The sequence below is a fragment of the Paracoccus sp. DMF genome, assembly GCF_004407025.1.
GTDB lineage: Bacteria > Pseudomonadota > Alphaproteobacteria > Rhodobacterales > Rhodobacteraceae > Paracoccus > Paracoccus aminovorans_B.
Genome location: NZ_SOKV02000006.1, coordinates 1 through 53,880, shown reverse-complemented (window position 1 = coordinate 53,880; position 53,880 = coordinate 1). Strand labels below are relative to the sequence as shown.

General features: G+C 69.6%; 56 protein-coding genes and 1 tRNA gene (1 of these 57 only partly in view). 26 read left to right on the top strand and 31 right to left on the bottom strand.

Going from position 1 to position 53,880, the window contains the following annotated elements; all coding sequences use genetic code 11:
• Together ilvA and E3D03_RS05070 are read right to left on the bottom strand one after the other, a co-directional pair.
• Positions 1-1,150: the 5' portion of a threonine ammonia-lyase IlvA gene (ilvA, locus tag E3D03_RS05075; RefSeq protein WP_263566076.1), read on the bottom strand. It extends 92 nt beyond the left edge of the window; 1,150 of the gene's 1,242 nt are visible here — the first part of the coding sequence; its start codon is at positions 1,148-1,150; its stop codon lies beyond the left edge, outside the window.
• Between the two features lie 44 nt (positions 1,151-1,194).
• Entirely contained in the window at positions 1,195-1,959 is a 765-nt protein-coding gene (locus E3D03_RS05070; RefSeq protein WP_062561866.1) for a hypothetical protein, read from the bottom strand.
• Between the two features lie 103 nt (positions 1,960-2,062).
• On the opposite strand from E3D03_RS05070, the gene E3D03_RS05065 reads away from it, so the two are divergent.
• The 3 genes from E3D03_RS05065 (at position 2,063) to mog (ending at position 4,445) form a co-directional block, all read left to right on the top strand.
• Positions 2,063-3,289, top strand: a complete 1,227-nt coding sequence (locus E3D03_RS05065) for an argininosuccinate synthase (RefSeq protein ID WP_062561867.1) — start codon at positions 2,063-2,065, stop codon at positions 3,287-3,289.
• A 95-nt stretch (positions 3,290-3,384) separates the two neighbouring features.
• Positions 3,385-3,864, top strand: coding sequence for a VOC family protein (locus E3D03_RS05060; protein ID WP_263566075.1), 480 nt, complete (start codon positions 3,385-3,387; stop codon positions 3,862-3,864).
• A 41-nt stretch (positions 3,865-3,905) separates the two neighbouring features.
• Entirely contained in the window at positions 3,906-4,445 is a 540-nt protein-coding gene (mog, locus tag E3D03_RS05055; protein ID WP_263566074.1) for a molybdopterin adenylyltransferase, read from the top strand.
• Here the strand turns inward: mog and E3D03_RS05050 are convergent.
• From E3D03_RS05050 to E3D03_RS05035, 4 genes are all read right to left on the bottom strand, one after another.
• Complete coding sequence (locus E3D03_RS05050) at positions 4,442-5,032, bottom strand: AAA family ATPase (RefSeq protein ID WP_263566073.1); 591 nt, start codon at positions 5,030-5,032, stop codon at positions 4,442-4,444. The genes mog and E3D03_RS05050 overlap by 4 nt on opposite strands.
• A gap of 61 nt (positions 5,033-5,093) precedes the next feature.
• The gene (locus E3D03_RS05045) at positions 5,094-5,876 is read right to left on the bottom strand and encodes an ATP-binding cassette domain-containing protein (RefSeq protein WP_062561871.1); all 783 of its coding nucleotides are present in this window, start codon (positions 5,874-5,876) and stop codon (positions 5,094-5,096) included.
• On the bottom strand, positions 5,873-6,946 hold the full coding sequence (locus E3D03_RS05040; RefSeq protein WP_263566072.1) for an ABC transporter permease: 1,074 nt from the start codon (positions 6,944-6,946) through the stop codon (positions 5,873-5,875). The genes E3D03_RS05045 and E3D03_RS05040 overlap by 4 nt, the downstream gene beginning before the upstream one ends.
• 94 nt (positions 6,947-7,040) lie before the next feature.
• On the bottom strand, positions 7,041-8,060 hold the full coding sequence (locus E3D03_RS05035; protein ID WP_263566071.1) for a sugar ABC transporter substrate-binding protein: 1,020 nt from the start codon (positions 8,058-8,060) through the stop codon (positions 7,041-7,043).
• A 120-nt stretch (positions 8,061-8,180) separates the two neighbouring features.
• Here E3D03_RS05035 and E3D03_RS05030 point away from each other — a divergent pair, with 120 nt between their 5' ends.
• Genes E3D03_RS05030 through E3D03_RS05020 form a run of 3 tightly spaced genes read left to right on the top strand, consistent with a single transcriptional unit; the run spans position 8,181 to position 10,648 of the window.
• Positions 8,181-9,374, top strand: a complete 1,194-nt coding sequence (locus tag E3D03_RS05030; protein ID WP_263566070.1) for an ROK family transcriptional regulator — start codon at positions 8,181-8,183, stop codon at positions 9,372-9,374.
• Between the two features lie 18 nt (positions 9,375-9,392).
• Positions 9,393-10,301, top strand: coding sequence for a DnaJ C-terminal domain-containing protein (locus tag E3D03_RS05025; protein ID WP_062561875.1), 909 nt, complete (start codon positions 9,393-9,395; stop codon positions 10,299-10,301).
• Positions 10,298-10,648: a hypothetical protein gene (locus E3D03_RS05020; RefSeq protein WP_062561876.1), complete on the top strand. Its 351-nt coding sequence runs from the start codon at positions 10,298-10,300 to the stop codon at positions 10,646-10,648. Before E3D03_RS05025 ends, E3D03_RS05020 begins: the two co-directional genes overlap by 4 nt.
• A 294-nt stretch (positions 10,649-10,942) precedes the next feature.
• On the opposite strand, the gene E3D03_RS05015 is transcribed toward E3D03_RS05020, so the two are convergent.
• The 3 genes from E3D03_RS05015 to ccmI are packed head-to-tail and all read right to left on the bottom strand — an operon-like array spanning position 10,943 to position 12,815.
• Positions 10,943-11,137, bottom strand: a complete 195-nt coding sequence (locus E3D03_RS05015) for a DUF1289 domain-containing protein (protein ID WP_062561877.1) — start codon at positions 11,135-11,137, stop codon at positions 10,943-10,945.
• Positions 11,134-11,601 (bottom strand): Holliday junction resolvase RuvX, encoded by a 468-nt coding sequence (gene ruvX / locus E3D03_RS05010; protein ID WP_263566069.1) that lies wholly within the window; start codon positions 11,599-11,601, stop codon positions 11,134-11,136. Before ruvX ends, E3D03_RS05015 begins: the two co-directional genes overlap by 4 nt.
• Positions 11,598-12,815, bottom strand: a complete 1,218-nt coding sequence (ccmI, locus tag E3D03_RS05005) for a c-type cytochrome biogenesis protein CcmI (protein WP_263566068.1) — start codon at positions 12,813-12,815, stop codon at positions 11,598-11,600. Before ccmI ends, ruvX begins: the two co-directional genes overlap by 4 nt.
• Positions 12,816-13,016: 201 nt before the next feature.
• Here ccmI and E3D03_RS05000 point away from each other — a divergent pair, with 201 nt between their 5' ends.
• The 11 genes from E3D03_RS05000 (at position 13,017) to der (ending at position 24,742) form a co-directional block, all read left to right on the top strand.
• Positions 13,017-14,288, top strand: coding sequence for a sarcosine oxidase subunit beta family protein (locus E3D03_RS05000; RefSeq protein ID WP_263566067.1), 1,272 nt, complete (start codon positions 13,017-13,019; stop codon positions 14,286-14,288).
• A 154-nt stretch (positions 14,289-14,442) separates the two neighbouring features.
• Positions 14,443-14,709, top strand: a complete 267-nt coding sequence (locus E3D03_RS04995; protein ID WP_263566066.1) for a hypothetical protein — start codon at positions 14,443-14,445, stop codon at positions 14,707-14,709.
• Positions 14,710-15,010: 301 nt separating this feature from the next.
• A complete protein-coding gene (locus E3D03_RS04990; protein ID WP_263566065.1) occupies positions 15,011-15,376 on the top strand; it encodes a sarcosine oxidase subunit delta in 366 nt (121 codons plus the stop codon).
• Positions 15,373-18,303 (top strand): sarcosine oxidase subunit alpha family protein, encoded by a 2,931-nt coding sequence (locus E3D03_RS04985; protein ID WP_263566064.1) that lies wholly within the window; start codon positions 15,373-15,375, stop codon positions 18,301-18,303. Before E3D03_RS04990 ends, E3D03_RS04985 begins: the two co-directional genes overlap by 4 nt.
• The gene (locus E3D03_RS04980; RefSeq protein ID WP_263566063.1) at positions 18,296-18,814 is read left to right on the top strand and encodes a sarcosine oxidase subunit gamma; all 519 of its coding nucleotides are present in this window, start codon (positions 18,296-18,298) and stop codon (positions 18,812-18,814) included. The genes E3D03_RS04985 and E3D03_RS04980 overlap by 8 nt, the downstream gene beginning before the upstream one ends.
• A 60-nt stretch (positions 18,815-18,874) precedes the next feature.
• A complete protein-coding gene (locus E3D03_RS04975; RefSeq protein WP_263566062.1) occupies positions 18,875-19,312 on the top strand; it encodes a hypothetical protein in 438 nt (145 codons plus the stop codon).
• A gap of 108 nt (positions 19,313-19,420) precedes the next feature.
• Positions 19,421-20,020, top strand: a complete 600-nt coding sequence (locus E3D03_RS04970; RefSeq protein WP_263566061.1) for a superoxide dismutase — start codon at positions 19,421-19,423, stop codon at positions 20,018-20,020.
• 193 nt (positions 20,021-20,213) lie between these two features.
• Positions 20,214-21,125, top strand: coding sequence for an EamA family transporter RarD (gene rarD / locus E3D03_RS04965; RefSeq protein WP_263566060.1), 912 nt, complete (start codon positions 20,214-20,216; stop codon positions 21,123-21,125).
• A gap of 41 nt (positions 21,126-21,166) precedes the next feature.
• Positions 21,167-21,862 carry a tetratricopeptide repeat protein gene (locus tag E3D03_RS04960; protein ID WP_263566059.1) on the top strand — a complete coding sequence of 232 codons (696 nt, stop codon included), beginning with the start codon at positions 21,167-21,169 and terminating at the stop codon, positions 21,860-21,862.
• Between the two features lie 85 nt (positions 21,863-21,947).
• Positions 21,948-23,270, top strand: coding sequence for a PQQ-binding-like beta-propeller repeat protein (locus tag E3D03_RS04955; protein ID WP_263566058.1), 1,323 nt, complete (start codon positions 21,948-21,950; stop codon positions 23,268-23,270).
• Positions 23,267-24,742: a ribosome biogenesis GTPase Der gene (gene der / locus E3D03_RS04950; protein WP_263566057.1), complete on the top strand. Its 1,476-nt coding sequence runs from the start codon at positions 23,267-23,269 to the stop codon at positions 24,740-24,742. The genes E3D03_RS04955 and der overlap by 4 nt, the downstream gene beginning before the upstream one ends.
• Positions 24,743-24,761: 19 nt before the next feature.
• Here the strand turns inward: der and E3D03_RS04945 are convergent, their stop codons facing one another.
• The 3 genes from E3D03_RS04945 to E3D03_RS04935 all read right to left on the bottom strand — a co-directional run bounded on the left by E3D03_RS04945 (position 24,762) and on the right by E3D03_RS04935 (position 27,336).
• Positions 24,762-25,607, bottom strand: coding sequence for a hypothetical protein (locus E3D03_RS04945; RefSeq protein WP_263566056.1), 846 nt, complete (start codon positions 25,605-25,607; stop codon positions 24,762-24,764).
• A 10-nt stretch (positions 25,608-25,617) separates the two neighbouring features.
• Complete coding sequence (serS, locus tag E3D03_RS04940; protein WP_263566055.1) at positions 25,618-26,910, bottom strand: serine--tRNA ligase; 1,293 nt, start codon at positions 26,908-26,910, stop codon at positions 25,618-25,620.
• A 63-nt stretch (positions 26,911-26,973) separates the two neighbouring features.
• Complete coding sequence (locus E3D03_RS04935; RefSeq protein ID WP_263566054.1) at positions 26,974-27,336, bottom strand: SoxS protein; 363 nt, start codon at positions 27,334-27,336, stop codon at positions 26,974-26,976.
• Positions 27,337-27,460: 124 nt separating this feature from the next.
• Between E3D03_RS04935 and meaB the strand changes: the two genes are divergently transcribed.
• From meaB to rpmB, 3 genes are all read left to right on the top strand, one after another.
• Positions 27,461-28,450 carry a methylmalonyl Co-A mutase-associated GTPase MeaB gene (gene meaB / locus E3D03_RS04930; RefSeq protein WP_263566053.1) on the top strand — a complete coding sequence of 330 codons (990 nt, stop codon included), beginning with the start codon at positions 27,461-27,463 and terminating at the stop codon, positions 28,448-28,450.
• Positions 28,434-29,048: a methylated-DNA--[protein]-cysteine S-methyltransferase gene (locus tag E3D03_RS04925; RefSeq protein ID WP_263566052.1), complete on the top strand. Its 615-nt coding sequence runs from the start codon at positions 28,434-28,436 to the stop codon at positions 29,046-29,048. The genes meaB and E3D03_RS04925 overlap by 17 nt, the downstream gene beginning before the upstream one ends.
• 109 nt (positions 29,049-29,157) lie before the next feature.
• On the top strand, positions 29,158-29,436 hold the full coding sequence (gene rpmB / locus E3D03_RS04920) for a 50S ribosomal protein L28 (protein WP_017999458.1): 279 nt from the start codon (positions 29,158-29,160) through the stop codon (positions 29,434-29,436).
• A 95-nt stretch (positions 29,437-29,531) separates the two neighbouring features.
• Here rpmB and E3D03_RS04915 read toward each other — a convergent pair whose 3' ends face one another.
• Genes E3D03_RS04915 through E3D03_RS04905 form a run of 3 tightly spaced genes read right to left on the bottom strand, consistent with a single transcriptional unit; the run spans position 29,532 to position 32,899 of the window.
• A complete protein-coding gene (locus E3D03_RS04915) occupies positions 29,532-30,188 on the bottom strand; it encodes an arylesterase (RefSeq protein ID WP_263566051.1) in 657 nt (218 codons plus the stop codon).
• Positions 30,185-32,620: a heavy metal translocating P-type ATPase gene (locus E3D03_RS04910; RefSeq protein WP_263566050.1), complete on the bottom strand. Its 2,436-nt coding sequence runs from the start codon at positions 32,618-32,620 to the stop codon at positions 30,185-30,187. The genes E3D03_RS04915 and E3D03_RS04910 overlap by 4 nt, the downstream gene beginning before the upstream one ends.
• 36 nt (positions 32,621-32,656) lie before the next feature.
• Positions 32,657-32,899 carry a hypothetical protein gene (locus tag E3D03_RS04905; protein WP_062561897.1) on the bottom strand — a complete coding sequence of 81 codons (243 nt, stop codon included), beginning with the start codon at positions 32,897-32,899 and terminating at the stop codon, positions 32,657-32,659.
• Positions 32,900-33,033: 134 nt separating this feature from the next.
• On the opposite strand from E3D03_RS04905, the gene E3D03_RS04900 reads away from it, so the two are divergent.
• Both E3D03_RS04900 and mnmH read left to right on the top strand, forming a co-directional pair.
• On the top strand, positions 33,034-33,618 hold the full coding sequence (locus E3D03_RS04900; protein ID WP_017999462.1) for a L,D-transpeptidase: 585 nt from the start codon (positions 33,034-33,036) through the stop codon (positions 33,616-33,618).
• Positions 33,619-34,668, top strand: coding sequence for a tRNA 2-selenouridine(34) synthase MnmH (gene mnmH / locus E3D03_RS04895; protein WP_263566049.1), 1,050 nt, complete (start codon positions 33,619-33,621; stop codon positions 34,666-34,668).
• A 61-nt stretch (positions 34,669-34,729) separates the two neighbouring features.
• Here the strand turns inward: mnmH and E3D03_RS04890 are convergent, their stop codons facing one another.
• The 10 genes from E3D03_RS04890 to E3D03_RS04845 form a co-directional block, all read right to left on the bottom strand.
• The gene (locus E3D03_RS04890) at positions 34,730-35,527 is read right to left on the bottom strand and encodes a purine-nucleoside phosphorylase (protein ID WP_263566048.1); all 798 of its coding nucleotides are present in this window, start codon (positions 35,525-35,527) and stop codon (positions 34,730-34,732) included.
• Positions 35,511-36,476: an ABC transporter permease gene (locus E3D03_RS04885; protein ID WP_263566047.1), complete on the bottom strand. Its 966-nt coding sequence runs from the start codon at positions 36,474-36,476 to the stop codon at positions 35,511-35,513. Before E3D03_RS04885 ends, E3D03_RS04890 begins: the two co-directional genes overlap by 17 nt.
• Entirely contained in the window at positions 36,476-37,567 is a 1,092-nt protein-coding gene (locus E3D03_RS04880; protein ID WP_263566046.1) for an ABC transporter permease, read from the bottom strand. The genes E3D03_RS04885 and E3D03_RS04880 overlap by 1 nt, the downstream gene beginning before the upstream one ends.
• A gap of 64 nt (positions 37,568-37,631) precedes the next feature.
• The gene (locus tag E3D03_RS04875; RefSeq protein WP_263566045.1) at positions 37,632-39,185 is read right to left on the bottom strand and encodes an ABC transporter ATP-binding protein; all 1,554 of its coding nucleotides are present in this window, start codon (positions 39,183-39,185) and stop codon (positions 37,632-37,634) included.
• The gene (locus E3D03_RS04870) at positions 39,185-40,171 is read right to left on the bottom strand and encodes a BMP family protein (RefSeq protein ID WP_263566044.1); all 987 of its coding nucleotides are present in this window, start codon (positions 40,169-40,171) and stop codon (positions 39,185-39,187) included. Before E3D03_RS04870 ends, E3D03_RS04875 begins: the two co-directional genes overlap by 1 nt.
• A gap of 79 nt (positions 40,172-40,250) precedes the next feature.
• The gene (locus tag E3D03_RS04865) at positions 40,251-40,664 is read right to left on the bottom strand and encodes a GNAT family N-acetyltransferase (RefSeq protein ID WP_263566043.1); all 414 of its coding nucleotides are present in this window, start codon (positions 40,662-40,664) and stop codon (positions 40,251-40,253) included.
• An 18-nt stretch (positions 40,665-40,682) separates the two neighbouring features.
• On the bottom strand, positions 40,683-41,276 hold the full coding sequence (gene tsaB / locus E3D03_RS04860) for a tRNA (adenosine(37)-N6)-threonylcarbamoyltransferase complex dimerization subunit type 1 TsaB (protein ID WP_263566042.1): 594 nt from the start codon (positions 41,274-41,276) through the stop codon (positions 40,683-40,685).
• Complete coding sequence (locus E3D03_RS04855; RefSeq protein WP_263566041.1) at positions 41,269-41,823, bottom strand: NifU family protein; 555 nt, start codon at positions 41,821-41,823, stop codon at positions 41,269-41,271. The genes tsaB and E3D03_RS04855 overlap by 8 nt, the downstream gene beginning before the upstream one ends.
• Positions 41,824-41,875: 52 nt before the next feature.
• Positions 41,876-42,475, bottom strand: a complete 600-nt coding sequence (locus tag E3D03_RS04850) for a type II CAAX prenyl endopeptidase Rce1 family protein (protein ID WP_263566040.1) — start codon at positions 42,473-42,475, stop codon at positions 41,876-41,878.
• On the bottom strand, positions 42,472-42,930 hold the full coding sequence (locus E3D03_RS04845; protein WP_062561908.1) for a universal stress protein: 459 nt from the start codon (positions 42,928-42,930) through the stop codon (positions 42,472-42,474). Before E3D03_RS04845 ends, E3D03_RS04850 begins: the two co-directional genes overlap by 4 nt.
• A gap of 155 nt (positions 42,931-43,085) precedes the next feature.
• Between E3D03_RS04845 and E3D03_RS04840 the strand changes: the two genes are divergently transcribed.
• Together E3D03_RS04840 and E3D03_RS04835 are read left to right on the top strand one after the other, a co-directional pair.
• Positions 43,086-43,835 carry a sugar transferase gene (locus tag E3D03_RS04840; RefSeq protein WP_263566039.1) on the top strand — a complete coding sequence of 250 codons (750 nt, stop codon included), beginning with the start codon at positions 43,086-43,088 and terminating at the stop codon, positions 43,833-43,835.
• A 112-nt stretch (positions 43,836-43,947) separates the two neighbouring features.
• On the top strand, positions 43,948-44,874 hold the full coding sequence (locus tag E3D03_RS04835; RefSeq protein ID WP_263566038.1) for an NAD-dependent epimerase/dehydratase family protein: 927 nt from the start codon (positions 43,948-43,950) through the stop codon (positions 44,872-44,874).
• Here E3D03_RS04835 and truA read toward each other — a convergent pair.
• The 5 genes from truA to E3D03_RS04810 all read right to left on the bottom strand — a co-directional run bounded on the left by truA (position 44,847) and on the right by E3D03_RS04810 (position 50,660).
• Complete coding sequence (truA, locus tag E3D03_RS04830) at positions 44,847-45,626, bottom strand: tRNA pseudouridine(38-40) synthase TruA (RefSeq protein ID WP_263566037.1); 780 nt, start codon at positions 45,624-45,626, stop codon at positions 44,847-44,849. The genes E3D03_RS04835 and truA overlap by 28 nt on opposite strands.
• A complete protein-coding gene (locus tag E3D03_RS04825) occupies positions 45,626-46,585 on the bottom strand; it encodes a 5-bromo-4-chloroindolyl phosphate hydrolysis family protein (protein ID WP_263566036.1) in 960 nt (319 codons plus the stop codon). Before E3D03_RS04825 ends, truA begins: the two co-directional genes overlap by 1 nt.
• A 307-nt stretch (positions 46,586-46,892) precedes the next feature.
• Positions 46,893-49,232, bottom strand: coding sequence for a glycine--tRNA ligase subunit beta (gene glyS, locus E3D03_RS04820; protein ID WP_263566035.1), 2,340 nt, complete (start codon positions 49,230-49,232; stop codon positions 46,893-46,895).
• The gene (locus E3D03_RS04815; protein WP_263566034.1) at positions 49,232-49,693 is read right to left on the bottom strand and encodes a DUF6446 family protein; all 462 of its coding nucleotides are present in this window, start codon (positions 49,691-49,693) and stop codon (positions 49,232-49,234) included. Before E3D03_RS04815 ends, glyS begins: the two co-directional genes overlap by 1 nt.
• A 4-nt stretch (positions 49,694-49,697) precedes the next feature.
• Positions 49,698-50,660, bottom strand: coding sequence for a glycine--tRNA ligase subunit alpha (locus E3D03_RS04810; RefSeq protein WP_062561914.1), 963 nt, complete (start codon positions 50,658-50,660; stop codon positions 49,698-49,700).
• An 86-nt stretch (positions 50,661-50,746) separates the two neighbouring features.
• Here E3D03_RS04810 and E3D03_RS04805 point away from each other — a divergent pair, with 86 nt between their 5' ends.
• Positions 50,747-52,171 carry a peptidoglycan-binding domain-containing protein gene (locus E3D03_RS04805; protein ID WP_263566033.1) on the top strand — a complete coding sequence of 475 codons (1,425 nt, stop codon included), beginning with the start codon at positions 50,747-50,749 and terminating at the stop codon, positions 52,169-52,171.
• Here E3D03_RS04805 and E3D03_RS04800 read toward each other — a convergent pair.
• The gene (locus tag E3D03_RS04800) at positions 52,168-53,616 is read right to left on the bottom strand and encodes a TrkH family potassium uptake protein (RefSeq protein ID WP_263566032.1); all 1,449 of its coding nucleotides are present in this window, start codon (positions 53,614-53,616) and stop codon (positions 52,168-52,170) included. The two genes, E3D03_RS04805 and E3D03_RS04800, sit on opposite strands and share 4 nt — an antisense overlap.
• Before the next feature lie 86 nt (positions 53,617-53,702).
• On the opposite strand from E3D03_RS04800, the gene E3D03_RS04795 reads away from it, so the two are divergent.
• Positions 53,703-53,776: transfer RNA gene (locus tag E3D03_RS04795), tRNA-Gly, on the top strand.
• Positions 53,777-53,880 lie beyond the last annotated feature (104 nt).

The window sequence follows — 53,880 nt, the reverse complement described above, 5'->3', positions numbered from 1 at the left end:
TCTCGGGCCGGGTGGTCTCGATGCCGATCAGGATCGAGCCGAAGTTGCGCGCCGATTTCTTCAGGTATTCGAACCGGGCGATGTCATCCTCGGGGCCGAGCAATTGCAGGAAGTCGCGCAGCGCGCCGGGGCGTTGCGGCATGCGCAGGATGAAATAACGCTTCAGGCCCGAGAAACGCTGCGCGCGTTCCTTGACCTCGGGCAGGCGCTCGAAGTCGAAATTGCCGCCCGAGCAGAGGCAGACCACGCGCTTGCCGGCGAGGTCGGGCATGTCGCGCAGCACGTCCACCGCCAGCGCGCCGGCGGGTTCCAGCACGATGCCCTCGATATTGAGCATATCGAGCATGGTGGCGCAGATGCGATCCTCGGGCGCGGGATGGACCTGCGCGGCCGAGAAGCGTTTCAGCGCCGCGAAGGGCAGGTCGCCGATCCGCGCCACGGCGGCGCCGTCGACGAAATTGTCCACCGCCGGCAGGGTGACCTGGGCGCCGGTCAGCAGCGCCTCGCGCAGGCTGGCGCCGCCCTCGGGTTCGGCAAAGGCCACTTCGGTGCGGGGGGCGAGCTCGGCCAGAAGGCTCGTCACGCCGGCCGCCAACCCGCCGCCGCCCACCGGCAGCACGACCAGGTCGGGCGCCCGGCCCAACTGGTCCAGCAGCTCCAGCCCGACGGTCGCCTGGCCCTCGATGATATCGGGGTCGTCGAAGGGCGACAGGAAGGTGGCCCCGTCCCGGCGCGCGAATTCCTGCGCGGCGGCCAGGGTCTGGTCGAAATAATCGCCGGTCAGCACGATCTCGACGGCGCCGCCGCCGAAAATCCGGGTCTTGGCGATCTTCTGCTGCGGCGTGGTCACCGGCATGAAGATGGTGCCGCGCGCACCGAAATGCCGGCAGGCGAAGGCCATGCCCTGGGCGTGGTTTCCAGCGCTGGCGCAGACGAAATGGCTGGCCCCGCCCCGCGCCACGATCTTGCGCATGGCGTTGAAGGCGCCGCGCAGCTTGTAGCTGCGCACCGGCGTCAAGTCTTCGCGTTTCAGCCAGATCTCGGCGCCATAGCGGGCCGAGAGGTGGTCGTTCTTCTGAAGCGGGGTCGGCTCGAAGAGGTCGCGCAGCGCGATCCCTGCCTGGCGGACAGAGGCGGCAAAGTTTTCCATGCGCGGGCAATGGCGCGAAAGTCGTGTCTTGACAAGAGGGAAGGTCAGATCGCCGGGCGGTCGCGATGGCTGGCGTAGATCGCCGTCAGCAGGCTGATGCCAAGGATCGCCGCGAATCCTCGGACCAGCAGCAAGAGCGCCAGCAGGGCCGAACTGCCCAGGGTCAGGTCGATACCGGCAAGAAAGGACAGCAGGCCGGGTTCCAGCAGCACCCAGATCAGATGCGCCAGTTCGGACAGCGCCACGATCAGCAGCGCCAGGGCGATCATCAGCGGCTGCGTGCCCTGTTGCTGGCCGAACCCCTCGCCGTAGCTGCGGCCGATGGCCAGGCCGGGCAGCGGGCCGGCCAGCCGCAGCGCCATCGCATAGACCACGGCGGCGGGCAGGACCCGGGCCAGGAACAGGACGCGCCCGGGGTGGGTCGACTGGCCCGCCAGCTGCACGAGGACCAGCATGAACGGGATCAGGATCGCCAGGCAGAGCAGGACGATCAGCAGCAATCCCAACGCGTAGCGCGCCGTTTCGCGCAGGTGCAGCCGCGGCAGGACGCCGAAGCGTTCGCCCAGCAGGACGTGGCGGTGGAAGTTGACGGCCGCCCAGCTCGCCAGCAGAAGCTGCTGCAACCCCGTCAGCCCCAGCAGGACGGCGATCACCATAGGGCTGGAAAGACCCGCCTGCGCCGTCAGGACCATGGACAGGACCAGCGACAGGATGCCGATCAGCGTCGGCAGGCCCAGTATGCGCAGGGTCTGGCCGGGACGGCGCAGCACCTGCTGCAGGGTCGCTGCGGGAATGCGCAGGATCTTCATCGAATTTCCTTGTCCAATGCGGGGATGATTAGGTGGGCCTTCCCCTTGTGACAAGGCGGGAAACGTCCTATTCCCCTCCGAAATTCCACGAAGGGTTAACCGCATGTCCGACGCGCCGAAGAAAGTCGTCCTTGCCTATTCGGGCGGGCTCGACACCTCGATCATCCTGAAATGGCTGCAGACCGAATATGGCTGCGAGGTCATCACCTTCACTGCCGACCTCGGCCAGGGCGAAGAGCTGGACCCGGCGCGCAAGAAGGCCGAGCTTCTGGGCATCCGCCCCGAAAACATCCACATCGAGGACCTGCGCGAGGAATTCGTGCGCGACTTCGTCTTCCCGATGTTCCGCGCCAATGCGGTCTATGAGGGGCTCTATCTGCTCGGCACCTCGATCGCGCGGCCGCTGATCTCGAAGCGGCTGGTCGAACTCGCGCATCAGCATGGCGCCGATGCCGTGGCCCATGGCGCCACCGGCAAGGGCAACGACCAGGTGCGCTTCGAACTCAGCGCCTATGCGCTGGACCCGGCGATCAAGGTAATCGCGCCCTGGCGGATCTGGGACCTGACCTCGCGCACCAAGCTGATCGAATTCGCCGAGGCGAACCAGATCCCGATCGCCAAGGACAAGCGCGGCGAGGCGCCCTTCAGCGTCGACGCGAACCTGCTGCACACCTCGTCCGAGGGCAAGGCGCTGGAAAACCCGGCCGAGGAAGCCCCCGACTATGTCTATCAGCGCACCGTCAACCCCGAGGATGCGCCGGACACGCCGGAATATATCGAGATCACCTTCGAGCAGGGCGATGCGGTCGCGATCAACGGCCAGGCGCTGTCGCCGGCGACGATCCTGACCGACCTGAACGAATACGGCCGCAAGCACGGCATCGGCCGGCTCGACTTCGTGGAAAACCGCTTCGTCGGCATGAAGTCGCGCGGCATCTACGAAACCCCCGGCGGCACCATCCTGCTGGAGGCGCATCGCGGCATCGAGCAGATCACCCTGGACAGCGGCGCGGGCCATCTCAAGGACTCGATCATGCCGCGCTATGCCGAGCTGATCTACAACGGCTTCTGGTTCAGCCCCGAGCGCGAGATGCTGCAGGCCCTGATCGACAAGTCGCAAGAGCATGTCAGCGGCACGGTGCGGCTGAAGCTCTACAAGGGCTCGGTCGCCTGCGTCGGCCGCTGGTCGGATCATTCGCTCTACAGCGAAAAGCACGTGACCTTCGAGGAGGACGCCGGCGCCTATGACCAGAAGGACGCGGCGGGCTTCATCAAGCTGAACGCGCTGCGGCTGAAGCTGGTGGCGAACCGCAACGCCCGCTTCAAGTAGGCGACGATCAGGCCGTGGCCCCGTGCCGCGGCCTTTTTCCTGCCGGAACGCGCGGCCGTCCCGCTGCGTTGCCCCCGCAAACGGAGGGCAAAGCCATGACAATTCCGAAAAACACCATCTGCCTGTGGTATGACAAGGATGCCGAGGCGGCGGCGCGGTTCTATGCCGAGACCTTTCCCGACAGCGCGGTGACGGCGGTGCGCCATGCGCCGGGCGACTATCCCTCGGGCAAGGCGGGCGACGTGCTGACCGTCGAGTTCACCGTGCTGGGCATCCCCTGCGTCGGCCTGAACGGCGGCCCGGTCTTCAAGCACAACGAGGCGTTTTCATTCCAGGTCGCGACCGCGGACCAGGAGGAAACCGACCGCTACTGGAACGCCATCGTCGGCAATGGCGGACGGGAAAGCGAATGCGGCTGGTGCAAGGACCGCTGGGGCATCTCGTGGCAGATCACGCCCCGCACGCTGCTCGAGGCGATGGCGGCGGGCGGCGACGAGGCGAAGCGCGCCTTCGACGCGATGATGACGATGCAAAAGATCGACGTGGTGACCATCGACGCGGCCCGGCGCGGCTGAAGCCGCTTTCCTTTGCGGGCCGGCCGCGTCAGGATGCGGCCATGACCCAGACGCCCCGCCCCGCCCGCATCGCCATCGTCACCGTCTCGGACCGCGCCAGCCGCGGCGAATATCAGGACAAGGGCGGCCCGGGCGCCGAGGACTGGCTGCGCGCCACCGTCACCACGCCGATGCAGATCAGCCGCACCATCATCCCCGACGGCCGCGAGACCGTGGCCGCGACCCTGCGCATGCTGTGCGACCAGGGCACCGACCTGATCCTGATCACCGGTGGCACCGGCCCGGCGCCGCGCGACCAGACGCCCGAGGCCATGGCCGATGTCATGGAAAAGGAACTGCCCGGCTTTGGCGAGGAGATGCGCCGCGCCAGCCTGCGCGAGGTGCCGACCGCGATCCTGTCGCGCCAGACCGCCGGCATCCGCGGCGCTACGCTGATGATCACCATCCCCGGCAAGCCCTCGGCCATCGCCACCTGCCTCGACGCGGTCTTTGCCGCGGTGCCCTATTGCCTGGACCTGATCGGCGCCGGCTTCATCGACACCGACCCGGCCCGGATCAAGGCCTTTCGTCCCAAGGCCTAGGCATTCGCCAGCCGCAGATCGGCGGGCAGCGAGTGATCCGCCACCGTCTCGGCATTGGCCAGGTCGTTCTCCAGATGCGCCAGCACCTCGGCCGGCGACTGGCCCAGGCCCTGCCAGCGCGCCGTCAGCCGGCGGCGCAGCTCTTCGGCGGGCACGTCCAGCATGACCGACAGATCCCAAAGCCCGGCCAGTTCACGCCAGGGCGCGCGGTCCAAGAGCAGATAATTGCCCTCGACTACCACCAGCCTCGCCTGCTCCTCGACGCGCCCGGCGCCGGCGACTGCCAGGTCGCGGTCGCGGTCGAAGACCGGATAGACCACCGCGCCGCCCTGCTTCAGGCGGCGGATCAGGGCGACGAAACCCTCGGCGTCGAAGGTTTCGGGCGCCCCCTTGCGCGCCCGCAGCCCGTCCCGGTCCAGCAGCCGGTTGTCCAGGTGAAACCCGTCCATCGGCACCAGCACCGCCCCCGGCACGGCGGCGACGAGCCCCTCGGCCAGGGTGGATTTCCCCGACCCCGGCGCCCCCACGATGGCCACCAGCCGCCTGCCCGCGCCCAGCCGCGCCACCTGATCGAGTATTTCTTTCATGCACAAATATCCCGGGGGGAGTCCGCAGGACGGGGGGCAGCGCCCCCCTATCCCTCGACGCTCAGGCGGCCTCGGCCACTTCGTCCGGCACCTTGGCGCCGGTCATGAAGGCCACCGCATCCGACATGGAATAATCCTGCGGCCGGATCACGCAGAGCCGCCGGCCCAGGCGATGGATGTGGATGCGATCCGCCACCTCGAACACATGCGGCATGTTGTGGCTGATCAGGATGATCGGGATGCCGCGCGAGCGCACGTCGCGGATCAGCTCCAGCACCCGCCGGCTTTCCTTGACCCCCAGCGCCGCCGTCGGCTCGTCCAGGATCACCACCTTGGAGCCGAAGGCCGCGGCGCGGGCCACGGCGACGCCCTGGCGCTGGCCGCCCGACAGCGTCTCGACCGCCTGGTTGATGTTCTGGATCGTCATCAGCCCCAGCTCGGTCAGCTTCTCGCGGGCGAATTTCTCCATCGCCGGACGGTCGAGCTGGCGCAGCAGGCTGCCCATGATCCCGGGCTTGCGCAGCTCGCGGCCCATGAACATGTTGTCGGCGATCGACAGGGCAGGGGACATGGCCAGCGTCTGGTAGACGCATTCGATGCCATGGCCGCGCGCCTCCAAGGGGCTGGCGAAGCGCACCGGCTTGCCGTCCAGCATGATCTCGCCCTCATCGGGCTGCACCGCGCCCGACAGCGCCTTGATGAGGCTGGATTTCCCCGCGCCATTGTCGCCGATCACCGCCAGGATCTCGCCCGGCATCAGGTCGAAGTCGCAGTTGTTCAGCGCCGTCACCTTGCCATAGCGCTTGACCAGGCCGCGGGCCTTCAGAAGCGGTTCTTCAGTCATGCCGATGCCTTTCTGATCCATTGGTCCACCGCCACGGCGAGGATGATGAGCATGCCAATCAGGAAAAAGGTCCATTGCGGGTCGGTGCCGACCATCTTCAGCCCCATCTCGAACACGCCGACGATCAGCGCGCCGAAGAACATGCCGACGATGGACCCGCGCCCGCCGAACAGGCTGATGCCGCCGATCACCACCGCGGTGATGGACTGGATATTGCCCAGCTGCCCGGTCGAGGCCGAGGGCGAGACCGAGCCGAAGCGGCCGATCATCACCCAGCCCGCGATGGCGCAGAACAGGCCGGCCAGCGCATAGACCTGGATCAGGATGCGCTTGGTGCGCACCCCCGCCAGCTCCGCCGCATCCGGGTCGTCGCCCACGGCATAGACATGGCGGCCCCAGGCGGTATGGCGCAGCACATAGGCCAGGATGGCGACCAGCGCGACCATCAGGAAGACCGCGAAAAGCACCTTGACCCCGCCCGGCTGGATAGATTTGCCCCAGAATTGCAGGGCCGGCGCCTCGGCGGCGATGGCCGACGAGCGGATCGTTTCGTTGGCGGAATAGATGTAGTTCGCCGCCAGGATGATCTGCCAGGTGCCCAGCGTCACGATGAAGGGCGGCAGCTTGACCTTGGCCACCAGCCAGCCGTTGGCAAAGCCCATGGCGGTGCCAAGCGCCAGGCCCGCGGCGATGGAAAGCGGCGCCGGGATGCCGTAGCGAAAGGTGAACTGCCCCATCAGCACCGAGGAGAACACCGCGATGGCGCCGACCGACAGGTCGATGCCGGCGGTCAGCACCACCAGCGACTGCGCGCAGCCCAGGATGCCGACGATGGCGATCTGCTGCAGGATGGTGGACAGCGTTACCGCCTTGAAGAAGTTCGGCGACAAGAGGCCGAAGATGACCAGCGCCACCACCAGCACGATCATCGGCACTGCCGAGGGCGTCATGTGCAGCCAATGCTGCAGGCGCTTCAGCGCGCTTTTCTGTTCCTGGAACTCGGCAACCTTTTCCGAGGCGCCCGCCAGGCCCTCCTCGTAGCTGGTGGCCGTCTTTGCATCCGATGACATGGACGGTCTTCCCCCCCTTGCGAGGCGCCAGCCGGCGCCGCTTGCCTGCGGTGGGTGGGACGCACCGCGCCCCACCCGGCGATTCAGGTGGCGATCAGCCCCAGCACAGCTCGGCGCCCTTGGCGCTGTCGATCGACTCGACGCCCTCGGCCGGCTTGTCGGTGACCAGCGCCACGCCGGTGTCGGTGAAGTCCTTGCCCTCGGTCGCGGCCGGCCTGGTGCCGTCCTTGGCAAAGGCGGCGATGGCCTCGATGCCCTGGGCGGCCATGGCCAACGGATATTGCTGCGAGGTGGCGCCGATCACGCCGTCCTTGACGTTCTGCACGCCTGGGCAGCCGCCATCGACCGACACGATCAGCACGTCCTTTTCGCGGCCGACGGCCTTCAGCGCCTCATAGGCGCCGGCGGCGGCGGGCTCGTTGATCGTATAGACCAGGTTGATGTCGGGATCCTTGGCCAGCAGCGATTCCATCGCCGTCAGCCCGCCTTCCTCGTTGCCCGAGGTGACCTCGTGGCCGACGATGCGCGGGTCGGTCTCGTCGCCCCATTTCGCCGGATCGCCCAGCTCGACGCCGAAGCCCTGCAGGAAGCCCTGGTCGCGCAGTACGTCGACCGAGGGCTGCGAGATGGCCAGGTCCAGCATGGCGATCCTGGCCTCCGCCGCCTTGTCGCCCAGGGTTGCCTTGGCCCATTGCCCGATCAGCTCGCCCGCCTTGAAGTTGTCGGTGGCGAAGGTCGCATCGGCGGCGTCGATCGGGTCCAGCGGCGTATCCAGCGCGATGACCAGCAGGCCGGCGTCGCGCGCGGCCTTGACCGCATCGACTATGGCCTTGGTGTCCGAGGCGGTGATCAGGATGCCCTTGGCGCCATCGGCCACGCAGGCCTCGACCGCCGCCACCTGGCCCTCGTGGTCGCCGTCGATCTTGCCGGCATAGGCCTTCAGCTCCAGCCCCAGCTCCTGAGCCTTGGCCGCGGCGCCTTCCTTCATCTTCACGAAGAAGGGGTTGGTGTCGGTCTTGGTGATCAGGCAGGCGCTGTCGGCCTGTGCCATGCCGGCGATCATCGTCAGGGCCGAGCCCGCCAGCACCGCGCGCAGCAGTTTCGTCTTGCTCATCTGGTCTTTCCTCCTCTGGGCGGGTTTCCCGTCCGCTCCTCCGACTAAAAGCTGCCTTATCGGATGGGGGCTTGTCAATAAATCAATTTCGTTGATTTATATGCGGGGGAGGATGTGACCATGACCAATGCCATGCCTGCGGCGGCGGTGCCGCAACGGTCGCGCAGCCATAACGAGCGGCTGATCCTGTGGCTGATTCGCCGCAACGGGCCGATGCCGCGCGCGGCCCTGGCCCAGGCCACCGGGCTTTCCGCCCAGGCCGTGACCAATATCACCCGCGAACTGATCGCCGACGGATTGCTGGATGCGGGGGGCGAGCGGCAGCGCGGCAAGGTCGGCCAGCCGCTGTTGCCGCTGGCCTTGGCGCCGGACGGGGCGCTGTTCCTGGGCCTCAAGGTCGGGCGCCGGGTGGCCGAGCTGGTGCTGGTCGACTTCGCCGGCCAGATCAGGCAGATGCGCACGCTGCCCCATGCCTTTCCGCAGCCCGATGCGATCCGGGACTTCGCGGTCTCGGCCAGTGCCGAGCTGCTGGCCGGGCTGACCGAAGCGCAGCGTGCGCGGCTGTCGGGCATGGGCATCGCCAGCCCGTTCTACCTGTGGGACTGGGCGCGCGAGATGGCGCCTTGGCGCGGCCGCGACCTGCGCGAGGAACTGGCCCGGGCGCTGGACCTGCCGGTCTGGCTGGAAAACGACGGCTCCTGCGCCTGCGGGGCCGAGATGATGTTCGGCACCGAGGATCTGCCCGAGGATTTCCTGTATTTCTACCTCGCGCATTTCGGCGGCGGCGGCGTGGTGCTGGACGGCCGGCTGCGGCTGGGGCCGTCGCGCAATGCCGGCGCCATGGGCTCGTTCCCGGTGCCGGGCGGCCAGCAATTGCTGGACGTGGCCTCGGTCTCGACGCTGGAATCGCGGCTGGGGCGCGAACTGCCGCTGGAGGACGAGGCCTGGGACCTGCCGCCGGCTACCCGACGGCAATGGCTGGACGAATCGGCGCGGGTGCTGTCCCATGCGGCGCTGGGAACGGTGGCCGCGCTGGACCTGCCGCTGGTGGTGATCGACGGCGCCATGCCCGCCACCCTGCGCGACGCGCTGGTCGCGGCAACGGCAGAGGCGCTGGCCGGCACGCGCCACCACGGCGTCACCTTGCCCGCGGTGCGCGCCGGCACCCTGGGGCGGCGGGCCCGCACGCTGGGCGCGGCGGCGCTGCCGCTTGGCGCGGGCTTCATGCCCGGCGGCACCTTCGCGGCGCCGCGTCCGCCGCGGCTCGGGCAGGAAACCGAAGGGGCGCAACCGCGTTCCGGGGATGACAGGTGAAGAAAGGAAGCCGCGGCCATGGCCGACGATCCATACAAGGCGCTGGGCCTGGCAAGGACCGCCACGCAGGACGAGATCAAGAAGGCCTATCGCAAGATCGCCAAGACCGATCACCCGGACCTGAATCCCGACCCCGCCGCGCATGAACGCTTTAAGGCCGCTTCCTCGGCCTATGACCTGCTGAAGGATCCCGAGCAGCGTGCCCGCTTCGACAAGGGCGAGATCGACGCCCAGGGGCAGGAGCGGCCGCAGCGGCATTACTACCGCGAATATGCCGAGCAGGGCGACAACCCCTATCGCCAGAGCCACGGCTTCGAGGACTTCTCGGACGTATTCTCGGACCTGTTCGGCCAGCGGGCGCAGGCGCGGCGCGGCGGCGGGGCGAGGAGTTTCGACATGCGCGGCCCCGACCAGCGTTTCACGCTGGAGATCGACTTCATGACCGCCGCGCGCGGCGGCTCGACCCGGATCACCATGCCCGACGGCAGCGTGCTGGAGGTGAAGATCCCCGAGGGCGCCCATGACGGCCAGGTGATTCGCCTGCGCGGCAAGGGCGGCATGGGCATGGGCGAGGGCGAGCCGGGCGATGCGCTGCTGACGCTGATCGTCGCCGACGACCCCGACTGGCGCCGCGACGGCGACGACGTGGAAACCACGCTGCCGATCACCATCGACGAGGCGGTGCTGGGCGGCAAGGTCGAGGCGCAGACCATCGACGGACCCGTCATGCTGACCGTCCCGCGCGGCGCGAACTCGGGCCAGAAGCTGCGGCTGAAGGGGCGCGGCATCAAGGGCTCGGGCGGCAAGCGCGGCGACCAGCATGTCGTCCTGAAGATCGTAATGCCGCCGCATGTGGACGACGAACTGGCCGAGTTCATGCGCGGCTGGCGGGAAAACCACGCCTATGATCCCCGGAGGGGCAAATGACCCAGCGCCATTACACCCTGGCCGAAACCCTGAGCCTGATCGACGACCTGGGCGCCGAGCAGCTCGAGCGCTACATCCGCGCCGGCGTGGTGGCGCCGGTGCAATCCGCGCAGGGGCCGCTGTTCCGCGATCTCGACCTGGCGCGGCTCAGCCTGGTCGTGGACCTGGCCGAGGGCTATCACCTGGACGAAGAGGCGCTGGCCATGGTGCTGTCGCTGGTCGACCAGCTGCACGGCCTGCGCGGCGACATGCGGGCGATGCTGGATGCCGTAGCGCGCGAGCCGGTCGAGACCCGGCTGCGCCTCAAGGCCGCGATCCGCGAGGTGCGGGTGATCCGCCAGGGCTGATCGTCGGGCTGCCACAGGCCGGCCGTCCCAGGTCGCCGCATCGGCGGGGCGCGCAACGCCGGGATCGGCTTGAGGGAGCGGGGCGCGCGCCGCGACCGCATCAATCCGATCGGCAGCGACCAGCCGCCCGAGGGGTGAAGCCCGCGCCCTGGAAAGGTGCCGGGCCGAAGGCGAGCTGAAGCGCCGCATCGGCCATGTGCAGGCCGACATGGCGATTGCGCCCGGCGGCACGGTCTCTGGACCGTCACCGACAAAGACGGCGTGGACGATGCCCCGGGACGTTCCTGTGGCCCCTCACGCGGGGGATGCAGCCGGCCCGGAACCGAACCGCGCCTTGCGCGCAGCCAGGCTGGCCATCACGGCCAGCCTTTGCGTCTCGGTCATCCCGCCCCAGGCCGCGATCTCGTCCAGACTGCGCCAGCAGCCGATGCAGAGCCGGCTTTCGGCGTCGATCTGGCAGATCCTGATGCAGGGGCTGGAGACGCTCATGCCAGATGCCGCAGCCGGTCCAGCGCGCCTTGCAGGATATAGCCGGCGGCGACCTGGTCGATGACCTCGGCGCGGCGCTTGCGCGAGGTGTCGGCTTCCAGCAGCGCGCGCTCGGCCGCGACGGTCGACAGGCGCTCGTCCCAGAAGCCGATGGGCAGCGGCGTCAGCCGCTCCAGGTTGCGGGCGAAGGCGCGGGTGGATTGCGCGCGCGGCCCCTCGCTGCCGTCCATGTTGCGCGGCAGGCCCAGCACCAGCCCGATCAGCCCGCGATCCGCCACGATCTTCAGCAGCGCCTGGGCGTCGAGAGTGAACTTCTCGCGCCGGATCACCGTGATGGGCGAGGCGACCGAGCGCAGCCCGTCGCTGACCGCGACGCCGATGGTCTTGGTGCCCAGGTCCAGCCCGGCGATCGCGCCGGCGCGGGGCAGGGCGGCGGCAAAATCCTCGATGGCTTCGCAGATCATTCCAGCCCCGCCTGTTTGGCTGCCGCATTTACCGTGGCCAGCGCCTCGGGCGTGCTCGCGAAGCGGCTGCGCGCCTCGGCCAGGATGGCGCCGGCGCGGTCGCGTTCCTCGAGCACGGCCAGCGACCCGATCAGCCGTGCCCATTCCTCGGGCGTGCCGCCTTGGGTCGCCAGCCGGTTCTCAAGCCCCTGCACCATGCCCTGCACCATGGCGCGGCGCTGTTCGGGCGTCATGTCCTCGGCCGCCGCCAGGGCGTCGGCATCGGGGCCGGGCAGGGCGGACTCTTCGGGCGGGACATAGTCGGGGCGGCCGGCGAACCAGGCCAGGTCGCCGATGCTGCTGCGGACGAAGGCATGCCAGGGCTCGGCGCGATGCCCCTCGGCCAGAAGCGCGGCCCAGATCGGGAAGGCGCGGTCGGGCCGGCCGCTCTGGACCTGAAGGTAGCCGGCCAGGAAGCGCGCCAGCGGATTCTTGGGATCGAGCGTGCCGGCGCGGTTGATCGCCGCCTCGGCCTCGGCGGTGATGATGCCGCCGGCGGCGCGGGCGGCCAGGTCGGCCAACTCGGCGTAATCCTGCGCCGTGGCGCGGGCGCCCTTCAGCGCCACCACGCGGCTCTGCGCCTGTTTCGCGGCGACGAGATTGCCCAAGGCCTGTTCATAGCGCGCCAGCAGCTCCTGGCCTTGCAGGTCGTCGGGACGCTGGCCGGCGGCCTGGCGCAGCCGCTCGATCAGCGCCATGTCCTCGGCCGAAAGCGCCGGTGCCGCGCGGTCGGGGGCCCTGGCCTCGGCCTGCTCCTGCGTCGGGCGGGCGTCATAGCGGGCCTGCGCCTCGGCGATGCGGCGGGCGATGGGCTGGTCGGGATGCTCGGGCTGGCCCAGCCGCTGGTAAAGCGCGAAGGTGCCGGCCAGCACCACCGCCAGCACCGCCAGCGCCGCGATTCCGCCCGCGCCGCGCCGCGTGCCGCCCGAGGCTTGCAGGGCGCGGTCGGCGGCCAGCACCTTGCGGCCGATCTCGACCCGCAGGCGCTCGGCATCGCCGGCGTCGATCACCCCGCGCTCCTGGTCGCGGTCCACCTCGCGCAGCTGGTCGCGATAGACGCGCAGGTCATAGGCGGCGGCCGGCTCGTCCCCGGCGACACCGCGCCGGCGCAGCAGCGGCGCGGCGATGGCGATGGCGACCACGCCGGCCAGCGCGGCGCAGATGATCCAGAACATGGCTTCCCCTTCGTGGCTTTCCCGGTGATAGCGGCTTTGCGCGCCATGAGAAAGTCAATGCCCTGCGACAAGGCGCGCGGGCCAGCCGGGACATCTGCGCCCGCCCCTGACGCAATTCGACGGTCACGCCGTCGCAAGCGGGCTTGCCCGAAAAGCCCCCGAAAGACACTCTGCACGGGTCGAGTCGCAAGGGGTCCAACCATGTCCGCATCCGCAAGTTCCAGCACCGGCCGCTATTCGGTCTTTGCCATCGCCCGCGAGGCCATGCGGCTGCACAACGGCTGGAAACGCGCCTGGCAAAGCCCGGAGCCGAAGAAGAAATACCAGGTCGTCATCGTCGGTGCCGGCGGCCACGGTCTCGCCACCGCCTATTACCTGGGCAAGAACTACGGCATCACCGATGTCGCCATCATCGAGAAGGGCTGGCTGGGCGGCGGCAACACCGGCCGCAACACCACCATCATCCGCTCGAACTACCTGCAAGATCCCTCGGCGGCGATCTATGACAAGGCGCTGAAACTCTACGAGAACCTGTCGCAGGACCTGAACTACAACATCATGTTCAGCCCGCGCGGCCTGCTGATGCTGGCGCAGACCGAACACGAAGTCCGCGGCTACAAGCGCACCGTCTATGCCAACCAGTTGCAGGGTGTGTCGACCGAATACATCACCCCCCAGCGCATCAAGGAGATGCTGCCCATCATCAACATCGACGGGCCGCGCTACCCGGTGCTGGGCGCCCTTTATCAAGAGCGCGGCGGCACCGCGCGCCACGACGCCGTGGCCTGGGGCTATGCCCGGGCCTGCTCGGCCATGGGCATGCACATCATCCAGAACTGCGAAGTCACCGGCATCGAGACCGCGAACGGCCAGGTCCGCGCGGTCAACACCGGCAAGGGCCGCATCGAATGCGACAAGCTGGCGCTGGTCGTGGCCGGGCATTCCTCGGTCATGGCCGAGATGGCCGGCTTCCGCCTGCCCATCGAATCGCTGGCGTTGCAGGCGCTGGTCAGCGAGCCGATCAAGCCCTGCTGCGACCTGGTCATCATGGCCAACACCGTGCACGGCTACCTGTCGCAATCCGACAAGGGCGAGATGGTGATCGGCGGCGGCACCGACGGCTTCAACAACTACACCCAGCGCGGCTCGTGGCAGCATGTCGAGGAAACCGTGCGCGCGCTGATCGAGACCTTCCCGATGCTGTCGCGGCTGAAGATGCTGCGGCAATGGGGCGGCATCGTCGACATGACCGGCGACCGCTCGCCCATCCTGTCCACGACGCCGGTCGGCAATATCTTCGTCAACTGCGGCTGGGGCACCGGCGGCTTCAAGGCCATTCCCGGCTCGGGCTGGGCCATGGCCGAGCTGGTCGCCAAGGGCCAGCCCGGCCCGCTGGCCGCCGATTTCGGCCTGAACCGCTTCATCGAGGGCCGCTTCATCGACGAGAGCGTCGCCGCGGGGGTGGCGCACTGATGGCAGCACCGCGCGGCATCCTGCCTGCGCCCGGCCGGCAGCGGCCGGTTTCCGCCCAAATCCCCGGGGCGGAAGAAATCGCGCAACCCATGGGAAACTATCGCGGCTTTGGCGAATTGTCCTTGCACGTCACCATGACCAAGGAGTTTTCTTCATGGCCGAACCGAACAAGAGCAACACCTGGATCATCGCCGGCGTCATCGTCGTCGTGCTGGTCGTCATCTATTGGTTCATGTCCTCGGGCACCGAGCCCGCAGCGACCACCGAACCGGCGACGCCGCCTGCGGTCAGCACCGAGCCTGCGCCGGCGGATGACGGTGCCGTCTCGGTCGAACCCAGCACGCCTGCAACCCCGACCACGCCCGAGCCCGCTACCCCGGCGCCGGCCGACCCTGCGGCCCCTGCCGCTCCGGCGAACTGAGGCGACCTTTCCGGCGCCCTCGGGCGCCGCGACTGCACGGGTCCGGGGGGCGCATCGCCCCTCGGCTTGCATTGTTTTCCTGGCGGCGCCTCGGCGCTGCCCTGGCCTTGAACGGGCGCTTGCCGCCGCTGGGCAGTTTTTGCCCGGCGGCCTGGCCCTGCCGTCTGTCGGCCTGAATCCAGGCCGGCCTCCCGCCCGGCGCCACCTCCCCCAAGTCCCGCTTACCGACGCTGCCCCGCGCCCCCGGCCGACCGCCCGGGCGCTTGCGACCGTGCGCGTCCTGCCGTCCAAGGAGTGAACGATGCTGATCCTGACCTGCCCCTATTGCGGCATCAGTGCCGAGGAGACCGAACTCGCTCCGGGTGGCGAGGCGCATCTGAAGCGTTTCGGCCCCGGCTCGTCCGATGCGGATTTCGAATCCTACCTGTTTGCCCGTAAGAACCCCAAGGGCGTGCATTTCGAACGCTGGCGCCATGCCTATGGCTGCGGCAAGTGGTTCCTGGCCGCGCGCGACACCGCCACGTTGCAGGTCTTTGGCACCTACAGGGCGCAGACCCCGCATCCGACGCCCGAAATCGTCGCCGCCGTGCAGGCCGCCCGTCCGGGCTGGCAGCCGGATTGGATCGAAACCAACGCTGACACCTCCGCCGAAAGCCCGAAAGCATGACCCAGACCGGACCCTTCCGCCTGCCGCGCGGCGGACGCCTGATCGACCGCGCCTATCAATTGCCCTTCCGCTTCGACGGCCGCCAGATGCGCGGAGTCGTGGGCGATACGCTGGCCTCGGCGATCCTGGCGAACGGCCAGATCATGATGGGCCGCAGCTTCAAGTATCACCGCCCGCGCGGCCCCGTCGCCTCGGGCGCCGAGGAACCCAACGCGCTTTTGGGCTTGGGCGAGGGCGGCCGGTTCGAGCCGAACCAGCGCGCCACCACCACGGCCCTGGTCGGCGGCATGGTCACCACGCCGCAGAACTGCTGGCCCAGCCTGAATGCCGATGTCGGCGCGATCAACAACTGGATGTATCGCTTCCTGCCGGCCGGCTTCTATTACAAGACGTTCATCCACCCGCGCCCGTTCTGGAAGCACGTGTTCGAGCCGATCATCCGCCGCTCGGCCGGCCTCGGCAAGGCCCCGACCGAGGCCGATCCGGACCGCTATGAACAGGCCTATGCCCATGTCGACGTGGTCGTGGTGGGCGGCGGCATCGCCGGCCTGACGGCGGCGCGCGATGCCGCGAAACAGGGCAAGTCGGTCTGGGTGATCGAGCAGACGCCGCAATTCGGCGGCCGCACCCCCACCGACCACGCGGACGGGCAGACGCGCATCGACGCGCTTCTGGCCGAACTGCGGGCGCTGCCGAACGTCACGCTGCGCCGCTCGACCATGGCGACCGGGCTTTACGACCACGGCTATCTGCTGGCGCGCGAGGCGATTGCCGACCACGACCCGAACGCCGGCCTGCCGCGCCAGCGGCTGTGGCGCATCCGCGCCGGCCATGTCACCGTCGCCTCGGGTGCGCTGGAACGGCCGCTGAGCTTTGCCGGCAACGACGTGCCGGGCGTGATCCTGGCCTCGGCGGTGCGCGACTTCATCGACCTCTACGGCGTGGCCCCGGGCCGCAAGATCGTGGTGGTGACGAACAACGACGATGCCTATCGCACGGCGCTGGTGGCGCTGGACGCCGGCCTCCAGGTCGCGGCGGTGATCGACGCGCGGTCCTCGGCCACGGGCGCGCTGCCCGAGGCGGTGCGGGCGCGCGGCGTGCGCGTGCTGACCGGCAGCGCCGTCGCCGGCATCAAGGGCGGCAAGGCGGTCGAGGGCGTCAAGCTGTGCGCCCATGCCGGCTCGGGCGATGTCACCGAGGTGATCGACGCCGATTGCGTCGCCATGTCCGGCGGCTGGTCCCCGGTCGTGCACCTGTGGAGCCATTGCGGCGGCAAGCTGAACTGGTCGGATGCGCAGGCGATGTTCGCCCCCGATCCGAACCGGCCGCCGACCGGCGCCGACGGCCGCGCGATGGCCTCGGCCGTGGGCGCGGCCGCGGGTGACCTGCTGGTCGCCGACGCGACCGGCGCGGGCGCGGAGCAGGCCATCCTGCCGGTCTGGGTCATGCCGCAGAACGCCACCCGCAAGATGAAGTTCAAGATGTGGCTCGACTTCCAGAACGACGTGAAGGTGTCGGACGTAGAACTGGCCGCGCAAGAGGGCTACCAGTCGGTCGAGCACACCAAGCGCTATACCACGCTGGGCATGGCGACCGACCAGGGCAAGGTCAGCAACATCAACGGCCTGGCGGTGCTGTCGAATGCGCTGAAGCAGCCGATCCCGCAGACCGGCACCACGACCTTCCGCCCGCCCTATACGCCGCTGACCCTTGGCACCATCGCTGCCGAGGCGCGGGGCGAGGTGTTCCAGCCGCTGCGCAAGACCCCGATGCACGCCTGGCACGAACGCAACAACGCCTTCTTCGAGCCGGTCGGCCACTGGCGCCGCGCCTATTGCTACCCGAAACCCGGCGAAAGCCACGGCGACGCGGTGGCGCGCGAGATCCGCGCGGTGCGCGCCTCGGTCGGCACGCTCGACGCCTCGACGCTGGGCAAGATCATCGTCAAGGGCCCGGATGCCGGGAAATTCCTCGACATGATGTATACCGGCATGATGTCCAGCCTGCCGGTCGGCAAGTGCCGCTATGGCTTGATCTGCAACGAGAACGGCTTCCTCGTGGACGACGGCGTCGCCGCGCGCCTGTCCGAAGACACCTGGCTGGTCCACACCACCACCGGCGGCGCCGACCGCATGCACGCGCATATGGAAGACTGGCTGCAATGCGAATGGTGGGACTGGAAGGTCTATACCGCCAACGTGACCGAGCAATGGGCGCAGGTCGCCGTGGTCGGCCCCAAGGCCCGCGTGCTGCTGGAACGCCTGGGCGGCATGGACCTGTCGGCCGAGGCGCTGCCCTTCATGCAATGGGCCGAGGGCGAGATCGCCGGTATCCCGGCGCGCGTTTTCCGCATCAGCTTCTCGGGCGAACTGTCCTTCGAGGTGGCGGTGCCGGCGAACCGCGGCCTCGAGCTCTGGGAAAAGCTGCATGAGGCCGGGCGCGACCTGGACGTCACCCCCTATGGCACCGAGGCGATGCATGTCATGCGCGCCGAGAAGGGCTTCATCATGATCGGCGACGAGACCGACGGCACGGTGATCCCGCAGGATCTGGGCCTAGGCTGGGCGATCAGCAAGAAAAAGACCGACTACATCGGCAAGCGCGCTCAGGAACGCAGCCACATGACCGACCCGCGCCGCTGGAAGCTGGTGGGCCTTGAAAGCCTCGACGGCCGGGTGCTGCCCGACGGCGCGCTGGCGGTGGCCGAGGGCGTCAATCCCAACGGCCAGCGCAAGACGCAGGGCCGGGTGACCTCGACCTATATGTCGCCGACGCTGTCGAAGCCGATCGCCATGGGCATCGTGCTGAACGGCCCCGACCGCATGGGCGAGGTGCTGGAGTTCCCGGTCGCGGGGCAGGAAACCTACAAGGCGCGGATCGTCGATCCGGTGTTCTATGACAAGGAAGGGAGCCGGGCGAATGGCTGAGGCACTGGCGAAGATCTCTCAGGTGCAGGATCGCGGCATGATCCAGATCCGCGCCGACCTGGACCGCGCGGGCGATGCCATCGCCGGCGCGGCGGGACTGGCGCTGCCGGGCCAGGGCCGCACCACCACCGACGGCAGCCGCCTCTTGGGCTGGATGTCGCCCGACGAGCTGCTGCTGGTCCTGCCGCGCGCCGAGACGGCCGAGGCGCTCTCGGCGCTGACCGAGGCGCTGGCCGGCGAACACGCGCAGGTGCTGGACGTCAGCGACATGCGGGCCATGTTCCGCATCGACGGGCCGAAGGCCGCGCAGGTGCTGATGAAGCTCTGCCCGACCGACCTGTCGGACATGCCGCAGGACGGGCTGCGCCGCACCCGCGCCGCCCAGGTCGCCTGCGGCATCTGGCGCGACCAGGCCGGCTATGTGCTGGTCGGCTTCCGCTCGGTTGCGGATTACCTGCGCGGCATCCTGACCGGCGCCGCGGCGCCCGGCACGCATCTGGAGCCGCGCTAATTCCCTTGCCAGGGCGCCGGTGGGGCGTATGCATGGGGTCACGCTCAAGGGGTTGATTCCATGCGTCCCATCCTGCGCCCGACGGCGCTTTGCCTGTCCACCCTGCTGCCCGCGCCGCTGCTGGCGCAAGAGCCGCCGCGGGTGATGATGTGCCAGATCGCCGATGAAAGCGGCACCGGCTGGGTGCCCGACTTCATCATGCTGACCCGGCAGGTCTCCGGCCCGCAGCAGGGCCGGATCGAGGTCTTCGACCCGATCCTGAAAGACCAGGTCGGTCGGCCGATCCAGGCCCAGCTCGTCGCCGACGACGCCCGGGCGCGCAGCTATGGCTGGGCGCTGGCCGGGGTGCGGAACCAGTCCGGCCAGCGCACCGAGCGGCTGGATTTCCGCCTGACGGTGTCGAAGCGCGACGGCGCGGCCGAGGTCACGGTCACGGCGCTGGGTTATGACAATGTCATGATCGGGCGCGGCGTCTGCGGCGCGCCGCCCGGCCGCTAATCCCGGAACCCGCGGCGCATTGAAGACGTTTAGCGGCCGACAGGGCTTTTCCCCGTCTGGCAGACATGCCAGAACATCCTCCGGAACCCTTGGAAAAGGAAATCGAAAATGGCCTTCACCCTTCCCGACCTTCCCTATGCCCATGACGCGCTTGCCGCTGGCGGCATGTCGAAAGAGACGCTGGAATACCACCACGACAAGCACCACAAGGCCTATGTCGACAAGCTGAACGAGCTGGTGGCCGGCACCGAATGGGAAGGCAAGAGCCTCGAGGACATCGTCACCGGCACCTATCAGTCGGGCGCCGTGGCCCAGAACGGCATCTTCAACAACGCCAGCCAGCACTGGAACCACAGCCAGTTCTGGGAAATGATGGCCCCGAATGCCGGCGCCATCCCGGGCGAGCTGGAAAAGGCCATCACCGAATCCTTCGGCTCGGTCGACGACTTCAAGAAGAAGTTCTCGGAAGCCGGCGTCGGCCAGTTCGGCTCGGGCTGGGCCTGGCTCGTCAAGGACAAGGACGGCTCGCTGAAGATCACCAAGACCGAGAACGGCGTGAACCCGCTCTGCTTCGGCCAGACCGCGCTTCTGGGCTGCGACGTGTGGGAGCACAGCTATTACATCGACTTCCGCAACGCCCGGCCGAAATACCTGGAAAACTTCCTGAACAACCTGGTGAACTGGGAAAACGTGGCCTCGCGCCTCTGAACCGCTCGCCAGCACGAACCGCAAGGCCCGCCCTCACCCGGCGGGCCTTGTTTCTTTCTTGCCGAAATATCCCGGGGGAACGCCCTTGGACCTCCATCGAGGAGGTCCAAGGGCGTGGGGGCAGAGCCCCCGGGCCCCGCTTGCCACCGCCGCGATTCCGGCGCATCTGGTCGGCGGCGAAGGGGACGAGGGCATGAGCGAAGGCACCAAGGGCTTCTGGGCGATCATCCTGGTCTGCGTCACCTGGGGGCTGTCGCCGATCTTCTACCGCCAGCTTTCCGGCGTGCCGGTGGTCGAGGTGCTGGCGCATCGCACGATCTGGTCGCTCGGCTTCTTCCTGCTGCTGCTGGCCGGGCAGGGCCGGCTGCGGGAGCTGTGGCAGGCGATGACCGGCCAGCATGCGCTGCGCGCGGCGGCGGCGGCGCTGCTGGTCTCGTCGAACTGGGGCCTGTTCATCTGGGCGATCCAGGCCGGCCATGTCGTGCAAAGCTCGCTCGGCTATTACATCTTCCCGCTGGTCACCGTCGCCCTGGGCCTGCTGTTCTTCGGCGAGCGTCTCGGCCCCGCGCAATGGCTGGCCGTCGCCATCGCGCTTTCGGCGGTGGCGATCCTGACCCTGGGCCTGGGCGTCACGCCCTGGATCAGCCTGGGGCTGGCGCTGAGCATGGGGCTTTACGGCGTGGTCAAGAAATCCCTGCCGCTGGGCCCGGTCATGTCGGTCGCGGTCGAGGTCGCGCTGCTGACGCCGCTGGCGCTGGCCTGGCTTGCCCTGCAGGCATTGGGCTGGCTGCCCGCCGCCTGGCAGCATCCGCTGGCCTTTGGCGGCTCGGCCTGGGTGACGGTGCTGCTGGTCCTGTCGGGCCTCATCACCGCGGTGCCGCTGGTGCTCTTCGCCTATGCCGCGCGGCGGGTGGCGCTGATCACGGTCGGGCTGATGTTCTATCTGAACCCGACGCTGCAATTCCTCTGCGCGGTGCTGCTCTTCGGCGAGCCCTTCACCCGCTGGCACATGATCGCCTTCGCGATGATCTGGACGGCGCTGGCGATCTATTCCGGCGCGGCCTGGCGGGCGGCGCGGCGCGCGGCGCCATTGGCAAACGGGTGAAACCGCGTATAGAACAGCGCGACAGAACCACCGGGGGCGACATGGCCAATCAGAACGACAGCTTCATCGACGAGGTCACCGAGGATCTGCGGCGCGACCGGCTGTTCATGCTGTTCCGTCGCTTCGGCTGGATCGCGCTGCTGGTCATCCTGGGCATCGTCGCGGGCGCCGCCTGGCGCGAATATGCGCGCAGCCAGAACGAGACCCGGGCCGAGGCCTGGGGCGATGCCGTGCTGGCCGCGCAACAGGCGTCCGACCCGGTCGCGGCGCTGGCCGCGGTCGATCCGCAGGGCGGGCAGGGCCGCAAGGCGCTGGCCGAGATGCTGGCCGCCGGAGCCGAGGCCGAGGCCGGCCTGGACCAGAAGGCCGCCGAGCGGCTCAAGGCCGCGGCCGCGGCGGTCAAGGACGACCCGGTGCTGCGTGACCTGGCGCTGCTCAAGGCGGTGATGGCGGCGGGCCCGTCCATGGACGCGGCGGAACGCGACCGCATCCTGGCCGATCTGTCGAAACCCGGCGCCCCCTTCGAACTGCTCGCGCTGGAGCAGAAGGCCGTGGCGCTGATCGGCGCCGGCCGGACCGAGGACGCGGTGACGCTGATCACCCAGATCCAGCAGAAGGACGGGCTTTCGCAGCCCTTGCGCCGCCGCCTGTCCGAGATGAAGATCACCCTGGGCGCCGAGCCCGAGCAACCGCAGGGCCCCGGCCCGCAACCCATGCCGGCCCCGGCCGCGAACTGATCCGGCGCCGCCCGCGCCGGCACGACAAGAACCGATCCCGCGGCCCGCGCCCCATCCCGCGCCGGCCCGGAAAGAGGAGAGAGCGATGACGAGGCTGCCCCTGATCGCCGCTTTGGCCGGGCTGACCGCCCTTTCGGCCTGCCAGCAGCGCGACCCCATCCTGCCCGGAGAGCGGCTGGACCCGCGCGCGGTGCTGTCGCCCGACGGGCCGGTGGCCGAGGGGGCGCCGGCGCCGACCACAGCCGCCCTGTCGCTGCCGCCGGTGCGCGGCAACAGCGACTGGCCGCAGCGCGCCGGCAGCGCCAGCCACGCCTCGGGCAATATGGCGATCGGCGCCGGCACCAGCCGGGTCTTTGCGGTGGCGATCGGCCAGCCCTCGGACAAGCGCCATCGCATCACCGCCGATCCGGTGGTGGCGGCGGGCCTGGTCTTCACCCTGGACAGCCAGTCCAGCGTCACCGCCACCACCACGGGCGGCGGCCGGGTCTGGAGCGTGGACCTGCGCCCGGCCGGCGAAGGCGACCGCAGCGTCTCGGGCGGCGGGCTGGCCTTCGAGGGCAACCGGGTCTTTGCCACCACCGGCTATGGCGAGCTGGTGGCGCTGGACGCGCGCACCGGCGGCATCGCCTGGCGCCAGCGGGTGGAGGCGCCGATCAGCGGCTCGCCTACGGTGCAGAACGGCGTGGTCTATGTCGGCGGCCGCGACGCCACCAGCTGGGCGGTGCGCGCCAATGACGGCAAGGTGCTATGGCGCGCCTTCGGCAATGACGGCATGGCCGGGGTGATGGGCGTCTCGGCCCCGGCGGTCGCGGGCTCGACCGTGGTCTTCCCCTATGCCACGGGCGAGATCATGGGCGTTGACACGAACACCGGAAACCAGCTGTGGACCGCCAATGTCGCCGGTCAGCGTCTGGGCCGCGCGGTGGGCTATTTCCGCGACGTCACCGGCGATCCGGTGATCGCGGGCAGCACGGTCTATGCCGGCACCAGCTCGGGCCGGGTCGCCGCCTTCGATCTCGCCACCGGCGCGATGAAATGGGAGGCGCGCGAGGGTGCCTCGAGCCCGGTGCTGGCGGTCGGGAATTCGGTCTTCCTGGTCAACGACCAGGCGCAGCTGATCCGGCTGGATGCCGCGAACGGCGGCCGGGTCTGGGCGCAGAAGCTGCCCTATTTCACCGAAGCCGTGATCCGCAAGCAGCAGAAGGTCTGGAACCACTATGGTCCGGTGCTGGCGGGGAACAAGCTTTACCTTGCCGGCTCGGACGGCTATCTGCGCGTCTTCGATCCCGCCTCGGGCGCGCTGATCGGCAATGCCCAGATCCCGGGCGGCGCCGCGGCGGCGCCGGCCGTGGCGGGCCAGACCCTTTACGTCGTCACCCATGACGGCCAGTTGATCGCGTATAGATGAGCTTCACCCTCGCCATCGTCGGGCGGCCGAATGTCGGCAAGTCCACCCTGTTCAACCGCCTGGTCGGCAAGCGCCTGGCGCTGGTCGACGACCAGCCCGGCGTGACCCGCGACCTGCGCGAAGGGCAGGGGCGCCTGGGCGACCTGCGCTTCATCGTCGTCGATTCGGCCGGGCTGGAAATGGCCGAGGACGACAGTCTGCAAGGCCGCATGCGCCGGTTGACCGAGCGCGCGGTCGATGAGGCCGACGTCTGCCTGTTCGTCATCGACGCCCGCGCCGGCGTGACCGCGGCGGACGAATATTTCGCCGACATCCTGCGCAAGCGGGCGAAACACGTCATCCTGGCCGCCAACAAGGCCGAGGGCCGGGCCGGCGAATCCGGCGCGCTGGAGGCCTATGCCCTGGGCCTGGGCGAGCCGCTGCGGCTTTCCGCCGAGCATGGCGAGGGCATGGACGACCTCTATCGCGCGCTCCTGCCGCTGGCCGAGCAATTCGAGGCCGCCAATGTCCAGCAGGCGCCCGAAACCGACATCGACCTGCCCGAGGACGGCGACGAGGAGGACGACGAAAGCTGGCGCCCCTCGGCCGCGAAGCCCCTGCAGATCGCCGTGATCGGCCGCCCGAACGCCGGCAAGTCGACCCTCATCAACAAGATCCTGGGCGAGGACCGGCTGCTGACCGGCCCCGAGGCTGGCATCACCCGCGATTCGATCAGCGTCAGCGCCGATTTCATGGGCACGCCGGTGCGCATCTTCGACACCGCCGGGATGCGGAAAAAGGCCCGCGTCACCGACAAGGTGGAAAAGCTTTCCGTCGCCGACGGGTTGCGCGCCGTGCGCTTTGCCGAGGTGGTGGTGGTGCTTCTGGACGTCGGCATCCCCTTCGAGCAGCAGGACCTGCGCATCGCCGATTTCGCCGAAACCGAGGGCCGCGCCATGGTCATCGCCGCGAACAAGTGGGACCTGGAAGAGGACAAGCCGCAGAAGCTGAACGAGCTGCGCGAGGCCTTCGAGCGGCTCTTGCCGCAGCTGAAGGGGGCGCCCTTGGTGACGGTCTCGGCCCGCACCGGCAAGGGGCTGGACCGGCTGCACAATGCGATCCTCAAGGCGCATGAGGTCTGGAACCGCCGCATTCCGACCGCGCGGCTGAACCAGTGGCTGGGCGCCATGACCGAGGCGCATCCGCCGCCGGCGCCGGGCGGCCGGCGCATCCGGCTGCGCTACATGACCCAGGTGAAAACCCGGCCGCCGGCCTTCGTGGTCATGGCGACGCATGTCGACAAGCTGCCCGATAGCTATCAGCGTTATCTGGTCAATGGCTTGCGGGCGGATTTCGACATGCCCGGCACGCCGATCCGGCTGACCTTCCGCGACCAGGGCACGAAGAACCCCTACCGGGACAAGGCGAACAAGATCAACCAGTCGGGCGCGCTGTCCAAGCACAAGACCCGGCAGAAACCCAAGAGCGCCTAGGTCGTCGCGAGGGGGCGCTCTAGGTCGTCGCCCGCACCAGCGCCACGGCGATGATGGCGATGGCGACCACGGTCGCGGTGGCGATGGTGGCGTCGGTGCTGACCGTGCTGGCGGCGATGCCGATCAGTCCCCAGATCAGCGCCACGCTGAAGCCGGTGCGGCGCGGCATGCGCAGCTGCACGCTGACCGCCGCCACGGCACCGATCAGCATCGCCAGGCCGACCGCCAGCTTCTGCGGCACCCCCAGCCGCTGCTCCAGCAGTCCGGCAAAGACCGTCAGGCAAACCAGCAGCGCCCAGCCGGCGATGAAGCCCAGCGTCGAGCTGCGCTTGACCACGGCGCCCTGCCGGATGCCGCGCAGCGCGGCGGCCAAGGCGCCGGCCAGCGTCACCGCCGACAGCAAAAAGGCCATGACCGGGGTCTGCGCCAGCAGCCAGGGCCAGACCGCGCCGACCAGCAGCGCCAGGATCAGCGGCAGGTGTTCAAGCAGGCTCATGTCGCGGTCGTGCTGGCGCAGCAGGTCCTCGGGCACCGGCGGGCCGGCCGACTGAGCCGGTGGCCAGCCGGCGCGGGCGATGCGGCGGATCTCCAGCCACAGCCGCAGCAGGTGATAACCCAGTGCCGCCCAGACCGTCGCCAGCAGCGCCAGCATGCCCGGGTCGCGCGGACGCAGGAACAGCCAGGCCAGGTCCACGCCCGGCGCCTCCGAGGGCGGGCCCGCTGCCGGCCTGCCCGGCATCAGCGCATAGGCCATGGTGCTGGCGACGAAGGCCAGCACCGCCACGGTCAGCAGCTGGGCGCCCATGCGAGACATGCGCAGGAAACGCAGCCCGGCGGGACCGGGTTTCGCGGCACGGGAATTCACGCGCCGCGCTTCAGGCCAGCACGCCGTCCGCGCCCAGCCGGGTCTTGCCGCCCAGATAGGGATGCAGCGCCTCGGGCAGCACCACCGAGCCGTCGGCCTGCTGGCCGTTCTCCAGCACCGCGATCAGCGTGCGCCCCACCGCCAGGCCCGAGCCGTTCAGCGTATGCACGAACTCAGGCTTGCCGCCGCCGTCCGGGCGATAGCGGGCGTTCATGCGCCGGGCCTGGAAATCGCCGCAATAGCTGACGCTGGAAATCTCACGATAACGGTCCTGCCCGGGCAGCCAGACCTCCAGGTCATGGGTGATGCGGGCGCCGAAGCCCATGTCGCCGCCGCACAGCACGATGGTGCGATAGGGCAGGCCCAGCCGCTCCAGCACCGTCTCGGCGCATTTCGTCATCCGGGCATGTTCCGCGACCCCCGAGGCGGCATCGGTGATCGAGACCATCTCGACCTTCTCGAACTGATGCTGGCGCAGCATGCCCGAGGTGTCGCGCCCGGCGCTGCCGGCTTCCGAGCGGAAGCACTGGCTATGCGCCACCATGCGGCGCGGCAGGCTGGCATGATCGACCAGCGCGCCGTTCACGGTATTGGTCAGCGTCACCTCCGAGGTCGGGATCAGCCACCAGCCCTCGCGGGTCTGATAGCTGTCCTCGCCGAACTTCGGCAGCTGCCCGGTGCCCTCCATCATCTCCGAGAGCACCAGCACCGGGGTCCAGGTCTCCTCGAGCCCATGTTCGCTGCTGTGCAGGTCCAGCATGAACTGCGCCAGCGCCCGCTGGATGCGGGCAACGCCGCCCTTCAGCACCACGAAGCGCGAGCCGGAGAGCTTGGCGGCGGTCTCGAAATCCATGCCGGGCTTGACGCCGCCGATCTCGAAATGCTCGCGCGGGGGGAAATCGAAGCTGCGCGGCGCGCCCCAGCGCCGGATCTCGACATTGTCCTCCTCGTCCTTGCCGGGCGGTACGCTGTCCAGCGGCAGGTTCGGGATCGTCAGCAGCAGCTCGCGCAGCTGCCCGTCCAGCGCCGAGGCCTCGGCCTGCATGGCGGCGATCTCGTCCTTCTTGGCGCCGACCAGGGCGCGCAGCCGCTCGAACTCGGCCTCGTCGCCGCGACCCTTGGCGCTGCCTGCCTCCTTGCTGGCCTTGTTCTGCTCGGCCTGCGCGGTTTCGGCGGCCGCGATGCGGGCGCGACGCTCGGCATCCAGCGACAGGATCTGCGGCGACACCGGGGCCAGGTTGCGCAAGCCCAGGGCGGCGTCGAAAGCGGCGGGGTTTTCGCGGATGGCGCGGATGTCGTGCATGATCGTCCCTCTGACAGGCTTGTGCCGCAGGGGATAGCGCAAAGCGCCGCCTCGGGAAAGACGTCAGCCGCGCGCTTGCGCCAGCATGTCCCGCAAGACCGGAAAGAACTTCTCGGCGCCGGGATAGCCCTCGAAGCGCGCCACCTCGGCGCCGCCACTCAGCAGGATGAAGGTCGGTGTCAGCCAGGGCCGCCGGGCCAGCGCCAGCCCGTCGGGATAAGGCCCGTCGCGGTCCACCTGCATCAGCGGCGCGGCCTTGCCCTCGGGGTGGGCGGCATAGACCGGCGCGATCTCGCGGTCCCACTGCGCGCAATAGACGCAGCCCTTGCGCCGCACCATCAAGAGCCGCAAGGGCGGCGCGGCCAGGGCCGGCCCCGCCGCGAAAACCGCCATCCCGGCCAGCATGATCCGTCGCGTCAGCATCATGGCGGCACGCTAGGCGCGCCCCTCGGGCGGGACAAGCGCGTTTACAGTTCTTTCTTGTGCAAATATCCACGGGGGGTGCGGGGGCGGTAGGCCCCCGCCAGCGACAGCCGGGGAGGGGACAGGCATGGACGAGTTGACGGAACCGCTGGTGCAGGGAAACCGCCGCGCCTTGTCGCGTGCGATCACGCTGATCGAAAGCACCCGCCCGGAACACCGCGCCCGCGCCGTGCAGCTGCTCTCGGAACTGCCGCCGCGCCAGGCGCTGCGCATCGGGCTTTCGGGCACGCCGGGCGTCGGCAAGTCCACCTTCATCGAGGCTTTCGGCAAGATGCTGACCGCGCAGGGGCTGAAGGTCGCGGTGCTGGCGGTCGATCCCAGCTCGGCGCGCTCGGGCGGCTCGATCCTGGGCGACAAGACCCGGATGGAGACGCTGAGCCGCGATCCGCTGGCCTTCATCCGCCCCTCGCCGTCCCGTGCCGAACTGGGCGGCGTCGCCCGCCGCACGCGCGAGACGGTGCGGCTGTGCGAAGGCGCGGGCTTCGACGTGGTGCTGATCGAGACGGTGGGCGTCGGGCAATCCGAAACCCTGGTCGCGGAAATGTCCGACCTGTTCATCCTGCTGCTTGCCCCGGCCGGCGGCGACGAGCTCCAGGGCGTCAAGCGCGGCATCATGGAGATTGCCGACATCATCCTGGTCAACAAGGCCGATGGCGAGCTGCGCGACACCGCGATGCGGACCGTCGCCGATTACGCCGGCGCCCTGCGACTGCTGCGCAAGCGCCCCTATGATCCGCCGGGCTTCCCCCGCGCCCTGCCGGTCTCGGCCTATTCCGGCGAGGGGCTGGAGCGCGCCTGGGCCGACATGACCGAACTGGCCGACTGGCGCCGGGAACACGGCCATTTCGCCGCCCGCCGGGCCGAGCAGGCGCGGCACTGGTTCCTGTCCGAACTGCGCGCGGGTCTGCTGGCGCGGCTCGACCGCCCCGAGGTGCGCGGCCGGCTGCGGCGCATCGGCGACGCCGTGGCGCGGGGCGACAACGATCCCGACCGGGCGGCGGCGCAGATGCTCGACTGGCTGGCGACCGCGAGCGATTCGCATGGCCATCCCGGCTGATCCGGCAGCCGAGCTGGCCCGGCTCATCGGTCCGCCGCCCGGGACGGCCCGGCTTGCGGCGCATTGGTTCGCCACGCCGCTGGGCGCGATGGTCGCGGTCGCCGACGGCGGCGCCTTGCACCTGCTGGAATTCGCCGACCGCCCGGAACTCGCGGCCGAGCTGCGGCGCCTTGCCGCCGAGGCGGGCGGCATCGTCCCCGGCCGCACCCCGGTCACCGACCTGACGGCGGCCCAGCTCGCCGCCTGGTTCGACGGCGCCCGCAGGGATTTCGACCTGCCGCTGGCCGCCTGGGGCACGCCCTTCCAGCGCCGGGTCTGGCAAGAGCTGGGCCGCATTCCCGCTGGCGCCACGCTCAGCTATGGTGCGCTGGCCCGGCGCATCGGCCAGCCCCGGGCGGTGCGGGCGGTGGCGCGGGCCAATGGGGCGAACCGGCTGGCGCTGGTGATTCCCTGCCATCGCATCCTGGGCGCCGATGGGGCCCTGACCGGCTATGGCGGCGGGCTGTGGCGCAAGCAGGCGCTGCTGCGGCATGAAAGCGGCGGTTCGCTGCTGCCGCAGCCGGCTTTCGCCGGGGATTTCCCGGCCGAAAAGGCTTGACGCGCGGCGAGACTGGCCTTATTCCCGCGCAGACGAAATTCCGGGCGCTGCCTCGCGGCGCCCTTTCATATTGCGGGCAACCGCTCAAACGAATCGAAGGAACAAGATCATGTCGCGCGTTTGCGAACTGACCGGCAAGGGCCCGATGAGCGGCAACAACGTCTCCCACGCCAACAACAAGACCCGTCGCCGCTTCCTGCCGAACCTGAACGAGGTTTCGCTGCTGTCCGAAAAGCTGGGCCGCAGCTACCAGCTGCGCATCTCGGCCGCGGCGCTGCGCTCGGTCGATCACCGTGGCGGCCTGGACGCCTTCCTGGCGAAAGCCAAGGACGCCGAGCTGTCGGACCGTGCGCTGAAGATCAAGCGCGAACTGGCGAAAGAAGCCTGAGCCCCTGATCCCGCCGGGCCTGTCGATTCGAGGCCCGGTCGCGGATGCGATGCGCCCCGCCCATGGCGGGGCTTTCGCATGTCTGGCCCCTGGCTTCAGTTCCGGGCCTGCTGCTCGGCCTCGGTGCGGGCGATCAGCTCCTCGACCTTCGGGCCCAGCGATTCGACGATCAGCGCCACGCCCTTGGCCGAGGCATGCATGCCGTCCTGTTGCAGCAGTGACATATAGGCCTCGCCCGGTTGGTCGTAGAGCGGCTGATACAGGTTCGGAAACACCAGCGCGTCGTGGCGCGCGCCCAGCCGCGGCCAGATCGCGGCCCAGTCGTCGCGCAGCGGCTCGTCCTGCTGCGGCAGGGCGATGCCGACCAGCAGCAGCGGCTTGGCGCCCGTCCCGGCCTGGGTCAGGATCGAATCGAGGTTCTTCTCGGCCATGCCGGGGGTGAAGCCCATCAAGAGATCGTTGCCGCCCAGCTGGACGATCACCGCATCGGGCTTGTGGCGGGCCAGCGAATAGCCGATCCGCACCCGCCCGCCGGCGGTGGTATCGCCCGAAAGCCCGCCGTTCAGCAGCACCACGTCATGGCCGCGCGCCTTGAGCCAGGCTTGCAGCTGCGGCACCAGCCCCTTGCCCTTCGGCAGGCCCAGCCCCTCGGTCAGGCTGTCGCCGAAGGCGAGGATGCGCAGCGGCGCCGCGGCCAGCGGCCCGGCCGCCAGGGCTAGCATCAGGGTGAACAGCAGGGCTATCCGTTTCATCCCGCTCTCCTCAATCGCAACGCATTACTGACCACGAAGACCGAGGACAGCGCCATGGCGCCCGCCCCCAGCATGGGCGACATCTGCGGCCCGCCAAAGGGCACCAGCGCCCCCATGGCCACCGGAATCAGCGCCGCATTATAGCCGAAGGCCCAGAAAAGATTCTGCCGGATATTGCGCATCACGTCGCGCGACAGCCGGATGGCGCGGGGCACGCCCAAGGGATCGCCGCCGACCAGCACCACCTCGGCCGATTCGATGGCGACATCGGTGCCGGTGCCGATGGCGATGCCGGTCTCGGCCGCCGCCAGCGCCGGGGCGTCGTTGATGCCGTCGCCGACGAAGACCGTGCCGCGGCCGCCGTCATGCCCCATGTCGCGGATCGCGGCCAGCTTGCCCTCGGGCAACACGCCGGCGGTCACGTCGTCGATGCCCAGCCTGCCGCCGACCGCCTGCGCCGTGGCCGGCACGTCGCCCGAGATCATCGCCGTGCGCAGCCCCATCTCGTGCAGCGCGGCGATGGCCTCGGCCGCCTCGGGGCGGACGGGATCGGCCATGGCCATGGCGGCGGCGTGGCGTCCGTCCAGCGCCAGATGCACCGGCGTCGCGCCATCCGCGGCCCAGCCCTCGGCGCGCTCCAGCAGCCTGGGCGCGGCGGCAACGCCGGCCTCGGCCAGCGCGGCGGCATTGCCGATCAGCAGGGCATGGCCCTCGACCTCGGCGGTCAGCCCGCGCCCGGCGCTGGCGGTCACGGCGCTGGCCGGGGCCAGCGTCACGCCCTCGCGCCGCGCGGCGGCCAGGATCGCGGTGGCCAGCGGATGCTCCGAGCGCGCCTCGGCGCTGGCGGCCAGCCGCAGCGCCTCGGCGCGGTCGATGCCCTCCACCGCCATCTCGGTCAGGGCAGGGGCGCCTTGCGTCAGCGTGCCGGTCTTGTCGAAGGCGACCACGCGGGCCTCGGCCAGCCGTTGCAGCGCGTCGCCGCGCCGGAACAGCACGCCCAGCTCGGCGCCGCGCCCGGTGCCGACCATGATCGAGACCGGCACCGCCAGCCCCATGGCGCAGGGGCAGGCGATGATCAGGACCGAGATCGCCGCCACCAGCGCCGGCCCCAGCGTGCCCGCGAAGACCATCCACAGCACGAAGGTCAGCGCGGCAAGGCCCATCACCACCGGGACGAAGACCGCGGTGATGCGATCGACCAGCGCCTGCACCGGCAGCTTGGCGGCCTGCGCATCCTCGACCATGCGGATGATGCGCGCGAGCACCGTGTCGGCCCCGGTGGCGGTGACGCGGAAGCTGAGCGCCGCGCCGGTGTTGACCGTGCCGCCCGTCACCCGGTCGCCCGGGGTCTTGAGCACCGGCAGCGGCTCGCCGGTCAGCATGGATTCGTCGATATGGCCGCTGCCCTCGGTCAGCACGCCGTCCACCGCAACGCGCTCGCCGGGGCGCAGGTGGACGATGTCGCCGGGGCGCAGTTCGGCCACCGGCAGTTCGCGCGCCGCGCCGTCACGCTCGACCAGCGCCGTATCGGGGGCCAGCTCGACCAGCCGGCGGATGGCGTCGCCGGCCTGGCCCTTGGCCCGCGCCTCCAGCCAGCGGCCCAGCAGGATCAGCGTGACGATGACCGCGGCGGCCTCGAAATACACATGCCGCGAATCCTCGGGCAGCAGGGCGGGGGCAAAGGTCGCCACGGTCGAGTAAAGCCACGCCGCCGAGGCGCCGAGCGCGACCAGGCTGTTCATCTCGGGCGCGCGGCGGGCCAGAGCGGGAAAGCCGATGCGGAAGAACATCCGCCCCGGCCCGGCCAGGACCGCCGTGGTCAGCAGGAATTCCAGCACCCACAGCAGCTGCTGGCCGATGGCCATATGCAGCCAGTGGTGGAAACCGGGGAAGGCATGGCCGCCCATCTCGGCCACGAAGACCGGCAGGGTCAGCGCCAGCGCGATCAGGAAATGGCGTTTCAGCGTCGCGGTGTCGGTGCCGTGGTCGTGCATGTGATGGCCGGCCTCGGCCTGCACCGCGGCCGGGTAGCCCTTGGCGGTCACCGCCTCGGCCAGCGCCTGCGGCGTGACGGCGGGCGAATGCAGCACCGTGGCGCTGCCGGTCGCCAGGTTCACCTGCGCCGAGCTCACGCCCGGCAGGGCCAAGAGCGCCTTTTCCACCCGGCCCGAGCACGAGGCGCAGGTCATGCCCTCGACATTCAGGCGGGTCTGCAGCGGTTCGGCCGGATAGCCGGCGCCCTGCAGCGCGGCGACGGCGCCGCTCAGCGCCTCGGGCGAGGCGACGCGGAAATGCGCCCGGCCGGTTGCCAGGTTCACCTGCGGGTCGGAAAGGCCGGGCACGGCGCGCAGCGCCTTTTCCACGCGCCCCACGCAAGAGGCGCAACTCATGCCGGTGACGGTCAGCTCGGCATCGGTCGGATGTTTGGTCATGGGTCCTGTCCTGTCAGAATGGCGGTTCGTCGCGATTCAGACGGGACAGGGCGGGGCCTGCGGGCGTTGCGGCGGGTCGTGCAGGACCCGCATCACCGGCGGCGGATCCTCGGGCGCAGGGCGCCAGCGCAGCGGGTGGCCGTTGCCGGCCAGCACCGGACGCGCCAGCCGCCGGCGCGCGCCGGCATGGCAGCGGCAGCCGCGTCCGCCCCGGCCCCGGCACAGATGCGCGGGGCGAGGCGTGGCTTTGCGGGGCTGGGGGCGCGTGGCGCAGCACATCGGCAGGCTCCTTCCCGATGCAAGCTAGGCACGTTTGCCGCGCGATTCAACCGCGTCACGGCGCTTTGAGTTGATCCCGCGCGCGTGAGCGGTTAGGCGGATGGGCAAGGATTGCAAGGATTCAGGACGCAGAGATGAACCGCAGACAGATGCTGATGGCCGCGCTGCCGCTGGTGGCCGCGCCCACGCTGCTTTTCGCGCAGGAGAAGGCGCAGCCCGCCGCCGCCAAGGCCCAGGCCGAGCCGAAGCGCGACCCCTATGCCCCGACCGAAGTGGCGATCCGCAACGATTTCGAGGTCGGCAGCATCGTCGTCGTCTCGAAGGACTTCTTCCTGTATCACGTCGTGGCACCGGGCCGGGCGATCCGCTATGGCGTCGCCGTCGGCAAGGACGAGCTGGTCTGGAAGGGCCGCGCCACCGTCGGCCGCAAGACCGAATGGCCAAGCTGGCGCCCGACGCCGGCGATGATCAAGCGCAAGCCCGCGCAATACGGCAAATGGGCCGACGGCATGCCGGGCGGCCCGACCAACCCGCTGGGGGCCCGCGCGCTTTACATGTATGACGCCAAGGGCAACGACACCTCGATCCGCATCCATGGCACGACCGAGCCGAACTCGATCGGCCGCGCCGTCTCGAACGGCTGCATCCGCATGCGCAACGAGGCGGTGATGGACCTTTACGAGCAGGTCCCGGTCGGCACCCCGGTCTATGTCTACTGATTGGACATCCGCCTGACATCCCTGTCGGATCCGGCGCTGGCCGGGTTCGACACCGTGATCGACACGCGCTCGCCCTCGGAATTCGCCGAGGACCACCTGCCGGGCGCGATCAACCTGCCGGTGCTCTCGGACGAGGAGCGCGCGCAGGTCGGCACGATCTACAAGCAGGTTTCCCCGTTCGACGCCCGCAAGCTGGGCGGCGCCCTGGTCGCTGCCAATGCCGCGCGCCATATCGCCGGGCCGCTGGCGGGGTTCGGCGGCGGCTGGCGGCCCTTGGTCTATTGCTGGCGCGGCGGGCAGCGCTCGGGCGCCTTTGCCACCATCCTGGGCCAGATCGGCTGGCGCGTCGGCCGCATCGAGGGCGGCTACAAGGCCTGGCGGGCGCTGGTGGTGGCGCGGGTGACGGCCGATGTCGCGGCGCCGGTCGTGGTGCTGGACGGCAATACCGGCAGCGCCAAGACCGAGATCCTGCAGCGCCTGGCGGCGCGCGGGCACCAAGTGCTGGACCTGGAGGGGCTGGCCAACCATCGCGGCAGCCTGTTCGGCGCCCTGCCGGGCGGGCAGCCGTCGCAGAAGCTGTTCGAAAGCCGGCTTGCCATGGCGCTGGAGGCGCTGGATCCCGCGCGCCCGCTGCTGGTCGAGGCCGAAAGCTCGCGCATCGGCGAGGTGAACCTGCCGCGCGGCATCTGGCAGGCGATCATCGCCGCGCCCCGCCTGCGGCTGGCGGTGCCGGTCGAGGCCCGCGCCGCCTATACCGCGCAAAGCTACGGCGATGCCTGCGCCGACCCGGCGCGGGTGGCGCGCATCGTCGAAAGCCTGCGCCCGCTGCATCCGGCAGAGCGCATCGCGGATTGGCTGCGCCTGGTTCAGGCGCGGGACTGGACCGGCCTGGCGCTGGGGCTGATGCGCGACCATTACGACCCGCGCTATGACAAGCACCGCGCCCGGCATGACGGTGGTCGCGGCCGGGTGGTGGCGTTGGAGCGGCTGGATGACCTGGACGCGGCGACGACCCGGGTCGAGGCGGCGCTGGCCGGGTTCGGTCGGTGAGGGCATTGCCTGCCGGCGCGGTCAGCGGCCTCCGGCGGGGATATTTGCACAAGAAAGAAGCTCAGGCGCCGAGAAAGCGGCGCAGGATGCGTTCCAGCTTGGCGGCGCCCAGCGGCGCCATGGCCTTGGTATGGTCATGGCTGATCGCTTCGTCCGAGAGCCCGGCGCCCATGTTGGTGATGACCGAGATGGCGGCGCAGTCGAGGCCGAGGAAGCGTGCCAGGATGATTTCCGGCACGGTGGACATGCCGACGGCATCGGCGCCCAGGGTTCGGGCGGCGCGGATCTCGGCCGGGGTTTCGAAGCTGGGGCCCGAGAACCAGCAATAGACGCCTTCGGGCAGGGGGAGCCCCTCGGCGGCCGCGGCGGCTTGCAGGGCGGCGCGAAGGCCCGGGTCGTGGGCGGCGGTCATGGGGACGAAGCGGGCGTCGCTCGGCTCGCCGATCAGCGGGTTGGTGCCGGCGAAGTTGATGTGGTCCGAGAGCAGCATCAACGCGCCGGGCGGCAGGTCGGGGCGCAGCGACCCCGCGGCATTGGTCAGGATCAGGCGCCGGCAGCCGAGCGCCCGCAGCACCTCGAGCGGCAGCCGCATGGCGTCGGCGCGTCCGGATTCGTAGTAATGCGCCCGGCCACCGAAGACGGCAACGCGCCGCCCCTCCAGCCGGCCGATCACCAGCTGCGGCACATGGCCCGAGACCCCGGCATGGGGAAAGCCCGGCAGGTCGGAATAGGGGATCGCCGTGCCCTGAACCGCCGCCGCCAGATGGCCCAGGCCCGAGCCCAGCACCAGCCCGTATTCCGGCGGCTCCTCGCCGGCGCGGGCGCGGATCAGTTGGGCAAGCTCAGCGCTCTTTGACATAGGGTTCTCCGCCCGCGCGCGGCGGGATGGCGCGGCCGACGAAACCCGCGAGGATGATGACGGTCAGGATATAGGGCAGGGCGTTCATGAACATCGACGGCACCGTGACCGGCCCCAGGTCGAGGTTCGGATAGCGGTTCGCCACCGCCTCCATCAGGCCGAAGAGGAAGCAGGCGCCGAGCGCCGGCCAAGGCCGCCATTTGGCGAAGATCAGCGCCGCCAGCGCGATGAAGCCGCGGCCGGCCGTCATCTCCTTGACGAAACCGGCCGAGATCGCCGTGGCGAGATAGGCCCCGGCGATGCCGCACAGCACGCCGCAGATCAGCACGGCGCCGTAGCGCAGCCGCGTGACCGAGACGCCGGCGGTGTCGACCGAGGCCGGATTCTCGCCCACCGCGCGCAGCCGCAGCCCGAAGCGGGTGCGATACAGCACCCACCAGGTCAGCGGCACCATGGCGAAGGCCAGGTAGACCAGCACCGAATGGCCCGAGATCAGCTCGGCATAGATGCGCCCGATCACCGGCACCGGCCGCAGGGCGTCGGCAAAGGGCAGGGTGATCTCGGTAAAGCGCGCGGCGCCCTGCAGCGACGGCGTGCGGCCGCCAAGCGCAAAGATCTTCTGCCCCAAGAGCACCGTCAGCCCCGAGGCGAGGAAGTTGATCGCCACGCCCGAGATCAGCTGGTTGCCGCGGAAGGTGATCGAGGCCAGCCCGTGCAGCGCTGCCAGCGCCAGTGCGCCGCCGATCCCCGCCAGCAGCCCCAGCCAGGCGCTGCCGGTCGCATAGGCCAGCGCGCCGGCGCAGAAGGCCGCCATCAGCATCTTGCCTTCCAGCCCGATGTCGAAGACCCCGGCCCGTTCCGAATAAAGCCCGGCCAGGCAGGCCAGCAGCAGCGGCACCATCAGCCGCACGGCGGAATCGAGGATCTGGATCAGCGTCGCGAAATCCATCACGCCCCCCTGCGGCCGCGCGCGAACAGCCGCTCGAGCGGCAGGCGCACCATATTGTCCAGCGCGCCGGTGAACAGGATCACCAGCGCCTGGATCACCACGATCAGCTCGCGCGGGATCGTGGTCCAAAGCGCCAGCTCGCCTCCGCCCTGATAGAGAAACCCGAAGAGCAGCGCCGCCAGCAGGATGCCGAAGGGATGGTTGCGGCCCATCAGCGCCACGGCGATGCCGATGAAGCCGGCGCCCTCGACCGCGTTCAGGACCAGCCGCTCGGCCTCGCCCATGACGTTGTTGACCGCCATCAGCCCGGCCAGCGCGCCCGAGATCAGCATGGCCAGCACGGTGATCCGCACGGGCGAGATCCCGGCATAAAGCGCCGCCGGCTCGGACTTGCCGAAGGCGCGGATCTCATAGCCCAGCCGTGTGCGCCAGATCAGCAGCCAGACCAGCAGGCAGGCGGCGATGGCGATGAAGAAGGTGACGTTGGCCGGGGTGTTCTCGCCCCAGTCCAGTCCCAGCGCCGCCGCCATGTCCGACAGTTTCGGCAGATGCGTCGGCGGCGCGAAATTGGCCGAGGCCGGGTCCATGCTGCCGACCGGGCGCAGCACGTTGACCAGCACATAGTTCAGCAGCGCCGCGGCGATGAAGTTGAACATGATGGTGGTGATGACGACATGGCTGCCGCGCCGCGCCTGCAACCAGGCCGGCACCAGCGCCCAGAGCGCGCCGAAACCCGCCGCCCCGATCATCGCCGCCGGCAGCGCCAGCGCCCAATGCGGCCAGGGCACGGACAGCAGCACCAGCGCGACCCCCAGCCCCCCCAGGGCGGCCTGGCCCTCGCCGCCGATATTGAACAGCCCGGCGTGATAGGCGACCATGACCGCCAGCCCGGTGAAGATGAAATTCGTGGCATAATACAGCGTGAAGCCCCAGCCATAGCTGGACCCCAGCGCGCCCTCGACCATGACCTTCAGCGCCTCGGCCGGGCTTTCGCCGATGGCCAGGATCACCAGGGCCGAGATCGCGAAGGCCAGCGCCAGCGAGATCAGCGGCGTCAGGACCACATCCGCCCATTTCGGCATCCGCCCCATCAGCCCGCCTCCCCCGGCTTTCTCTGTTGTCCAAATACCCCCGCCGGAGGCCAGCCGCCGCGCATCACCGGGCCCCTTCGGGGCTGGGCTCGACCCCGGCCATCAGGCAGCCCAGGTCGCCGGTCGTGGTCGCCTCGGGCCGCCGTTCGCCCATCACCCGGCCGTCGAACATCACCGCGATGCGGTCCGACAGCGCCATGATCTCGTCGAGCTCGACCGAGACCAGCAGCACTGCCTTGCCGGCGTCGCGCAGCGCCACGAGGCGCTTGTGGATGAACTCGATGGCGCCGATGTCGACGCCGCGCGTCGGCTGGCCGACCAGCAGCAGGTCGGGATTGCGCTCGACCTCGCGCGCGACGACGATCTTCTGCTGGTTCCCGCCCGAGAAGCTCTTGGCCGCTAGGTCGGGATCGGGCGGGCGCACGTCGAAGCGCTGGATCTTGCCCTGCGCATCGGCGCGGATCGCGGCCTGGTCCATCAGCCAGCCGCGGTTGAACCCGGGCGCGTCGTGATAGCCGAAGGCTACGTTCTCCCAGGCGGTGAAATCCATGATCAGCCCCTCGGCCTGCCGGTCCTCGGGGACATGGCCGATGCCGGCCCGGCGGCGGGCGCGGCCGTTCGAGCCCGACAGCGGCAGCACCTTGCCGTTCAGCCGGATCTCGCCGGAAAGCTGGCTGCCGGGCTCGGGGAAACCGCCCAGGATCTCCAGCAGCTGCGTCTGGCCGTTGCCGGCGACGCCGGCGATGCCCAGGATCTCGCCGGCGCGGATCTCCAGGTCGATGCCGCGCAGCCGCTCGACGCCCTGGGCATCGACCATGCGCAGGCCCCGCAGCTCCAGCACCGGCGCGCCGGGCTGCGCCGGGCCCTTTTCCACGCGCAGCAGCACCTTGCGGCCGACCATCAGCTCGGCCAGCGCGGCCGGGCTGGTCTCGGCTGTCCTGACCGAGGCCACCATCTCGCCCCGCCGCATCACCGAGACATTGTCGGTAATCTCCATGATCTCGCGCAGCTTGTGGGTGATCAGGACGATGGTCTTGCCCTCGTCGCGCAAGCCGCGCAGGATGCGGAACAGATGGTCCGCCTCGGCCGGGGTCAAGACGCCCGTGGGCTCGTCCAGGATCAGGATATCGGCCTGGCGATACAGCGCCTTCAGGATCTCGACCCGCTGCTGGTGACCCACGGACAGATCCTCGACCAGCGCGTCGGGATCGACCTGCAATTCGTATTCCCGCGCAAGCCGCTGCAATTCGCCGCGCGCCCGCGCCAGCGAGGGGCGCAGGAGCCGGCCGTCCTCGGCCCCGAGGATGACGTTTTCCAGCACGGTGAAGTTCCGCACCAGCTTGAAATGCTGGAACACCATGCCGATGCCGGCGCGGATCGCCGCCTGGCTGTCGGCGATGGCGATGGGCCGGCCGCCGACCAGGATCTCGCCGGCATCCGGGCGATAGAAGCCGTAGAGGATCGACATCAGCGTCGATTTCCCGGCGCCGTTCTCGCCGATGATGCCGTGGATGGTGCCGCGCGGCACCACCAGGTCGATGTCCCTGTTGGCCTGCACCGGCCCGAAGGCCTTGCAGATCCCCCGCAATTCGATCGCGGGGGCGCCGGCCGATGCCATCACTTCACCGGGCAGGTATTGTCGGTCATGTAGTCATGCACCTTGACCGAGCCGTCCTGGATGCCCTTGCTCGCGGCCTCGACGGCGGCGGCCATCTCGGGGGTGACCAGCGGCTTGTTGTCGTCGTCGATGGCCACCGAAACGCCGCCCGACTTCAGGTCCATGACCTTGACGCCCGGTTCCAGGTCGGCCCCGGCCTTGAAGGCCTCGTAGACCGAATTGTCCACGCCCTTGACCATCGAGGTCAGCACCTTGCCCGGGTGCAGGTGGTTCTGGTTGCTGTCGACGCCGATCGACAGGATGCCGGCATCGGCCGCCGCCTGCAGGACGCCGATGCCGGTGCCGCCCGCCGCGGCATAGATCACGTCCGCGCCCTGGCTGACCTGGGCCTTGACCAGCTCGCCGCCCTTGACCGGGTCGTTCCAGGCCGCGGGCGTCGTGCCGGTATAGTTGATGATGATCTTGCCATCGGGCTTTGCCGCCTTGAAGCCCTGGGCATAGCCGCATTCGAACTTGTGGATCAGCGGGATGTCCATGCCGCCGATGAAGCCCACGGTGCCCGATTTCGAGGCCTGCGCCGCCATCACGCCCGCCAGATACGAGCCCTGTTCCTCGGTGAAGACCACGGATTGCACATTCGGCTGCTCGACCACCATGTCGATGATGGCGAATTTGGTGTCGGGATAGTCGGGGGCGACCTTGTTCAGCACCTCGCCGAAGGCGAAGCCGGTCATGACGATGGGATTGGCGCCCGATTGCGCCAGCCGGCGCAGCGCCTGTTCGCGCATCGCCTCGGACTGCATCTCGAGTTCCTTGTAGCTGCCGCCGGTCTCCGCCTTCCAGCGCTCGGCGCCCTGATAGGCGGCCTCGTTGAAGGATTTGTCGAACTTTCCGCCCAGGTCGAAGATCAGCGCCGGATCGGCCAGCGCGGCCAGCGGCAGCAGGCCAAGGCTGGCGCCGGCCAGCAGGGTTTTCATCAGGGACATGTTCGAACCTCAAGCTGTTGCGGGCGATTCAGCCCGGGAATAGCCGGATTAGGGCGCAAGGGCCGGACTCCGTCAACAGTTAGTCGCAGGGGGCGAAGCGGCGGCGCATCAGGATCGCGTCGATGCCGGGGGCATAGTAATTCCGGCGCCGGCCGGCGCTTTCCCAGCCGCGCCCGGCGTAAAGCGCGATGGCGCCGGCATTGCCCTCGGCCACCTCGAGAAAGGCCTCGGCCGCGCCGCGCGCTTGTGACGCAACGGCAAAGTCGCGCAGCAGGGCCGAGCCCACCCCCTGCCGCCGCGCCTCGGGGGCGACGGCCAGGGTCAGAAGCTCGGCCTCGCCGGCCACGGCGCGGCCCAGCAGGAAGCCCTGCGGCCGGGTCAGCAGGAAATTCAGCGGGCTGTTCAGCAGGTCCTCGAACTCGGGCGCCGACCAGGGCCGGGGATGGCCAAAGAAGCAGCGCAGATGCAGCGCCGCCAGATCGTCCGAGCCCATCACCGCGCCCATCACGGGTCAGGCCAGCATGACCGGGCCGCGGTCGCGCGCCGGCGCGGCCTCGGCGGGGCGCAGATAGATCGGCGCCGGGCGCGGCAGGCCGGGCGTCTCGCGGCGCTCAAGCGCGATGCGGGCGATGGCCTCGGCCAGCGGCATCAGCGGCGTGCGCACCGGCGGGCCGGGCGGCAGGTCTTCGGGCGCGGATTGCCGGGGCTGGCTGTCGGCGCCCGGGCCGAAATCCTGCCAGATCACCTCATCGCCGCGCGCGGGCAGCAGGATGCGGCAGGGAAGGGGCAGGCCGTGCGCCGCAGCCTCGGCCAGGCCCACGCCCACGGCGGGGATGCTGAGCGACAGCGCCAGCCCGCGCGCCGCCGCGACCGCGATGCGGATGCCGGTGAAATTCCCCGGCCCGGTGCCGCAGCCGATCACCGCCAGGTCACGCCAGGTCGCGCCGGCCCCGGCCAGCAACTCTTGCAGCAGCGGCATCAGCCGTTCGGCCTGGCCGCGCGCCATCTCTTCGCGCGTCTCGGCCAGCAGCCGGCCGCCTTGCAGCAAAGCGGCCGCGCAATGCGCGGCCGATGTGTCGAAGCCCAGCGACAGCGGCTCAGCCAACGGGTCGGACCTCGGTCACTTCGGGGATATAGTGGCGCAGCAGGTTCTCGATGCCCATCTTCAGCGTCAGCGTGGACGAGGGGCAGCCGGCGCAGGCGCCCTGCATGTGCAGATAGACCACGCCGCGGTCGAAGCCGTGGAAGGTGATGTCGCCGCCGTCCTGCGCCACCGCCGGGCGGACGCGGGTGTCGAGCAGTTCCTTGATCTGGTTGACGATCTCGGCGTCGGGGCCGTCCTGGTCGTTATGGGCGCTGGCGGTCGCGCCTTCGATCGCCGGGGCGCCGGACTGGTAATGCTCCATGATCGCGCCCAGAACCGAGGGCTTCAGATGGTCCCAGACCGCCTCGTCCGACTTGGTCACGGTGACGAAATCCGAACCCAGGAACACGCCCGCCACCCCCGGAACCGCGAAGATGCGGCTGGCCAGCGGGCTGGTGGCTGCGGCGCCGGCTTCGGGGAAATCGGCGGTGCCATTGCCCAGCACGGTCTCGCCGGGCAGGAACTTCAGCGTGGCGGGATTCGGGGTGGTCTCGGTCTGGATGAACATGGCGGGGCTCCTTTGCCCGGGGATATGGGGATCGAAGGGGGCCCAAGTCAAGCTAGAGCGGGTGGCCATTCGCCGTCGCCAGCGCCGAAAAGACCCAGAAATTCACCAGCGCATGCGCCAGCGCCCCGGTGCCGGCCGTGCCCGACGACAGCCGCGCCGCCGTCATCACCGGCGCGATCAGCGCCGCGCCGGCCAGAAGCCTGGCCGCGTCCTGTCCCGAAAGCGCCGCGCCGGCGGCCGGGGCAAGATGCCAGGCCACGAACAGCGCTCCGGCCGCCAGGGCCGCGCCGCGCCCGGGCCGGGGCAGCAGGGCGCCGCGCCAGAACGCCTCTTCCAACGCGCCATTCGCGGCCGCGGCCAGTGCCGCCACCGCCAGCACCCCGGGCGACAGCAGCGCGGGCGCCGTCCCCCAGCGCAGCGCCGCGGCCAGCACCAGCGCCGCCAGCGCCAGCGCCACCGCGGCCGAGGGCCGGCGCAGGTGCAGCGACCATCCGCCGCAGCGGGCCAGCGCCAGCGCGAGCAGCGCCCAATAGGCGGCGAGCCCGGCCAGATGCGCGTCCAGCGGGCGCAGCCCGGACCGGCCCAGCAGGTGAAACAGCGCCGCCAGCGCCGGAATCGCCGCCAGCACGGCCAGCGCCAGGGCGCGGTTCATTTCGTGATCTGTTCCAGCCGCTCGCGCGAGATGTCGCCGGGCACGATGGTGATCGGGCAGGGCAAGGTAGCCATTTCGCGCATAAGCCGCGTGACCAGCGGCCCGGGTCCGGCGCTTTCGGTCGAGGCGGCCAGCACGACCACGCCGATCTCGGGGTCCGCGCCGATCTGGGCCAGAAGCTCGGTCCCCGGCTCGCCCTCGCGCACGACCAGCTCGGGCTCGACCCCGGGGCGGTCGCGCATCCATTTGGCGAAGACCTCGAAATGCGCCTCGATGCGCTCATAGGCCTCGGCGCGCATGACGTCGGCGACGCCCATGCCATGCTGGATGGTATTGGCCGGGATCACCGCCAGGACCTGCACGCCGCCGCCGGTGCTGGCGGCGCGCAGGGCGGCATAGCGGATGGCGTTCAGGCATTCGCGCGACTCGTCCAGAACCACCAGAAATTTCCGCATCTTTCCCCTGCCGGCTGCCGCGCCATGGGCAAAGACTGGCCGAAAGGACACGGTCGCGCAAGTCTTGTGCGCTTTCCCCCTTGCGTCGGTTTGCAATCCGGGTGCGCTATGTTAGGCGATAAAGTTAGCCAAATCGCCGAACACGGGACGCAACTGTGACAATCCACCAGGACTGGGAAAAGGCCGATCTTGCGCGGCTGGCCACCTTGCCCCAACCCGCGATGTCGTGGTTCAAGGGCGACGGCGACGCGGCGCAGGTCTCGGCGATGCCGGTCTCGAAGCGGCTGTTCGACATCGTGCTGGCGCTGGTGCTGCTGGTGCCCCTGTCCTTCGTCATCGCGGTGTTTGCGCTGATCCTGCTGGTCGTGCAGGGCCGGCCGATCTTTTACGCCGCGCCGCGCATGGTCACGCCGACGCGCAGTTTCACGCATCTGAAGTTCCGCACCATGCTGCGCCAGGATGGCGATTTCGGCGTCACCGGCGCGCACAAGGCCTGGCGCATCACGCCCTTGGGCCATTTCATGCGCCGCACCCGCATCGACGAATTGCCGCAGCTGTTCAACATCCTGAAGGGCGACATGAGCTTCGTCGGCCCGCGCCCGACGATCCGCGAATATGTCGACCGCTATCCGGTGGTCTATGGCCAGGTGCTGAAAAGCCGGCCCGGCGTCACCGGCCTGGCGACGCTGGTCTATCACCGGCACGAGGACAAGATCCTGCGCCGCTGCAAGAGCGCCGAGGCGACCGAGGCCGCCTATGCCGGCCGCTGCCTGCCGACCAAGCTGAAGATCGACCTGATCTATCAGAAGAACCGCACCCTGGGGCTGGATCTGTGGATCCTGTGGCGCACGATCCTGGTCGTGGTCTACAAGGACGAACGTCCGCGCCGGCGCGGGCGCAACTGATCCCCCGACGGCCGCCCTCGGGACGGCATTTCGTCCTCTGGCGCCTCGCCGCTTTCTGCCCTAGTTTCGCCGGCACGGAGACGGGGACACAAGTTTGCAGCACAGAATCCTGGTGACGGGAGGGGCCGGGTTCATCGGCAGCCACCTGGTCGAGCGCCTGCTGGCCGAGGGGCATGACGTCACCGTCCTGGACGACCTGTCCAGCGGGTGCCGCACCAACCTGCCGCCGGGCGCGCGGCTGATCGCGGGCGATGTGCTGGACGAGGAACTGCTGCCGCAGGTGCTTGCGGGGGTCGATCGGGTGTTCCATCTCGCGGCGCGGGTTTCGGTGCAGCTCTGCATCTCGGACTGGATGGCGGCGCATCGGGTGAACCTGGGCGGCACCATAGCCGTGCTGCATGCCGCGCAGCGGGCGGGCAACGTGCCGGTGGTCTATGCCTCCTCCGCCGCGGTCTATGGCAACCGCTCCGGCGCCGCCTGCGCCGAGGTTGACCTGCCGCTGCCGATCTCGCCCTATGGCGCCGACAAGCTCGGCTCCGAACATCAGGCCCGCGCCATGGCCGAGGTGCATGGCCTGGCCTCGGTGGGCCTGCGCTTCTTCAATGTCTACGGGCCGCGGCAGGACGCGGCTTCGCCCTATGCCGGGGTGATCTCGAAATTCTGCGCCCACCGGCGGGCCGACCGGCCGCATGTGATCTTTGGCGACGGCGGCCAGAGCCGCGACTTCGTCTATGTCGCCGACGTGGTCGAGGCGCTGCTGCGTGCTGGCGAGGCGGCGGCCCGGGGCGGCGGCGCGCAGGTCTTCAACATCTGCACCGGCGCCGGGACGACGCTGCTGGAGCTGGTGGCGCAGCTCGACCGCCTGGCCGGGCGCGGCGCGAGCCCGGTCGAACATGCTGCCCCGCGCTGCGGTGACATCCGCGAGTCGCTGGGTTGCCCCTTGGCCGCGCGCGAGGGTCTGGGCTTCACCGCTCGGACCGGCATTGCCGAGGGGCTGCGGGCGCTGTGGGATCAGCCGGGGAACGGCGCCGGGTCGTAGCCGACCCCGGTCAGGTACAGCCCCTGCGGCGGGCAGACCGGGCCGCAGGCGGCACGATCGCGCGCGGCCAGCGCCTCGGCCACGCGGTCGGCGGGCCAGGCCCCGGCGCCGACCCGCTCCAGCGTGCCGACGATCGAGCGCACCTGGTTGTGCAGGAACGACCGCGCCCGCAGGTGAAAGCGGTATTCGCGGCCCTGCGGGATGGCGATCTCCTCGATGCGGATCTCGTCCAGCGTCTTCACCGGGCTCTTCGACTGGCACATGGTCGAGCGGAAGGTGGTGAAGTCATGCAGGCCCAGCAGATGCGCGGCCCCGGTCCGCATGGCGTCGAGATCCAGCGGGTTCTGCACCTGCCAGACCCGGCCGCGGTCATGCGTGACCGGTGCGCGCCGGGCGACCAGCCGGAAGGTATAGCGCCGCTCATGCGCCGAGAAGCGGGCGTGGAAATCGTCAGGCACGCGGGCGGCCGACAGGATGGCGACCGGCGCGGGCTTCAGGTGCCAGTTCAGCGCCTCGGATAGCCGGAACGGGTCCCAGTCGCGGAGCAGATCCGCATGGGCGACCTGGCCGGTGGCATGGACGCCGGCATCGGTGCGCCCGGCTGCCGCGATCCGGGCGCCCTGCGCAAAGCCGGGGTCGAGCCGGGCCAGCGCCGCCTCGATGGCGCCTTGCACGCTGGGCTGGTCGGCCTGGGCCTGCCAGCCGGCGAAGGGCGTGCCGTCATAGTCGATCAGCAGGGCAAAGCGGGGCATCAGCGGCGCTGCTTCTCGCCTGTCCGCGGTATCAGCAGGTCGTCCATGGTCATCGGGCGCTCGGGCCCGGGCATGGCGGGGCGCAGCCCTTCGCGCGACAGCCGCTCGCGCAGCACGCTGATCTCGATGTCGAGGTCGCTGCGGCCGCCTTCCAGCAGCCGGGCGCTGCGGGCGGCGAATTCGGTTTCCAGGTCGTCGAGCAGCGTCTCGTAATCCTGCCGGGCGCGCGGGTCGCGGGTCTGGGCATAGAGGTCGGCGAACTTCACCGTCGCGTCGCGCGCGCCCTGCAGATAGACGCCCAGGTAGCGGCGCAGCGCGGCGATATGGTCGGGGTCGTCCTCGATATGGCCGAACAGCTCGCGCGCGGTGGCGGCGAACATGCCGACGCGCGCCTCCAGCCGGCGGTCGCCGGTGCGCAGGATGGCATCCTGCATCGCCTTCAGATGCGCCTCGCCCTCGGTGACGATGCGCTGGGCGCGGTCCTGCTGGAAGGCGTCGACGCCCTCCATGCCCTTGTCGCGCATCGGGTCGGTGCCGAAGGCCAGCCAGTGCAGCACGGCGCCGGCAACGCCGATCACGCCCGCGCCGGCCTCGGCGCCGGGGACCCAAGCGCCGATGGCGAGGCCGAGCCCGGTCAGGATGCCGCCGAACAGCTTGCGCGGAATCGCCGGGCGGCGGGCGACGCGGCGGGCGTCATAGGCGGCCTCGGCCTGCAGCCCCTCGCGCGTCATCCACATGCCCGAGGCGATGGCGCCAAAGGCGGCCAGCTGCAGCACCAGCCCGGTCGGGTCCTGCCAGAAGGCGCTGAGCAGGAAGGGGATCGCCATGATCGTGACCCAGCGGGTGCGCGATTCCAGCGGGTGGCGGATTTCCCCCGGCGCCGGGCGGGCCGGCGGGCGGGGATCGGTGCCGTCAAGGCGCGGCTGCGGCGAGAAGCGGCCGCCAAAGCGTCTGGCCATGGCTTCAGCCCGCGCCCATGGTGGCGGCATAGAGCGTCAGCCCCATCAGCAGGAAGAAGGACAGGCGCTGCATCGCTTTCTGGGACATCGGCTTCCTTTCGGCGCGTCTTCGCGGATTGCCCGCAGGATATAGGGCGCGGCGGCGGCGAAAGGAAGGGCGGCGGCCGGCAGGCTTTGCCCCCAGCGTTTCGCGCACCCGTGGAGTGCAGGTCGGGGGCTTCGCCCCGTTCGTCGCTGAAAAAGGTCCACCGGACCTTTTTCCGGGCGCTCCTCACCCCCCAGGATATTTATCCAAGAAAGAAGCCGGTCAGCCCTCGATCCTGCCGAAATCCGCGATCAGCCGGCCGGCCTCGCGGATGCGCGAGAGCAGGTTCAGCCGGTTGCGGCGGACGATCTGGTTGTCGGTGTTGATCTGGACCGTGTCGAAGAAGGCGTCGATGGGCCTGCGCAGCGTGGCGATGCCCTGGGTCGCGGCCTGGAAATCCTCGAGCCGGACGGCCTCGCGGATCGCGGGCTCGGCCTTGTCGAGGGCGGCGAAGAGGGCGCGTTCGGCGTCGGTCTCGGCGAATTTCGGGTCGGCGCCGAAGCTGTATTCGACGCCGTCCTTTTCCTCGGCCTGGGCGAGGATATTGCCGGCGCGCTTGAGCCCTTGCAACAGGTTGGTGCCGTCCTCGGTCTTCAAGACGTCGTTCAGGGCGGTGGCGCGGTTGACCAGCAGCACGAGGTCGTCGTTGCCGGGCATGGCGATGACGGCGTCGATGATGTCGTGGCGGATGCCTTGGTCGCGCAGGTAGACTTTGAGGCGGTCGTGGAAGAAGGCGAGGAGGTCGCTGACGACCGCGTTGAGCGGCGGGTATGCAGGTTTCCCTTCCTCGTCATTGATTCTTCCGGCGCGAAATTTTGCCAGTTTCTTGGCGCCTGCCACCGATATGACCGGGCTGTCCCAGTCAAGGTTCTGCAATCCCCAATCCGCTTCTCTTATATCCAACTCACGCGCTTCTCTGGCATTTCTGATAAGAGAACTCACGGCGAGATGGTAGTAAGTGAGATCGTCTTGAGCCTTCTCAGGGAGCGCCGCGACATAGAAGGTTTTTTGTTCGAGGCTCTGCCGAGAATCCAACAGTTGGAAGTAGCTTTCAGATAAAACTTCGCACAACTTCACCCGCACCCCATTTCCCAGCACCAGCCGGATCACCCCCAGCGCGGCGCGGCGCAGCGCAAACGGGTCTTTCGAGCCGGTGGGCTTCTCGTCGATGGCCCAGAAGCCGGTCAGCGTGTCGAGCTTGTCGGCCAGCGCCACCGCGACCGAAACCGGGGCGGTGGGCACGGCGTCCGATGGGCCCAAAGGCGAATAGTGATCGCGGGCGGCGTCGGCGACCGCGGCGGGCTTGCCGGCCTCCAGCGCGTAATAGCGGCCCATGGTGCCTTGCAACTCGGGGAACTCGCCGACCATGGCCGAGCGCAGGTCGAGTTTCGCGATCCGGGCGGCGTCCTCGGCCTGGTCGGGGTCGGCACCGACCAGCGGGGCGATCTCGCGCGCAAGCGCCGCGATTCGGGCGATCCGGTCGGCTTGCGAGCCGAGTTTGCTCTGGAAGGTCACCGATTTCAGGCCCTCGGCCCAAGTCCCCATCCCCGACCGCGCCTCGCGCAGGTCGTTTTCCCAGAAGAAGGCCGCGTCCGACAGGCGGGCCGCCAGCACGCGCTGGTTGCCCTTCAGGATCGTCTCGCCATGGTCCGGGGTCTCGATATTCGCCACGGTGACGAAGCCCTCGATGCGGCCGGTCTTGGGGTTGCGGGCCGAGAAGAACTTCTGGTGCTCCTTCATCGAGGTTTGCAGCACCTCGGGCGGCAGGGACAGGAAGCGGTCCTCGATGGCGCCCATCAGGGGGACGGGCCATTCGACGAGGCCCGCGACCTCGGTCAGCAGTCCATCGTCGGGCATGATCTCCCAGCCGCGGGCAAAGGCGAGGTTCGCGGCCTCTTGCCGGATTGCGGCCTCGCGTTCGGCGGGGTCCAGCATGACCTTGGCGCGGCGCAGCTTGGCGGCGTAGTCGTCGAAGCCCGAGACGGTGAAGGCGTCGGGGGCCATGAAGCGGTGGCCGCGGGTGCTGTTGCCGGCGGCGATGCCCTCGATCTCCAGCGGCACCACCGCGGCGCCGGATTCGTCCGAGAGCAGGCAGATGATCGACTGCAGCGGGCGCACCCAGCGCAGCGCGCCTGCGCCCCAGCGCATGGATTTCGGCCAGGGGAAGTTGCGGATGGTGGTTTCCAGCACCTCGGCCACGATCTCGGACGCCGGGCGGCCGGGCTTCTGGATCACGGCGAACCAGACCTGGCCCTTCTTGTCGTCGCGCGCCTCGAGCTGGTCCCTGGTCAGCCCGGTCGAGCGCAGGAAGCCTTGCAGCGCCGCGTCGGGGGCATCGGTGCGCGGGCCCTTGCGTTCCTCGCGCGTGGTCGGGCTGTGGGCGGTCAGGCCCTCGATGGTCAGGACCAGGCGGCGCGGGGTCGAGAAGCTGCCTGCCGAGGCATAGGTCAACCCGGCCTCGACCAGACCGTCGGTGACAAGTTTCTTCAGGTCCTCGCGGGCGCGGGCCTGCATCCGGGCCGGGATTTCTTCCGAAAAGAGTTCGATCAGCAAGTCGGGCATCAGTCGATGGTCCTTTTCTCTTCGGCTTCTTCGTTCAGTTGGCGCCATGCGTAGGCGCGCCCGTCGGGATAGACGGCGATGACATTGTCGATCTTGGGCGCCACGTCGTGCTGGGCCAGATAGGCGGTGGCGCGGCCGGCGGCCAGATCCTCGGTCAGCGCGGCCGGGTCGAAGCAGCGAAACCAGCGCGGCGGGATCAGCGGCGTCGGCGCGGCATAGATCTGCGCGCCAGCCGCCGACGCCGGGTCGGTGATGAAGCAGGCGCGGTCGGCCAGCGGCGAGCTGACCGAATAGATGCCGCGATAGTCGTGGACCGGCAGCACCGGCCCGCCGGCCAGCGCGATGCCTTGCGGCGGGTCGGTCACTTCGCGGTAATAGTAATAGACCTGCAGGTAATACATGCCGGCGCCGGCGACCAGCACCAGCAGGGCGAAGAAGATCGCGATGACCTTGCCGCTCACCGTCTCAGGCTCCGGCGGGGAAGGCGGGCAGGGCCTCGCCCGTGGCCGCGGAGGTGGTCACGAACAGGTCGGCGCAGCGCTTCGCCAGCGCGCGGACGCGGCCGATATAGGCCTGGCGCTCGGTGACCGAGATCACGCCGCGCGCGTCCAGGAGGTTGAAGAGATGGCTGGCCTTGATCGCCTGGTCATAGGCCGGATGCGCCATCGGGATCGCGCGGCCGGCGGCGTCGGTTTCCGGGGCCGAGAGGATGCGGTCGCATTCCGCCTCGGCGTCCTTGAAATGTTGCAGCAGCGTATCGGTATCGGCCTGGTCGAAGTTCCAGCGCGAATATTCCCGCTCGGCCTGGCGGAAGATGTCGCCATAGCGCAGCGGGATCGGGCTGTCGGGGTGGTTGAAGGGCATGTCCATGACATGCTCGACCCCCAGCACATACATCGCCAGCCGTTCGAGCCCATAGGTCAGCTCGCCCGAGACGGGCCGGCAGTCGTGGCCGCCGACCTGCTGGAAATAGGTGAACTGGCTGACCTCCATGCCATCGCACCAGACCTCCCAGCCCAAGCCCCAGGCGCCCAGCGTCGGGCTTTCCCAGTCGTCCTCGACGAAGCGCACGTCATGGATCATCGGGTCGAGGCCGATGGCCTTGAGGCTGCCCAGATACAGCTCCTGCAGGTTCGGGGGCGAGGGTTTGATGATGACCTGGTATTGGTAATAGTGCTGCAGCCGGTTCGGGTTCTCGCCATAGCGGCCATCCGTGGGCCGGCGCGAGGGCTGGACATAGGCCGCGGCCCAGGGCCGGGCGCCAAGCGAGCGCAGCGTCGTGGCCGGGTGGAAGGTGCCGGCGCCGACCTCCATGTCATAGGGTTGCAGCACGGCACAGCCCTGCGCGGCCCAATAGGACTGCAACCGCAGGATCACGTCCTGAAAGCAGACGGGTTTCGCCGTCTGATTGTCCTTTGGGCTGGTCATCGCGGCTTCCTTCGGCATAACTGGCAGGAAATGTCTGCCGCCTTCTAGGCAGAGGGCGGCGCAGGGTCAATGAGAGGGACGGGTTCATGCGGCGCTTTGCGTGGGTCATCGGTGCGGCGCTGCCGCTTGTCTGGACAGCGCCGGTGCTGGCCGAGGATGTGGTGATCCGCATCGAGGCCAAGCGCGGCGCCGAGGCCGCCGCCCAGACCGCCGCCGCCTGGGGCGCGCAATTCCCCGACGTGGTGACCTTCCCGGCCGGCAGCGACTGGGTCGCGATCGCGCTGGGACCGATGCCGCGCGAAGCGGCCGCCGCCCGGCTGGAGCAGTTGAAGGCCGAGAAGAAGGTGCCGGGCGACAGCTTCCTGTCGCCGGCCGAGGGCCGCGAGCTGACCCGCATCGGCGCCGCCGATTCCCCGGCCGCGCCGGCGGATGCGGCACCGGCGACGGGCAGCGCCTCGACGTTTCCCCAAGGCGCCGAGACGGCGGCGACCGAGCCGGTGGTCGGCGATCTGGCCGGCGAGGATGCCCCCGCGGCCGAGCCGGTCGCGGAACCGGCGCCGGCGCAATTCTTCCTGCGTCTCGATTCCAGCCCCGACCGCGCCAAGGCCGAGGAACTGCTGGAAACCTGGCGCCAGACCCTGCCCGAGGCCGGGCTGTGGACGCTGCCGAACGGCCGCTCGGCGGTGGCCTTCGGCCCGATGGACGAGGTGACGGGCAAGGCCTGGCTGCGCGCCCTGCGCAATGCCGGCGCCGTGCCCAAGGACGCCTTCCTGTCCCCCGGCGAGGACATGGGCGAGATCGCGATCATCGGCGCCAAGCCCGAACTGGGCGCACCCCCGGCCGAGGATGCCGCGCCGGTGCCGATGCCGCCCCTGGAGCAGATCCAGCGCGCCCTGCGCTGGGCCGGGCATTACCAGGGCGCCATCGACGGCAAGGACGGGCCGATGACGCAAAAGGCCATCGCCGAGGAGATCGTGCGCCTGCGCGCCTCGCCCGACACAGCCACCGCCATGGCCGAACTGATCCGCCGGCGCGAGGCATGGCGGGCCGAGATGGGGCTGACGCCGTTGCAGGACGCCCATACCGGGCTGATGCTGCCGGCGCCGATGGACAGGCTGCAATTCGACCGCCCGGAACGGGCGCTGTCGATCTATGGCCCCAGGGACGGCTCGGGCGCGGCGCTGATCCTGTTCTCGCAGCCCGGCGGCCAGCAGGAGATGCTGGACATCGCCGGGCTCGTGACCGCGCTGGGCTGGGTGCCGGCGCCAGAGCGCAAGGTCGAACGCGGCAGCGTGATCCTCGACGGCCGCAACCAGACCCATATCGGCCATGCCGAGGGCCGGGTGGTGGATGGCCGGGTGCAGGGCTTCGTGCTGATCTGGCCGATCTCGGACCCCGAGGACCAGGTGCGGCTGGCGGCCGAGATCTCGGACAACCTCTCGCGTTTCGCCCCCGGCGCGGGCGAGGCGCAGCCGGAAACCCCCGCCATCGCCCCCGCGGCGCAGAACTAGCCGCGCCAGAACCGGGGCAGGAACAGCACCAGCACCGACAGCAGTTCCAGCCGGCCCAGATACATGCCGAAGATCATCAGCCATTTCGCCGAATCGGGCAGGTCGGTGACGGCGCCGTTCGGCGTCAGCTCCGGCCCCCAGATCACGCCGACATTGGCGATGGCGGTCCAGGCCCCGGTCAGCGCGGTGCGTGGATGCAGCCCGGTCAGCGCCAGCCCGACGATCAACAGGCCGAAGCTGAGGATGAACAGGGTGAAGAAGGACATCACCGAATCGACCACGTCCTGTTCCAGCGGCCGGTTGTCGTAGAGCAGCGGAAACACCCGGTGCGGCGACTGCATGCGCCGCAGCTGCGCCTTGACCGCCTGGAACAGCACCAGATAGCGGAACACCTTGACCGAGCACGACGTCGAGCCGGTGCAGCCGCCGATCAGCCCGACGATCACCAGGATGACGAAGGGGAAATGACCCCATTGGATCATGTCGGTCGAGGCGAAGCCGGTGCCGGAAAAGGTCGAGATGACGTTGAAGGTGGTCTCGCGGATCACGTCCAGCGGGTTCTGCGCCTTGAGCCAGAACAGCCGGTAGAGCACGATCACCGCGATGGCATAGAAGGTCCAGCGCAGATAGGCCCGGACCTGGATGTCGCGCCAGATCGGCTCGGCCTGGCCGCGGATCAGCTGCACCATGCGGATGAAGGGAATCGAGGCCAGGATCATGAAGAAGGCGGCGGCATATTCCGCCGGCCCGATGAAGGGCGCGAAGCTGGCGTCGTAATTCGAGAACCCGCCGGTCGAACAGGTCGAGAGCGCCAGCACCAGCGCGTCGAAGCCGTTCATGCCCAGCAGGATATAGACCACCATGCAGGCGGCGGTCATGGCGAAATAGACCCCGGTCATCTCGCGCGCGATGTCGAAGGCGCGGGGCAGGATCTTGCCCAGGGTGTCGAAGCCTTCCGAGCGGAAGAACTGCATGCCGCCGACCTTCATCACCGGCAGGAAGATCATGGCGACGACGATGATCCCCAGGCCGCCCGCCCAGTTCAGGAAGGCCCGCCACAGGTTGGTGCCCTTGGGCAGGTCGTCGAGCGCCGGGAATGCGGTGGTGCCGGTGGTGGTGACGCCCGACATCGCCTCGAAATAGGCGTCGGTGAAGCTGACATGCGGGGCGCCGAGGATGAAGGGCAGGGCGCCCGCCACCGGAACCACCAGCCACAGCATCGCCGTCAGCAGGAAGACCTGGTGAATGCTCAGCGATTTGTCGCTCTGGGCGGTGGCGAGGCTGACGAGACCGCCCGCCAGCATGGTCAGCAGCCCGGACTCGAAGAAGCTCTGCCAATGCGGATCGCCATGCCACCAGTCGACCAGCATCGGCAACGCCATGGTTGCCCCCAGCGTGACGACGATCTTGCCGACGATATTGGCCACGGGGCGGACATCCATCATGACGCCCTGCTTGCCGCGCCGCGTGAAAGGCGTCAAGCGCGCGACGCTTGCGCGGCCGGCCGCCACCGCCTATAGAAAGCCTCGATGCGGGTGTAGCTCAATGGTAGAGCAGCAGCCTTCCAAGCTGAATACGTGGGTTCGATTCCCATCACCCGCTCCACCCCTTCCCGCCGCCATCCAGCCCGCCCCCGCCCATCCCGGCGGCATTGTCTTCACCGTTTTCCAAATACTCCGGGGGAACGCCTGGCCGGCCCCATCGAGGGG

Excerpts from the sequence above, each read along its gene's own strand:
- E3D03_RS05070 (WP_062561866.1), bottom strand. The coding sequence starts at position 1,959 with ATGAAGATCCTGCGCATTCCCGCAGCGACCCTGCAGCAGGTGCTGCGC.
- E3D03_RS05065 (WP_062561867.1), top strand. The coding sequence starts at position 2,063 with ATGTCCGACGCGCCGAAGAAAGTCGTCCTTGCCTATTCGGGCGGGCTC.
- E3D03_RS05060 (WP_263566075.1), top strand. The coding sequence starts at position 3,385 with ATGACAATTCCGAAAAACACCATCTGCCTGTGGTATGACAAGGATGCC.
- mog (WP_263566074.1), top strand. The coding sequence starts at position 3,906 with ATGACCCAGACGCCCCGCCCCGCCCGCATCGCCATCGTCACCGTCTCG.
- E3D03_RS05050 (WP_263566073.1), bottom strand. The coding sequence starts at position 5,032 with ATGAAAGAAATACTCGATCAGGTGGCGCGGCTGGGCGCGGGCAGGCGG.
- E3D03_RS05045 (WP_062561871.1), bottom strand. The coding sequence starts at position 5,876 with ATGACTGAAGAACCGCTTCTGAAGGCCCGCGGCCTGGTCAAGCGCTAT.
- E3D03_RS05040 (WP_263566072.1), bottom strand. The coding sequence starts at position 6,946 with ATGTCATCGGATGCAAAGACGGCCACCAGCTACGAGGAGGGCCTGGCG.
- E3D03_RS05035 (WP_263566071.1), bottom strand. The coding sequence starts at position 8,060 with ATGAGCAAGACGAAACTGCTGCGCGCGGTGCTGGCGGGCTCGGCCCTG.
- E3D03_RS05030 (WP_263566070.1), top strand. The coding sequence starts at position 8,181 with ATGACCAATGCCATGCCTGCGGCGGCGGTGCCGCAACGGTCGCGCAGC.
- E3D03_RS05025 (WP_062561875.1), top strand. The coding sequence starts at position 9,393 with ATGGCCGACGATCCATACAAGGCGCTGGGCCTGGCAAGGACCGCCACG.
- E3D03_RS05020 (WP_062561876.1), top strand. The coding sequence starts at position 10,298 with ATGACCCAGCGCCATTACACCCTGGCCGAAACCCTGAGCCTGATCGAC.
- E3D03_RS05015 (WP_062561877.1), bottom strand. The coding sequence starts at position 11,137 with ATGAGCGTCTCCAGCCCCTGCATCAGGATCTGCCAGATCGACGCCGAA.
- ruvX (WP_263566069.1), bottom strand. The coding sequence starts at position 11,601 with ATGATCTGCGAAGCCATCGAGGATTTTGCCGCCGCCCTGCCCCGCGCC.
- ccmI (WP_263566068.1), bottom strand. The coding sequence starts at position 12,815 with ATGTTCTGGATCATCTGCGCCGCGCTGGCCGGCGTGGTCGCCATCGCC.
- E3D03_RS05000 (WP_263566067.1), top strand. The coding sequence starts at position 13,017 with ATGTCCGCATCCGCAAGTTCCAGCACCGGCCGCTATTCGGTCTTTGCC.
- E3D03_RS04995 (WP_263566066.1), top strand. The coding sequence starts at position 14,443 with ATGGCCGAACCGAACAAGAGCAACACCTGGATCATCGCCGGCGTCATC.
- E3D03_RS04990 (WP_263566065.1), top strand. The coding sequence starts at position 15,011 with ATGCTGATCCTGACCTGCCCCTATTGCGGCATCAGTGCCGAGGAGACC.
- E3D03_RS04985 (WP_263566064.1), top strand. The coding sequence starts at position 15,373 with ATGACCCAGACCGGACCCTTCCGCCTGCCGCGCGGCGGACGCCTGATC.
- E3D03_RS04980 (WP_263566063.1), top strand. The coding sequence starts at position 18,296 with ATGGCTGAGGCACTGGCGAAGATCTCTCAGGTGCAGGATCGCGGCATG.
- E3D03_RS04975 (WP_263566062.1), top strand. The coding sequence starts at position 18,875 with ATGCGTCCCATCCTGCGCCCGACGGCGCTTTGCCTGTCCACCCTGCTG.
- E3D03_RS04970 (WP_263566061.1), top strand. The coding sequence starts at position 19,421 with ATGGCCTTCACCCTTCCCGACCTTCCCTATGCCCATGACGCGCTTGCC.
- rarD (WP_263566060.1), top strand. The coding sequence starts at position 20,214 with ATGAGCGAAGGCACCAAGGGCTTCTGGGCGATCATCCTGGTCTGCGTC.
- E3D03_RS04960 (WP_263566059.1), top strand. The coding sequence starts at position 21,167 with ATGGCCAATCAGAACGACAGCTTCATCGACGAGGTCACCGAGGATCTG.
- E3D03_RS04955 (WP_263566058.1), top strand. The coding sequence starts at position 21,948 with ATGACGAGGCTGCCCCTGATCGCCGCTTTGGCCGGGCTGACCGCCCTT.
- der (WP_263566057.1), top strand. The coding sequence starts at position 23,267 with ATGAGCTTCACCCTCGCCATCGTCGGGCGGCCGAATGTCGGCAAGTCC.
- serS (WP_263566055.1), bottom strand. The coding sequence starts at position 26,910 with ATGCACGACATCCGCGCCATCCGCGAAAACCCCGCCGCTTTCGACGCC.
- E3D03_RS04935 (WP_263566054.1), bottom strand. The coding sequence starts at position 27,336 with ATGATGCTGACGCGACGGATCATGCTGGCCGGGATGGCGGTTTTCGCG.
- meaB (WP_263566053.1), top strand. The coding sequence starts at position 27,461 with ATGGACGAGTTGACGGAACCGCTGGTGCAGGGAAACCGCCGCGCCTTG.
- E3D03_RS04925 (WP_263566052.1), top strand. The coding sequence starts at position 28,434 with ATGGCCATCCCGGCTGATCCGGCAGCCGAGCTGGCCCGGCTCATCGGT.
- rpmB (WP_017999458.1), top strand. The coding sequence starts at position 29,158 with ATGTCGCGCGTTTGCGAACTGACCGGCAAGGGCCCGATGAGCGGCAAC.
- E3D03_RS04915 (WP_263566051.1), bottom strand. The coding sequence starts at position 30,188 with ATGAAACGGATAGCCCTGCTGTTCACCCTGATGCTAGCCCTGGCGGCC.
- E3D03_RS04910 (WP_263566050.1), bottom strand. The coding sequence starts at position 32,620 with ATGACCAAACATCCGACCGATGCCGAGCTGACCGTCACCGGCATGAGT.
- E3D03_RS04905 (WP_062561897.1), bottom strand. The coding sequence starts at position 32,899 with ATGTGCTGCGCCACGCGCCCCCAGCCCCGCAAAGCCACGCCTCGCCCC.
- E3D03_RS04900 (WP_017999462.1), top strand. The coding sequence starts at position 33,034 with ATGAACCGCAGACAGATGCTGATGGCCGCGCTGCCGCTGGTGGCCGCG.
- E3D03_RS04890 (WP_263566048.1), bottom strand. The coding sequence starts at position 35,527 with ATGTCAAAGAGCGCTGAGCTTGCCCAACTGATCCGCGCCCGCGCCGGC.
- E3D03_RS04885 (WP_263566047.1), bottom strand. The coding sequence starts at position 36,476 with ATGGATTTCGCGACGCTGATCCAGATCCTCGATTCCGCCGTGCGGCTG.
- E3D03_RS04880 (WP_263566046.1), bottom strand. The coding sequence starts at position 37,567 with ATGGGGCGGATGCCGAAATGGGCGGATGTGGTCCTGACGCCGCTGATC.
- E3D03_RS04875 (WP_263566045.1), bottom strand. The coding sequence starts at position 39,185 with ATGGCATCGGCCGGCGCCCCCGCGATCGAATTGCGGGGGATCTGCAAG.
- E3D03_RS04870 (WP_263566044.1), bottom strand. The coding sequence starts at position 40,171 with ATGTCCCTGATGAAAACCCTGCTGGCCGGCGCCAGCCTTGGCCTGCTG.
- E3D03_RS04865 (WP_263566043.1), bottom strand. The coding sequence starts at position 40,664 with ATGGGCTCGGACGATCTGGCGGCGCTGCATCTGCGCTGCTTCTTTGGC.
- E3D03_RS04855 (WP_263566041.1), bottom strand. The coding sequence starts at position 41,823 with ATGTTCATCCAGACCGAGACCACCCCGAATCCCGCCACGCTGAAGTTC.
- E3D03_RS04850 (WP_263566040.1), bottom strand. The coding sequence starts at position 42,475 with ATGAACCGCGCCCTGGCGCTGGCCGTGCTGGCGGCGATTCCGGCGCTG.
- E3D03_RS04845 (WP_062561908.1), bottom strand. The coding sequence starts at position 42,930 with ATGCGGAAATTTCTGGTGGTTCTGGACGAGTCGCGCGAATGCCTGAAC.
- truA (WP_263566037.1), bottom strand. The coding sequence starts at position 45,626 with ATGCCCCGCTTTGCCCTGCTGATCGACTATGACGGCACGCCCTTCGCC.
- E3D03_RS04825 (WP_263566036.1), bottom strand. The coding sequence starts at position 46,585 with ATGGCCAGACGCTTTGGCGGCCGCTTCTCGCCGCAGCCGCGCCTTGAC.
- glyS (WP_263566035.1), bottom strand. The coding sequence starts at position 49,232 with ATGCCCGACTTGCTGATCGAACTCTTTTCGGAAGAAATCCCGGCCCGG.
- E3D03_RS04810 (WP_062561914.1), bottom strand. The coding sequence starts at position 50,660 with ATGACCAGCCCAAAGGACAATCAGACGGCGAAACCCGTCTGCTTTCAG.
- E3D03_RS04805 (WP_263566033.1), top strand. The coding sequence starts at position 50,747 with ATGCGGCGCTTTGCGTGGGTCATCGGTGCGGCGCTGCCGCTTGTCTGG.
- E3D03_RS04800 (WP_263566032.1), bottom strand. The coding sequence starts at position 53,616 with ATGATGGATGTCCGCCCCGTGGCCAATATCGTCGGCAAGATCGTCGTC.